Annotated in this window: 58 protein-coding genes and 2 pseudogenes (2 of these 60 only partly in view); 45 read left to right on the top strand and 15 right to left on the bottom strand. The window is 55.0% G+C overall.

All coding sequences use genetic code 11. The annotated features are described in order from the left end of the window. From L2I46_RS03475 to L2I46_RS03405, 17 genes and pseudogenes are all read left to right on the top strand, one after another. Positions 1–5, top strand: partial view of a DUF4222 domain-containing protein gene (locus L2I46_RS03475; protein WP_004202343.1) — the final stretch only. 175 nt of this gene lie to the left of the window's left edge; the window shows 5 of its 180 coding nt (coding positions 176–180); the start codon falls outside the window, past its left edge; it ends in the stop codon at positions 3–5. Continuing rightward, positions 2–796, top strand: coding sequence for a host cell division inhibitor Icd-like protein (locus L2I46_RS03470; RefSeq protein WP_004202344.1), 795 nt, complete (start codon positions 2–4; stop codon positions 794–796). The genes L2I46_RS03475 and L2I46_RS03470 overlap by 4 nt, the downstream gene beginning before the upstream one ends. Continuing rightward, entirely contained in the window at positions 789–968 is a 180-nt protein-coding gene (locus tag L2I46_RS03465) for a hypothetical protein (protein ID WP_004202351.1), read from the top strand. Before L2I46_RS03470 ends, L2I46_RS03465 begins: the two co-directional genes overlap by 8 nt. Next, complete coding sequence (locus L2I46_RS03460; protein ID WP_004202352.1) at positions 965–1282, top strand: hypothetical protein; 318 nt, start codon at positions 965–967, stop codon at positions 1280–1282. Before L2I46_RS03465 ends, L2I46_RS03460 begins: the two co-directional genes overlap by 4 nt. After that, the gene (locus L2I46_RS03455; protein WP_004202353.1) at positions 1279–1542 is read left to right on the top strand and encodes a hypothetical protein; all 264 of its coding nucleotides are present in this window, start codon (positions 1279–1281) and stop codon (positions 1540–1542) included. Before L2I46_RS03460 ends, L2I46_RS03455 begins: the two co-directional genes overlap by 4 nt. Continuing rightward, entirely contained in the window at positions 1539–1754 is a 216-nt protein-coding gene (locus L2I46_RS03450) for a hypothetical protein (protein ID WP_004177030.1), read from the top strand. Before L2I46_RS03455 ends, L2I46_RS03450 begins: the two co-directional genes overlap by 4 nt. After that, the gene (locus tag L2I46_RS03445) at positions 1751–3865 is read left to right on the top strand and encodes a DUF927 domain-containing protein (RefSeq protein WP_236947549.1); all 2115 of its coding nucleotides are present in this window, start codon (positions 1751–1753) and stop codon (positions 3863–3865) included. Before L2I46_RS03450 ends, L2I46_RS03445 begins: the two co-directional genes overlap by 4 nt. A gap of 306 nt (positions 3866–4171) precedes the next feature. Continuing rightward, entirely contained in the window at positions 4172–5401 is a 1230-nt protein-coding gene (locus L2I46_RS03440) for a GIY-YIG nuclease family protein (protein ID WP_004202356.1), read from the top strand. Between the two features lie 209 nt (positions 5402–5610). After that, a pseudogene (locus L2I46_RS03435) lies at positions 5611–6068 on the top strand (single-stranded DNA-binding protein). An 11-nt stretch (positions 6069–6079) separates the two neighbouring features. After that, positions 6080–6658, top strand: coding sequence for a hypothetical protein (locus tag L2I46_RS03430; RefSeq protein WP_236947548.1), 579 nt, complete (start codon positions 6080–6082; stop codon positions 6656–6658). A 2-nt stretch (positions 6659–6660) separates the two neighbouring features. After that, positions 6661–6723: a PerC family transcriptional regulator gene (locus L2I46_RS29700; protein WP_107112271.1), complete on the top strand. Its 63-nt coding sequence runs from the start codon at positions 6661–6663 to the stop codon at positions 6721–6723. 86 nt (positions 6724–6809) lie between these two features. Next, a complete protein-coding gene (locus L2I46_RS29695) occupies positions 6810–6917 on the top strand; it encodes a hypothetical protein (protein WP_077252078.1) in 108 nt (35 codons plus the stop codon). Continuing rightward, on the top strand, positions 6901–7212 hold the full coding sequence (locus L2I46_RS03425) for an ANR family transcriptional regulator (protein ID WP_022064642.1): 312 nt from the start codon (positions 6901–6903) through the stop codon (positions 7210–7212). Before L2I46_RS29695 ends, L2I46_RS03425 begins: the two co-directional genes overlap by 17 nt. Before the next feature lie 416 nt (positions 7213–7628). Beyond that, positions 7629–8006 (top strand): hypothetical protein, encoded by a 378-nt coding sequence (locus L2I46_RS03420; RefSeq protein WP_024191441.1) that lies wholly within the window; start codon positions 7629–7631, stop codon positions 8004–8006. A gap of 344 nt (positions 8007–8350) precedes the next feature. Continuing rightward, the gene (locus tag L2I46_RS03415) at positions 8351–8725 is read left to right on the top strand and encodes a DUF6979 family protein (RefSeq protein ID WP_048994692.1); all 375 of its coding nucleotides are present in this window, start codon (positions 8351–8353) and stop codon (positions 8723–8725) included. A gap of 65 nt (positions 8726–8790) precedes the next feature. Continuing rightward, complete coding sequence (locus L2I46_RS03410) at positions 8791–8976, top strand: hypothetical protein (RefSeq protein ID WP_004202362.1); 186 nt, start codon at positions 8791–8793, stop codon at positions 8974–8976. Between the two features lie 120 nt (positions 8977–9096). Next, a complete protein-coding gene (locus tag L2I46_RS03405; protein WP_004202366.1) occupies positions 9097–9639 on the top strand; it encodes a plasmid pRiA4b ORF-3 family protein in 543 nt (180 codons plus the stop codon). On the opposite strand, the gene L2I46_RS03400 is transcribed toward L2I46_RS03405, so the two are convergent. Next, positions 9632–9991: a hypothetical protein gene (locus tag L2I46_RS03400; RefSeq protein WP_096833628.1), complete on the bottom strand. Its 360-nt coding sequence runs from the start codon at positions 9989–9991 to the stop codon at positions 9632–9634. The two genes, L2I46_RS03405 and L2I46_RS03400, sit on opposite strands and share 8 nt — an antisense overlap. A 497-nt stretch (positions 9992–10488) precedes the next feature. Here L2I46_RS03400 and L2I46_RS03395 point away from each other — a divergent pair, with 497 nt between their 5' ends. Next, the gene (locus L2I46_RS03395) at positions 10489–11628 is read left to right on the top strand and encodes a hypothetical protein (protein WP_004202370.1); all 1140 of its coding nucleotides are present in this window, start codon (positions 10489–10491) and stop codon (positions 11626–11628) included. 455 nt (positions 11629–12083) lie between these two features. Here L2I46_RS03395 and L2I46_RS03390 read toward each other — a convergent pair whose 3' ends face one another. Beyond that, positions 12084–12629, bottom strand: a complete 546-nt coding sequence (locus tag L2I46_RS03390) for a hypothetical protein (RefSeq protein WP_096833624.1) — start codon at positions 12627–12629, stop codon at positions 12084–12086. 198 nt (positions 12630–12827) lie between these two features. Between L2I46_RS03390 and L2I46_RS03385 the strand changes: the two genes are divergently transcribed. The 4 genes from L2I46_RS03385 to L2I46_RS03370 all read left to right on the top strand — a co-directional run bounded on the left by L2I46_RS03385 (position 12828) and on the right by L2I46_RS03370 (position 16134). After that, complete coding sequence (locus tag L2I46_RS03385; protein WP_004202372.1) at positions 12828–13022, top strand: hypothetical protein; 195 nt, start codon at positions 12828–12830, stop codon at positions 13020–13022. A gap of 31 nt (positions 13023–13053) precedes the next feature. Then, positions 13054–14871, top strand: coding sequence for a hypothetical protein (locus tag L2I46_RS03380; RefSeq protein WP_022065132.1), 1818 nt, complete (start codon positions 13054–13056; stop codon positions 14869–14871). A 364-nt stretch (positions 14872–15235) separates the two neighbouring features. Beyond that, the gene (locus L2I46_RS03375; protein ID WP_004202375.1) at positions 15236–15694 is read left to right on the top strand and encodes a Panacea domain-containing protein; all 459 of its coding nucleotides are present in this window, start codon (positions 15236–15238) and stop codon (positions 15692–15694) included. Positions 15695–15696: 2 nt separating this feature from the next. Continuing rightward, a complete protein-coding gene (locus L2I46_RS03370; protein WP_004202377.1) occupies positions 15697–16134 on the top strand; it encodes a hypothetical protein in 438 nt (145 codons plus the stop codon). A 227-nt stretch (positions 16135–16361) separates the two neighbouring features. On the opposite strand, the gene L2I46_RS03365 is transcribed toward L2I46_RS03370, so the two are convergent. Further along, positions 16362–16556: a helix-turn-helix transcriptional regulator gene (locus L2I46_RS03365; RefSeq protein ID WP_004202379.1), complete on the bottom strand. Its 195-nt coding sequence runs from the start codon at positions 16554–16556 to the stop codon at positions 16362–16364. A 758-nt stretch (positions 16557–17314) separates the two neighbouring features. Between L2I46_RS03365 and L2I46_RS03360 the strand changes: the two genes are divergently transcribed. Together L2I46_RS03360 and uraH are read left to right on the top strand one after the other, a co-directional pair. After that, complete coding sequence (locus L2I46_RS03360; protein ID WP_032454273.1) at positions 17315–17608, top strand: hypothetical protein; 294 nt, start codon at positions 17315–17317, stop codon at positions 17606–17608. A gap of 393 nt (positions 17609–18001) precedes the next feature. Next, positions 18002–18403, top strand: a complete 402-nt coding sequence (uraH, locus tag L2I46_RS03355) for a hydroxyisourate hydrolase (RefSeq protein WP_008805473.1) — start codon at positions 18002–18004, stop codon at positions 18401–18403. Positions 18404–18481: 78 nt separating this feature from the next. Here the strand turns inward: uraH and L2I46_RS03350 are convergent, their stop codons facing one another. After that, entirely contained in the window at positions 18482–18652 is a 171-nt protein-coding gene (locus L2I46_RS03350) for a hypothetical protein (protein WP_023288674.1), read from the bottom strand. A 324-nt stretch (positions 18653–18976) separates the two neighbouring features. On the opposite strand from L2I46_RS03350, the gene L2I46_RS03345 reads away from it, so the two are divergent. Together L2I46_RS03345 and L2I46_RS03340 are read left to right on the top strand one after the other, a co-directional pair. Further along, positions 18977–19117, top strand: a complete 141-nt coding sequence (locus L2I46_RS03345; RefSeq protein ID WP_032428644.1) for a hypothetical protein — start codon at positions 18977–18979, stop codon at positions 19115–19117. A 45-nt stretch (positions 19118–19162) separates the two neighbouring features. Then, positions 19163–20467, top strand: a complete 1305-nt coding sequence (locus L2I46_RS03340; RefSeq protein WP_032454274.1) for a citrate synthase — start codon at positions 19163–19165, stop codon at positions 20465–20467. A gap of 52 nt (positions 20468–20519) precedes the next feature. Here L2I46_RS03340 and L2I46_RS03335 read toward each other — a convergent pair whose 3' ends face one another. Both L2I46_RS03335 and L2I46_RS03330 read right to left on the bottom strand, forming a co-directional pair. After that, positions 20520–20825, bottom strand: coding sequence for a hypothetical protein (locus tag L2I46_RS03335; RefSeq protein WP_032454275.1), 306 nt, complete (start codon positions 20823–20825; stop codon positions 20520–20522). Then, complete coding sequence (locus L2I46_RS03330) at positions 20803–21465, bottom strand: LuxR C-terminal-related transcriptional regulator (protein WP_032454276.1); 663 nt, start codon at positions 21463–21465, stop codon at positions 20803–20805. The genes L2I46_RS03335 and L2I46_RS03330 overlap by 23 nt, the downstream gene beginning before the upstream one ends. A gap of 472 nt (positions 21466–21937) precedes the next feature. Between L2I46_RS03330 and L2I46_RS03325 the strand changes: the two genes are divergently transcribed. From L2I46_RS03325 to L2I46_RS03310, 4 genes are read left to right on the top strand one after another with little or no spacing between them, the layout of a single operon-like run. After that, a complete protein-coding gene (locus L2I46_RS03325; protein ID WP_065805891.1) occupies positions 21938–22498 on the top strand; it encodes a fimbrial protein in 561 nt (186 codons plus the stop codon). 58 nt (positions 22499–22556) lie between these two features. Then, positions 22557–23252 (top strand): fimbrial biogenesis chaperone, encoded by a 696-nt coding sequence (locus tag L2I46_RS03320; protein ID WP_032454278.1) that lies wholly within the window; start codon positions 22557–22559, stop codon positions 23250–23252. A gap of 10 nt (positions 23253–23262) precedes the next feature. After that, a complete protein-coding gene (locus L2I46_RS03315; RefSeq protein WP_236947547.1) occupies positions 23263–25698 on the top strand; it encodes a fimbria/pilus outer membrane usher protein in 2436 nt (811 codons plus the stop codon). A gap of 1 nt (position 25699) precedes the next feature. Continuing rightward, positions 25700–26725 (top strand): fimbrial protein, encoded by a 1026-nt coding sequence (locus tag L2I46_RS03310; protein WP_032454280.1) that lies wholly within the window; start codon positions 25700–25702, stop codon positions 26723–26725. Between the two features lie 22 nt (positions 26726–26747). On the opposite strand, the gene L2I46_RS03305 is transcribed toward L2I46_RS03310, so the two are convergent. Continuing rightward, on the bottom strand, positions 26748–27614 hold the full coding sequence (locus L2I46_RS03305; protein ID WP_102002051.1) for a GNAT family N-acetyltransferase: 867 nt from the start codon (positions 27612–27614) through the stop codon (positions 26748–26750). A gap of 509 nt (positions 27615–28123) precedes the next feature. Between L2I46_RS03305 and L2I46_RS03300 the strand changes: the two genes are divergently transcribed. The 7 genes from L2I46_RS03300 to lysS all read left to right on the top strand — a co-directional run bounded on the left by L2I46_RS03300 (position 28124) and on the right by lysS (position 38602). After that, complete coding sequence (locus L2I46_RS03300; protein ID WP_023288677.1) at positions 28124–29044, top strand: Kdo(2)-lipid IV(A) acyltransferase; 921 nt, start codon at positions 28124–28126, stop codon at positions 29042–29044. Positions 29045–29144: 100 nt separating this feature from the next. Continuing rightward, on the top strand, positions 29145–29417 hold the full coding sequence (locus tag L2I46_RS03295) for a DUF1471 domain-containing protein (RefSeq protein ID WP_002892402.1): 273 nt from the start codon (positions 29145–29147) through the stop codon (positions 29415–29417). Positions 29418–29707: 290 nt separating this feature from the next. Further along, complete coding sequence (gene cadC / locus L2I46_RS03290) at positions 29708–31276, top strand: lysine decarboxylation/transport transcriptional activator CadC (protein WP_065805892.1); 1569 nt, start codon at positions 29708–29710, stop codon at positions 31274–31276. A gap of 365 nt (positions 31277–31641) precedes the next feature. Then, the gene (cadB, locus tag L2I46_RS03285; RefSeq protein ID WP_023288679.1) at positions 31642–32976 is read left to right on the top strand and encodes a cadaverine/lysine antiporter; all 1335 of its coding nucleotides are present in this window, start codon (positions 31642–31644) and stop codon (positions 32974–32976) included. An 82-nt stretch (positions 32977–33058) separates the two neighbouring features. Then, positions 33059–35206 carry a lysine decarboxylase CadA gene (gene cadA / locus L2I46_RS03280; protein WP_032454321.1) on the top strand — a complete coding sequence of 716 codons (2148 nt, stop codon included), beginning with the start codon at positions 33059–33061 and terminating at the stop codon, positions 35204–35206. A 59-nt stretch (positions 35207–35265) separates the two neighbouring features. Beyond that, positions 35266–36741 (top strand): dipeptide permease DtpD, encoded by a 1476-nt coding sequence (dtpD, locus tag L2I46_RS03275; RefSeq protein ID WP_065805894.1) that lies wholly within the window; start codon positions 35266–35268, stop codon positions 36739–36741. Between the two features lie 343 nt (positions 36742–37084). Beyond that, a complete protein-coding gene (gene lysS, locus L2I46_RS03270; protein WP_004202393.1) occupies positions 37085–38602 on the top strand; it encodes a lysine--tRNA ligase in 1518 nt (505 codons plus the stop codon). A 76-nt stretch (positions 38603–38678) separates the two neighbouring features. Here the strand turns inward: lysS and L2I46_RS03265 are convergent, their stop codons facing one another. Together L2I46_RS03265 and L2I46_RS29500 are read right to left on the bottom strand one after the other, a co-directional pair. Further along, positions 38679–39104, bottom strand: coding sequence for a hypothetical protein (locus L2I46_RS03265; protein ID WP_032429107.1), 426 nt, complete (start codon positions 39102–39104; stop codon positions 38679–38681). Between the two features lie 446 nt (positions 39105–39550). Beyond that, entirely contained in the window at positions 39551–39679 is a 129-nt protein-coding gene (locus L2I46_RS29500) for a hypothetical protein (protein WP_257965528.1), read from the bottom strand. Here L2I46_RS29500 and iolE point away from each other — a divergent pair. From iolE to L2I46_RS03250, 3 genes are read left to right on the top strand one after another with little or no spacing between them, the layout of a single operon-like run. Further along, positions 39678–40598, top strand: a complete 921-nt coding sequence (gene iolE, locus L2I46_RS03260; protein WP_064157809.1) for a myo-inosose-2 dehydratase — start codon at positions 39678–39680, stop codon at positions 40596–40598. The genes L2I46_RS29500 and iolE overlap by 2 nt on opposite strands. Beyond that, positions 40595–41767 (top strand): Gfo/Idh/MocA family protein, encoded by a 1173-nt coding sequence (locus L2I46_RS03255; RefSeq protein ID WP_023288684.1) that lies wholly within the window; start codon positions 40595–40597, stop codon positions 41765–41767. Before iolE ends, L2I46_RS03255 begins: the two co-directional genes overlap by 4 nt. A 9-nt stretch (positions 41768–41776) precedes the next feature. Further along, positions 41777–42808, top strand: coding sequence for a Gfo/Idh/MocA family protein (locus L2I46_RS03250; protein ID WP_072420813.1), 1032 nt, complete (start codon positions 41777–41779; stop codon positions 42806–42808). Between the two features lie 498 nt (positions 42809–43306). Here the strand turns inward: L2I46_RS03250 and L2I46_RS03245 are convergent, their stop codons facing one another. After that, a complete protein-coding gene (locus L2I46_RS03245; RefSeq protein WP_236947546.1) occupies positions 43307–44314 on the bottom strand; it encodes a Gfo/Idh/MocA family oxidoreductase in 1008 nt (335 codons plus the stop codon). Between the two features lie 102 nt (positions 44315–44416). Between L2I46_RS03245 and L2I46_RS03240 the strand changes: the two genes are divergently transcribed. From L2I46_RS03240 to L2I46_RS03220, 5 genes and pseudogenes are all read left to right on the top strand, one after another. Continuing rightward, positions 44417–45436 carry a LacI family DNA-binding transcriptional regulator gene (locus tag L2I46_RS03240; RefSeq protein ID WP_023288687.1) on the top strand — a complete coding sequence of 340 codons (1020 nt, stop codon included), beginning with the start codon at positions 44417–44419 and terminating at the stop codon, positions 45434–45436. Positions 45437–45845: 409 nt separating this feature from the next. Next, positions 45846–46769 carry a sugar ABC transporter substrate-binding protein gene (locus tag L2I46_RS03235; RefSeq protein ID WP_002892597.1) on the top strand — a complete coding sequence of 308 codons (924 nt, stop codon included), beginning with the start codon at positions 45846–45848 and terminating at the stop codon, positions 46767–46769. Between the two features lie 32 nt (positions 46770–46801). Then, positions 46802–48286, top strand: coding sequence for a sugar ABC transporter ATP-binding protein (locus L2I46_RS03230; RefSeq protein ID WP_004202401.1), 1485 nt, complete (start codon positions 46802–46804; stop codon positions 48284–48286). Between the two features lie 19 nt (positions 48287–48305). Then, entirely contained in the window at positions 48306–49328 is a 1023-nt protein-coding gene (locus L2I46_RS03225) for an ABC transporter permease (protein ID WP_004152946.1), read from the top strand. Between the two features lie 185 nt (positions 49329–49513). Beyond that, positions 49514–50123 (top strand): annotated as a pseudogene (locus L2I46_RS03220) (hypothetical protein). A gap of 47 nt (positions 50124–50170) precedes the next feature. Here the strand turns inward: L2I46_RS03220 and L2I46_RS03215 are convergent. The 5 genes from L2I46_RS03215 to L2I46_RS03195 form a co-directional block, all read right to left on the bottom strand. Then, positions 50171–51181 carry a LacI family DNA-binding transcriptional regulator gene (locus L2I46_RS03215; RefSeq protein WP_017898803.1) on the bottom strand — a complete coding sequence of 337 codons (1011 nt, stop codon included), beginning with the start codon at positions 51179–51181 and terminating at the stop codon, positions 50171–50173. Positions 51182–51204: 23 nt separating this feature from the next. After that, on the bottom strand, positions 51205–52605 hold the full coding sequence (locus L2I46_RS03210) for a sucrose-6-phosphate hydrolase (protein ID WP_044521387.1): 1401 nt from the start codon (positions 52603–52605) through the stop codon (positions 51205–51207). Beyond that, positions 52605–53975, bottom strand: coding sequence for a sucrose-specific PTS transporter subunit IIBC (locus L2I46_RS03205; RefSeq protein ID WP_023288691.1), 1371 nt, complete (start codon positions 53973–53975; stop codon positions 52605–52607). The genes L2I46_RS03210 and L2I46_RS03205 overlap by 1 nt, the downstream gene beginning before the upstream one ends. A 104-nt stretch (positions 53976–54079) precedes the next feature. Continuing rightward, positions 54080–55597, bottom strand: coding sequence for a carbohydrate porin (locus L2I46_RS03200; protein ID WP_049013605.1), 1518 nt, complete (start codon positions 55595–55597; stop codon positions 54080–54082). Between the two features lie 164 nt (positions 55598–55761). Next, positions 55762–55793: the end of an aminoimidazole riboside kinase gene (locus L2I46_RS03195; RefSeq protein WP_050533039.1), read on the bottom strand. It continues 892 nt past the right edge of the window; only the last 32 of its 924 coding nucleotides appear in the window; the start codon falls outside the window, past its right edge — the gene reads right to left on this strand; it ends in the stop codon at positions 55762–55764.

The raw sequence follows: 55793 nt of genomic DNA, 5'->3' as shown, positions 1-55793 counted from the left end.
AATGATTACCGGTGCACGGCGCAAAAGCCTCTCTCTGGCTGGCCTGATGTATGCAAAAGTTAACGCTCTGCAGGCGGTGCGCCACCGTGGAAACCTGTCAAAACCTGTCACTTTGCGGGCCACTGATAGTGGCGTACAAAACGCCTGGCAGAGTTTCGAGACAATTACGCCCGCGGGTAAACGTTCGGAAACTGACTATCTGGAAGATAGCGTGTCCGGCGCCGGCGGTGGATGTGGAGCACATCACACCGCCAGCTATAAATTGCCGCACCGTAACAAAAAGGGCTTGCGGCCTGACGGTATCCCGTTCTATGGTTATAACGCACCAGCAAAATCTGGTGCCAGGATTGGCGTCCTGGAAAAGTACAAGGCGACACATGACGCGCCTAGCGTCTTTTTTTGTGTCCTCACATTCGCTCACCCTTTTTTCAGCGCTGCGGTTATAATCCGTGCCGCTTGCAGAGTTATGGTGAGTTGGATGGGGGCGGAGAAATCCGCGCCGGTTACCTTGTACGCCGGTTACGCCAACCCTGTTCAGCTCACCACCAGTGAAATTGGCGTTTCCGGTGGTGGGATTAATCCCCAGTACAAGGAGGCTGCCATTGTGGCTACTACCCCTACCCAAAATACGCAATTTATATGGATTATCGCCGCTGTTCGCCGCGATATGCCGACAATTAAAACTCAAATCCATCACATTACCGCACATTCTGAGCGCGAAGCCCGCCGCTCTCTGGTTCGGGATCATGTCTGCTTTTTCGCTGGTCGCATCCGTCTGGAGGTGGCTCATGCGTAACAATTTCCGCATCACCGGCTACGCCGTTAATAAGCGCGGTTTAACCGTTGGCATCGGCTATCAACTCACATCCAGCGACACTAAAACAGCAATGGCCCACGCAGTGCTTCAGGCGCAGCGTGAGGGGTTCCGCCATGTACGCATCACACGCGTTCAGGAGGTGGCGGCATGAGCCTGTATAACGATTTAGTTCGCCACGAATTCGGCAAAGGCGCCACCGTTGATGAGCTGGAAGGCATTCAAAACCGCATGGATGAGGCTGTGAGTGATTTGTTACTCGGCATTAGTGCCATTGGAAGCCTGATGTTCTGGGCCACGGACAATGACAACTACACCGAGGAGACCGCAAAGGGAGACATGCGCAAAATAGGCGCAATGCTGGGTACGGTTGGTGAGGTGGTGCTGGCGCTGAACGATACCGTAGCGAATGCGGGTGTGTGTCGTTCTGACTGCGTCAAAGAATCAAAAATGAGGGCGGGAAAATGAATATAAACGCTATATACCGCCATCCTGCTGAACTTGAGGCCGAGGCGATGCTATCCCGTGAGCAACCGTATCCGGAAGATTTTACGCTGGCAGAGCGTACCGCAGAACGTATGGCCCGCGCTCGCAATGGGTTGGTTCATGTAATGACAGATTTATCACCATACCTCGACGTTGAGCAAGCAGTCATTGTGCATTGCTGGCTGGATAAAGTCCTGGCGATTGTCGATATGGCCAGAATTGATGCGGAGGTCAGGGTATGAGCGATATGCAGCTTATTGATGCCCAATGTCGTGTTGAACAAGCACAGGCACTGCTCTCAATATGGTTAGAGGGCACGAAAGCATCTGAACGGGATATGCAGTTAATTTGTGCTCTGATCTCGTTACTCCAGGATGTACCAGAAACGATTAAAACGGCGGATGAAGAACTTGCTGATTACGTCTTGCGTGCACATCGGGAGAAGCGTCAATGAAACTGGCACCTAACCTGAAACATTTGCCAAAAGAAAAATTTACTGAAGCAGTTATTTTTGCTGGAACCGATGCGTATGCACATGCAAAAGGATGGGAAGAGGGCATGGGTAAACAAGTCGCTGAGGACAGAACACCTCCCATTTATCTTGGACCGAAGCAGCTGGCGGAACTGGAGAACCTGCAAATTATTGATAAAGGGCGTCGCAGTGCTCGTGTTTATCTGGCTGGAAGCATTGAGCCAATAATGATTAATGCCATTGGGGAAAAACTTGCTCAGGCAGGTGTACTGGAAGCGAAATTATATAAGGGAATTCCTGACCAAAAACCGGAAAACTGGAGGCAATATCTGGCCAGGCTCAGAGAACAGGGCGAGCACACAACGACATCAATTCTGAAAGCCAATAAATCTGCGAATAGTGACAACCTGAAGCCACATGTTGAAAGCCGAGCTGACGGTATTTTTTGGGTTGAACCCAAATCAGACAAAGATACCGGGGAAATAACTACCCGTGAAAGCTGGCTGTGTTCTGCTCTGGAGGTCATAGGCACTGGCATAGATGACAGTAAAACCCGGTATCTGATCCTGCGCTGGCGCCCATTCGGTTCGAAGGGGGATACTGTCCAGGCAATACCATTTGCTGATATTGGTGAACGCGAAGGCTGGCGAACGCTCAAAGCTGGTGGGTTGAACGTCACAACCAAAAGTGGTTTACGTGCAACGTTGGCCGACTGGCTGCAGAGCTGTGCCAATGGTGAGGTATGGCGGATTGCGCATGCTACGGGCTGGCAGTGTGGTGCCTACATCATGCCGGATGGCGAGATCATTGGTACTCCAGATCAACCGGTGCTGTTTAACGGACGAAGTTCTGCCGCATCCGGTTATACCACCAGCGGTACTGTTGAGAGCTGGCGAGAGAGCGTTGGACGTCTGGCCTCTGGCAACTACTCGATGATGACTGGCGTGGCCGCAGCGCTGTCAGCTCCTTTGATTGGCCTTGCCGGCGCTGATGGTTTTGGTATCCATCTCTATGAGCAGTCGAGCGCCGGTAAGACCACCACTGCCAATGTGGCATCCAGTCTCTACGGCAATCCTGATGTATTGCGCCTTACCTGGTACGGTACCGCGCTGGGGCTGGCGAATGAAGCTGCCGCACACAACGACGCGCTGATGCCGCTAAACGAAATCGGGCAGGGCGCTGATCCGGTGGAGGTCTACAAATCTGCCTACGCGCTATTTAATGGTACGGGTAAGCTGCAGGGCGCGAAGGAGGGGGGGAACCGTGATCTGAAGCGCTGGCGTACTGTGGCCATCAGTACCGGTGAGATGGATCTGGAAACCTTCATTGCGAGCGCCGGTCGCAAGGCTAAAGCAGGCCAGCTGGTTCGCCTGCTGAATATCCCGATGCGCCGGGCTGTTCGTTTCCATGAGCATGCCAACGGCAAACACCATGCCGATGCCCTCAAAGATGCATACCAGCATCACCATGGAGTGGCTGGGCGTGAGTGGGTGAAATGGCTGGCTGACCACCAGCAAGAGGCGGTGAACGCTGTCAGAGCAGCGGAAGAGCGCTGGCGTAGTCTGATCCCGTCGGATTACGGGGAGCAGGTTCATCGTGTTGGCGCCCGGTTTGCCATTCTGGAAGCCGCACTATTGTTAGGTAATGTGATCACCGGTTGGGATGAGCAGACGTGTCGGGATGCTATTCAGTACAGCTATAACGCCTGGCTGCGTGAATTCGGTACCGGCAACAAAGAGCATCAGCAAATTATTGAGCAGACAGAGGCATTCCTGAACGCTTACGGCATGAGCCGCTTTGCACCGTTCCCGTATGACCCGACCAGTCTCCCCATCTCCAACATGGCGGGATACCGGCAGAAGGGCGGTCATGAGACTGACCCGATGGTGTTCTATACCTTCCCGGCAGCCTTCGAAGGGGAGATCGCCCGCGGCTTTAACACTCGTCAGTTTGCAGAAGTCCTGAAGAAAGCTGGCATGCTAACGCCGCCGACGTCTGGCCGCGGTTTCCAGAGAAAGTCTCCACGCATTGATGGGCGACAAATTCGGGTTTATGTCCTGCAGTATCTGCCGGACGATGACCAGCCAGAGTAAAAGCATTTTTTCATGTGTGTAGTTTAGGTGTTGGTTCAGTTGGTTCAGTTGCCTCAGTGGTTATATGTATATGTTTAATAAGGTTTCATGTTTAAAAAATGAACCAACAATGAGGCAACAAACTACCATTTTGAACCAACACTAAGACAGTTTTAGATATCCTGGCGCTTGGTTTATGAGGTGATTGGTCCGTCCCATCTAACCAGATTGCAAACTTACTGCAAATGGGTGGTTAATGTGGAACTTCGGATTCGAGATCTTGTATATTTCAGATGATTCTAATTGCTGACTCTGGGGGAAGGGGAGATGGAAGCGCTATATCCGATATTGATCGTCTTAGGTGTGGGGGGCGCCATTGGTGCTTATATAACCTATAGATATCTGATTAATAAGCATAAAAAAGTTATTGAGTATCTTGAGTTGAGAAGTCAGAAATCTCTTGCGGCTGAGATTGAGGAAAAAGAAGATACGATTGAAAAGTATAAAAATAAAGATATTGCTCGCGAAATTGAACACGACAATCTGAAAAAAGAGCTCAGACAGATTATCGAGTTAAATAGAATAAAAAGTAAAGAAATCCTCGGTAAAGCCGTTGATTTTGCTTTTGATTTTGAGAACGTATTTCGTGAGCAACATCAATCAGCAGAGGAGGAAATACAGAAGGTTCTCGATGATACCTATCGCTATAAGCGTAAGACTCTCCTTGCTTCTGTGACGTTGAAAAATTTTGAGAAAAAGCTTGAAGATATCAGAAGAGAAAAAGAGATATATCAGACACTGATAGCTAAATATGATTTTTTCCAATTGCGCGATCGTTCTGATTGGAAGGAAGTGGAAAAAGAATTTCGAGATAAAGTGCTGGAGCTTCAAGCCGCTCAGGATGAGCGCGAGGCTCAGAATGAAATAAAACGACAAATGCGTGAAGAACGCCAGCGCGCAGAAGAACTTGAAAGGCAACAGCAAGAGGCTGAAGCCAAAGAACAAGAGCTCGAGGCTCGGCGAAAAGCCGTCGAAGAGGCCCTGTTGGCCGCAGATGAAGAGCATCGCCAGGAACTTGAAGAAACCCGCCGTCAGTTAGAGCAAGAGATTGAAGATGTCCATAAGCAGTATGAACGGGCAAAATCAATGGCACAGATGACCAAGCAGGGGCATGTTTATGTTATTTCTAACATTGGTTCATTTGGTGAAAATGTCTATAAGATAGGCATGACTCGCCGACTTGAACCGCTAGATCGTGTTAGCGAATTGAGCGGTGCAAGCGTGCCGTTTGAGTTCGATGTGCATGCAATGATTAGCTGTGATGATGCGCCAGCTCTTGAGTACGCTTTGCATAACAAACTTAGTAGTGAACGCATGAATAAGGTGAATCTGCGCAAAGAATTCTTTAAGACAGACTTGAGTAAGATAATCCAATGTGTGGAGGAACATCACGGTAAGGTTGAATATGTTGCGGACCCCGCAGCATTACAATATTACCGCTCACTAGAAATTGGCGAAGAAATAGCGAACGATAAAGAATTATCAGCGGTATCATAATTCTTACTAATTCTTCAACAACACCCGCGCTCGCGGGTGTTGTTATACCCGAAATCAATAAAATGGCTGTATCAGCAGAAGACGATGTGGCGCATTTGCTGAAGTGCTTGCTGGTGTCTGAGCATAAGGCAATTAACGGGTATATGCATTATTGAGCCATTTTGAGCCAGCACTGAATCAGATACAGAACATCAGAGAGAATTCCAGCTATGACAGCTCAAATTTCAGCATTTGGCCGGTGGTGGCCGACCCACAGACCCGAACAACCGGGAAAGGTACAAACATGGCTATGGCCCGCCTGGCGGTAGTTCCGCCCTGTAATGCGGCAGATAACGGAGAGGTTACTTTCTGGCTGGGCGTGGTGGCATTCGGCAAACAGGCCGACGCACTGGCAGGACACGTTAAAGGCGATTTAGTCAGTGTTGCCGGAGCGATGCAGGTCAATCAGTGGGCGGGCAAGGATGGCGGTACACAGCAAGGCTATCAGGTAGTAGCCGACAGCGTGATCAGCGCCAGAACGGTACGCCCCGGCGGGAAGCGGGCCGAGTCAGTCAAAGCAAGCGGAGCCAGCAGGGGCCACGAAACGCAATCCGCGCCGGGATGGGAGCTATATAACACCCCTGATGATTTTGACCAGCGCCCGCCGTTTGATGATGTTCAGTTTTGAACGGGGACAATATGAAAAACGATACTGTGATTCAGTTAAGTAAAAAACCGCTGTGGAAAAGGAATATAGCCATCCATGAGGCAGTCCATGCACTGGCTGCGTGGTTAAGTGGATCACGGCAGATTCAAATAGCACTAGCTGATGAGTTCAGAATAGCCAGGTTAAGCCACGGGCAAGAGGTGGAGGACTGCGCGGCCGTATGTAATTACACACGCGGTACATCCGCAGTTATTCCGCGACTGGTTATCTGTTTTTCCGGCGTGATGGCGGAGCACGTGTATTCAGGCGATGACCCGGAGGAATTACTTAAAAAGGGCGGCAGAGGTGATGCCAGCGATATAAGCGAAATACTGAAGGAATGCCGGGCGAGAGGATCGACACAGGACGAGTGCGATAGTCTTTACAACAGAGCTTACGACATATCTTTAAAGATGGTGAAGCGTTACTGGTGGGAAATAATCGCGCTCGCCAAGATGACAGAACATGCGAGCCATGTTCCCAATAATAAAATAGGTATGCTTCTGAATTTATTTTATTCAACAAGCGGACGTAATTTCTCCTTTGATGAGAAAGAATTTACCGGTGATTAAAAATGCCAAAGATCGCCGAGTCTCTGGAGGAGAGAGGGCTTTACCGCAGGGCCGCTACACGCTGACAGGGGTCACTGAAAGCGGCATTGTCGCCATATGCCCGCCGCTTTCCATATCAGAAAGCGCTTTCTACTGATGGCCACGGTTCGACCTGACCGGGCAACCATGCGGAGAGGTCACTACAGAACAGCAACAGGCCGCTACCATGCTGGTGGAGAAGGCCAGAGATAAAGGGAACGCACATGATAAAGGACAGTAAGGCCGAGGAGCTGGAAGCGAAGGGGCTGTATCGCAGGGCAGCTACACGCTGGCAGGAAGTCATGCTGTTATGCACCGAGGACGATGATCGGGAATGGGTAAAGCAGCGCCATGATATGTGTCTGGATAACGTGAAGCGACCGCCCGTGAAGGCTGAGAACTTTGGCGACCTGCATAAAGCTGTCACCGAAACTCAGCACCGCATGGGGATAGCGCAACCGAACGGTAACTCCTTCCGGTTAAACGGCGGCAAGAGGCAACGGCAGACCACCAGCGGGGGCGATGGTTCGCAGTAACGTTCGCACAAAAACGGCGGAAAATTTAGTACTGTTTAGTACATATTTAAAACCCTAGCAGCGCCAGACCCTCGCCAGTAGTGGGCTGGAAGCCAAATCCTGATTCAGGACGTCCTAAATATCTGGTTCGTTCCACTGGTACGCAGTACGCAGCCAGGTGCGCAGCAAAACTGCGTATTCAACGTGCGTACTACCTGACGAATGCTAACGGTGGCATTGCGTACAGAAATTGCGAATTCGCAGTAATTTGTAAGCGCGAATTGCGCATTCGCAAAATGGTGGAGAGGCTTGATATTTCTGGCTTGGGCGCTATCCGTTCGCAGTAGATGGAGGAAGTTAGATATACAGTTTTATTAAAGTATTGTTAGGGTTTGTTAAGGTTTTTGCGCACAAAAATGCGCACAGTGAGCCGTTAAATGAAAAAAAATAGCCAACAATCAAGATCGGGATGGGGTGGCAAGCGGAAAGGCGCAGGCGCACCGTTGGGCAATACTAATGCCGTCAAACATGGCGAACGCAGTCGGCGGGCATTCTTCCCATTTGAGGGGGGAGAGGCGCTTTCTCCGCTGGTGCGAAATCGTGCAAGAAACCTCATGCTGGCTGAGAGATACGGGCTATTACTGGCGAATAATCCGACGCCGGGAACAGAAGAATGGCGCGAGATGACATTGATTAACGGACTCATGGGGCTACATGCCGACAGAATCGCACGGCTTGAGCTGAGATTAGCGAGATCCGTTTCAATGCAAGCAAGGCGGGATCTGCGAAGGGTTAAAAAAAGCGGCGCATGTTAGCAATCCGTATAGTCACCGATGTTGAAATACTGGACTGTTCAGGACAGAATCAAAGCCCATATGAGGCGAGACCCGCGCCAGTAGTGGGCTGGAAGCCAAATCGTGGTGTAAGCCGTCTAAAATATTCAGGGTTGCGGTAATTAGTACGCAAAACAGCGACCCAGCGACCCAGCGACAAGCATCATTACGCCAGTTTGTGCGGGTAACAATGGTAAGGATTTGCCGGGATTGCCCTAAGGTTACACTAAGGGTTACGCCGCCACTTGTAGCGTGAGGCGATGTGAGCCTAAGCGATTTACAACCTGTTATCATCTGGATAGAAATATTAATCTTTGGAGTCACCCATGAATAAATACGCGGAAGCCGCTTTAATGGTTGTTACCGATTGCTCTGGGAAGGATAGCCCAGACATTCGTTCGGCATGGGGCAATGCCATCAACACATTGAGTGTTTATGATGAAGGATGCCCAAAAGTAGCATTCATCGGACTATGTTCAGAAGGGATGGTAAAAGGGATTCCAGCAAATAGTTATGGCTTAAAACGAGGGGCAAAGAATAAGCGATATGCAGTTGATGCCGCTAAATTGCTTCTTTCAGGCCATGATATGGATATTCCATCCCTATGGGAAAAGGTTACTGATAAAAAGATAGTTCATCATGGGCAGATCAATATTGTAATCCGCTTGTACCAAGCAGAATTGCTACAGTTCCCTGAGTGATACGATGGTGGCTCTTACACCAATGCAAGCAGTAGCTAAATTGCTACCTTCAAAGGAAAGGTGAAATGACCCCACGCCAGATAGCCGCAATCACAGCCGCTAAACTGGAGCATGAAGGCCACCAGCTTACCCCGGCAGAGGTTCGGGAAATGGAGCGCATTATTGAAGCTGATACAGCCCGGCGCAAACGGTTCGGGGAGATGATGCGAGCGCCTGCCTACCAGTGGAAGAAGCCAGCGCCGCGCAGGTAGATACGGGATTATTCCGCATGTAACTTATGCTTATTAAGCAAATTACCTTTATTCACCTTTACAGAATTGTGAGTGCGTCAGTATCGTTATCCTTCCGATTCGCATTTATTCAGGATTTGCATGTACCAGCTAAAGATAACCATCCGAGACAGCAAACCACCAATATGGCGGCGTGTGCTGGTTCCAGAGCAAATCCCCTTTAGTGAACTTCACGCGGTGATCCAGTTGGCTTTTGGCTGGAATGACGAACATCTGTATATGTTCGAGAAAGGCCGTAAAGGTGATCTAGGTAGCGAGTATCGCGTATGGGGTGAGGGTGAAAGCATGGATAATGCGGCAATCACGCCACTATGGGCGGCGATCCAGAATGAGGGTGACAAGCTGGTTTACACGTATGACTTTGGCGACTGGTGGGATTGCCTTATTGTGCTGGAGAAGCAAACACATGATACCAGCATCCAGCCTGTTAGCTGTTTGCGTGGGAGGGGGACTACCCCGGCGGAAAATTCGGGGGGATTGCATGGTTACAATGAATTGCTCTTACAGGCCAGAGAATCTGATAATCCTGAACAGGCCGAGATACGCAATTTCCTTATGCTGGATATTGAACGCCGGGTTTACGACCTGAACAGCATTAACGACAGATTGCAGGCTCTTAACTGACCCGCCAGCATTCCCCATCAATCGCTTTATCAGCGCCGCCATTATCGCGCACAACGGCACACTGTCCGGGTAAACCGTAGCGCACGACCGTTGCGCTAGTCTCACCGCCGCTTTTTATCTGCCGGGATTCGTACACTGTCACCCGCTCAAGCAACCCACCAGCAACTATACTTTCAAGAGTTCGCCGGGTTGATTCTAGCTGGTGGCGCTTATCGAACGACGCCATGCCATGAAGAAGGTAGGCCACGCCCGACACATCGAACGGCGGCGCACCAATCTCACCCGTCACCCATTCGAGGTTATCCGGCTCAAAGTAGCTGAGTATCTCTTTTTTGCGGCTGGTCATTCTCATGGCTGGCTGATTCCTTATTGTGGGATAGAGGTATCATACAATAAGGCGCAAAAGATAAGAGGCCAGAACAGCAAGCATGAGAGCATAAAATGAGCAGCCAAAGGCAGCACCTCAAAATACCGTGTACACAAGGGTGTACCCACTGAGAAAACGCATTACAAGAAACCCAGCAATCACGGGCATTTGAAGCCGATACTCAATAAACAGATCCAGCATCCTTCATGCGACCTGCAGTGTCGGGGTATGATACCTCTTCACAGACTGGCGCAGAAGAACTGTCAGAGCTATGCGTACAGGGTATGCAGATGATATAGCTCAATATTAGATGGAAATCAGGAGGGGCGATACCTGTGTATTTATCAGGGATACGTGTTAACTCCGTGCTACATCGACACGGTGATCCATTCGCTTCTACCTACTACAGGAATTGGTGGTGATTTTTTGCTGCTTCGATTGATGTTAGGATAAATCCGAGCTGACATAATGAGATTAGGGATATGAAAAAGACACTTTTAGCATGCGTTATTGCCACTAGCCTCTTGGCTGGGTGTGGGCCAAAGGATTTAACCCCGGAGCAGAAGCAGGAAGTTGCAAGTCTCCGTAGCGAACTAGCTAAGGCTGAACAAGAAATTGTCGAGGCTAAATCACAGCAGGGGCAGTATACTGGCGGATTAATTAGAAATCTTATAACAGCCAGACTTGAAGTCTTAGGGACTAATAAAGCCCTTTTGGAGCAGCGTATTAACGCGATTGAGTCGGGGGCTAAGATTGAGATATCTGTTAGCGGTGTTAAACCAAATCCTGAAGCAGCGGCGGCATTAAAAACTGAAATTGAAACCCTTGATACACAGATTGCCGATGCTAAGAAAGATGCAAGTCAGTACAGTGGTGGTCTGCTACAGGCACTGAAACTATCTGCTATTGCGACGCAGGAGCAAACAAGGGCGATGCTTCAACAGAGATACCTTTCGGCAACGTATGGGTTAGCTGAAGTGAAAGTACCTAATGAGCAAGCAAACGAAGCAATCACAGAAAAACAAGCAGACAAAGCAGAACCCCATTCCACCAGAACGCCGTTACTTCCACCAGGTGAAGGACCATTCGGTTTAGAGGCCGGTTTGTCTAAGAAAAATATTGAAGACATGATTGGTGAAGAGCTTGAGCCAATGGCGAATAATGTCAATCTTTATACGGCTAACTCTTTACCCAAAATGAATGCTGGCTTTGAGGCGTATGGGCTGTTGATATCTCCAACAGTAGGGCTATGCCAAATAAGAGCTCTTGGGAAAGATATTGATACCGATAGTTATGGCTTTACTATCAAGTCAAGATTTAAAGATCTCATGGAGTCACTATCTTCTATCTATGGAAAGGCCAAGGAAAATGACTTCCTTCTGGCTGGTTCAATATGGAAAGACCCCAGAGACTGGATGATGGGATTGTATAAGCATGAAAGATATTTGTCAGCTGAGTGGAAAGGAACTGCAGAGGCTCCACTAAAAAGTAAATTAACTTCCGTATCGATCGAAGCTAGAGCAAACAGTTCTGATAAAGGATATATCTTCCTTCAGTATAATTTCAATAACTATGATGTTTGTGAAACTGAGGTTGAAGCAGCGAAAAAAAGCTCTCTTTGAATAACCAGAAAAATGCGAGCCCTGTTATCACAGGGCTCTGATTATGTTTTGCTAATTAGCCTGTTATGTGTTCGGTAGTTACAAAAGCCCTGAAAGAAAAAGAGATATAAGGTTTGACAAAGGATTACCTGATAGCGGCCCACTTGTCAGCAATTGCTATCTGGCCAGTCACCCTGGCGTTAATTGGTCTCTCTGCAGGAGTGGCATTCTTTACAAGGTGCAGGGTGATGGGCGTTGTCCTCGTCGTTCTGTTCATGCTGGTGGTCATCACTGCGTGTCAGTTTCAACGCTATATGTAAAATCAAAAGCCTCATCAAAATGCCCATATTTTATTTATAGGCAGAAACGGTTTGTTCTGGCTATGTATGGCAGGAACAGTGTGTCCTGCCTATCTATAGGCTGGTTTGACGTGTTCTGGCTATGTATAGGCACATCAGGGGTGATATCTCTTAGCGTTAACTTGCTGCGCCGGGAGGTAGCGGGTATCTCAGGTCGATTTGTGGCGCATCGCTTAGAAGCCGGCCAGATCTTGCCATCAGGTATCCGGCTATTTCTTCAGGCGTCAAATCTACATGAAGCATGTCTTCATCCTGGAACCATTCATTAGGCCAGTAGATGAGATCGGACGGATTGGCATCAAAGTTTTTCTCCAGCAATCCCAGCGCGTAGCTTTGTTCCGATTCCTTGCTTTCAGCATTGCACACGAAACTAATTATCTGAACGAGTTCATCCCAGGTTAAATCCGCAACGTATTTCTCCTGATTAAATGCCATCCGGGTAAAGTTCTTTGCGTCGGTCCATGAGGAAAAGTCACGGAAATCAGAGAATTCATACGGATTAACGACCTGCCTGTTCCAGTCATTAATCATCGCTTTTAGCCCTTCATCATCTTCGCCGGCGCCGTTATCAATTTGCGACAGTATCTCTTTGGCCATATCCGCCAGTTCCTTTAGTTTCTGACGGCTGATTTTGGCTGGTTTCATGCGTTCAGGTAAGGGCATCAGGTCTTCCTTGTTAAGTTGAGACTCAGCAGCGAAAAGTCATTATGCAATCTTCGTCAAGTACTCGCCAAAAGTCTATAAAACAATCAATTCTCCTTCTGGTAACGATCGAAATTATTCTTTCATTAATTGCAATGCAGGTAATGATCATTTCAATATGTGAAATTATAATGGCTGTATAAATATCAGGAGGTGGCCATGTCGAAACAGTCCGTCAAACCTGTCTTGCTCAGCGAAGCACAGATTCAGGCAATCAGAAAAATTCAGGAAAAGCAGCGCCAGCAATCAGGTATCGGCGTTGCGCCAACTATCCATGAAATCGCTCGAGGACTCGTGGATAAAGCACTAGCGTCCCTTTCTAATGAGTGCATGCCTGACGGCGTTTGTTCTTAATTTTTATCATTACCTAATTGAGGTGAGTTCAATGGTAGCTAAGTCGATCGTAGACATTGACGTAAATGACGACAAGTTTGTCGCGTTTATGGAAAGGTTTCGCGAGTACCAGAGCGCGCTGGATGATTTACCGGAAGCCTGGAGGGTAGCTGCCGTTGGTATTGGCGAAAGCAGCAAACAAACCGAAAAAGCCAAAGGTGAGGCGAAGGAGTTAGGCGCGGAGTTTAATGCCGTGGCCGAGGCCATTCTGACCATCAACAGCGGTATCGATCGGCTCAATACCAACCTGGAAGACTCGAAGAAAAAGCAGGACGAATTCAACAAAAGCACTCGCTCTGCGAAGGGCTTCCTCAGCGATGCGACGAAAGACGCTAAATCGCTGGCAGGGCACATCAGTGAAGCGACAGCTAGTCTTCTGTCATGGGGTAGCATTGTTGGCTTGTTTACCGGCGCTCTCGGCGTAGGTAGCCTGTTTGGTATCAATACTCTGGGAGCTGGGGCAGCTCAGCAGAGATTTATGTCCCTGGGGATCGGTACGTCGGCAGGGAGACTGAGTGCCATAGAAGCCAACTACAGGAGGGCAATTGGGAATCCTGCAGGTACGCTGGGCGCTATCCGTGATTCTCAAATGGACCTGTCAAAGCGCTGGACGTTTCAGGCGATGGGGATTAACAACCCCGACCAGGACCCGGCCAAACTGCTCCCGCAGATGATCCGCAACGCGCGCGATATCTTCGTGCAGAACGGCAGCACACTGCAGGGTGCGCAGGCGCACGGCCTGACCAACTTCTTCAGTCTTGAAGACCTTAATCGCTTCAAAAATATGAGCAATGAAGAAATTGATGCGATGGAGCGAAGGGCGAAGAAGGATGCTGAAAGATTAAACATTACTGATGAGCAAAACAGAAAATGGACGGAGTTCATTAATCAGATTGAGCTAAGCGAAAGAAGCATTAACAGGGCCTTTGTAATCGGCCTTGGTCCTATGGCGCCGCAACTGAGTAAATTGTCAGATGCGTTATCCGGCGCGATCGATACGGTTCTTAAATCACCTGATCTCGGGAAGTGGATTGATGGGCTTGCTGGTGGTATAGAGAAGTTCAGTAATTATCTCGCATCCCCGGATTTCACTAACGATGTTAACCAGTTTATGACAAATATCAGGGAAATGGGCGTAACTGTCGATAACGTCATTAAGTTTCTTAAGGGTGAAACATTTAATGACTGGATGAATAAATCGGAGGGTAGTGCAAACTCCGCTGCCGAATGGGTAAAGGATAAGACTGGATTTGATCCGAGAAGTGTTGGCCCAGCGATGAAAGAGTTCTTAGCTCCATCATGGAGCACGATTAAATCGGTGTTTGTTTCTGGACAATTAAACCCCATTTTTTCAGCTCCTGCCGACATCGCGGATAAATCTCGCACTATCGCCGATCGGTTCAATAATCCCGGTAATTTGCGTTCGGCTTATGGGTACGATACTCATAATACCAAAAGCGGTAAGTTCGCCGTGTTCCCTACGCTGGATGAGGGCGTGTTAGCGGCGACTAAGCAGCTTCAGATTTATGGTGCCCGCGGTATCAATACGATTGATGAAATTTCCAAACGCTGGGCTCCGTCAAAGGAAAACGACACTCAAGAATATATCCGTCATGTCGTAAGAACTACTGGGTTTAATGAACGTCAGCAACTTAACCTTAACGACCCGAAAGTACTGGCAAAACTTATTTCGGCGATGGCATCTAAAGAAGGTGCCGGCAGCAGGGTGACAGAGAGCGCTGTTATTCAGATTTACAACAATACTGGTGGTAATGCGATAGTGTCTGCTGCTCAGCTTGGTGCCCGGTGATGGTGACCTTTTCCCCGGCGTTGAGCGCCCCCGTTTAACTTTTCAAATAAAGGCCACCAGCGACCGCACAGGTAAGTGACGCGCTTTCATTGTTAAGAGTTGTTAAGCTTAAAACGAGGTTTGCGGGCCACCGGCAGTAGCTCACAACTCTGCGCCTGCGCAGTTCGCGCACGTCAACTGGTGTTATTGAGTGTCACTTCTGCCTTGGCTGGCGGCTATCGGTTTCGACCAAACTCCGATGAGATGTGAGCTATCACCAGCAGTCATCAGGCCGCACTTTACAGCGCGCATTATTCTGGGTTATATGCGACTATTGACAGAAATAGATGGTTATAGACGATAATAAACGGCAGGAGATTGGATCATGGCAGTTGCAACCCTAAACAGCGTGGCGGACTATCTGCTGTGCTTTGCTCAAGAGCACGGGGATGTTATGACACCGCTGAAACTGCAGAAAATGGTGTTTTACGCAGATGCCTGGTACATGGCTCTGAACGATGGCGAAGAGCTTATCGCCGATCGGTTTGAGGCGTGGGTACATGGCCCCGTGGCAAGGGATCTGTACATTCGGTTTGCTGACTATAAGTGGCAGCCGATCACCGGTGAAATAAAATGCCCGGAACTCACTAAGGACGTTACCGAGCATCTGGACGAGATTTATAAAGTCTTTGGCGGCTACTCGGCTTATGAGCTGGAGCAGATGACCCACCAGGAAGAACCTTGGCTATTGGCTCGCGCAGGGATACCATCCGATGTTCCGTGTCGAAATGATATCGACAAAGATGTCACCGCTAAATTCTACCGCGGCATGATGGATGCCTGAACGTGGCTAAAGGAAAGATTAAAGCGAGTAAAATCCCGGCGGCGGGTAACCAAATCGTCGCCGGAACACCCAACCCTACCACGTCAACGCTTAGCTTTTCTTTCCAGTACATTGACCCCGCGCACGCTAAGTTTGGTTTTGCAGGACAGGCGACCGCTTACTTTTGCAAGGTACTGGAGCGACTCAAAGATATATCAAGTCTGACGCCGCTTGAGTTCACGACAAACCGAAATGCGGCTCTCAAATCGCATTGTATCGAGTGGGAAACGACCTCCGAACCTAACGGCTTTGCTCACCTTAACGAGCAGTTCCAGAGCTATACGCCTTATCAGTTCGCAATATCTCGCAATGAGCATGGGCGCATACACGGTTTTTTCATTGGCAATGTGTTTTACGTCGTGTGGCTCGATCCCAACCATCAGCTATACCCCGGCGAATAGCCGACCCATTGATGTTTCTGAGAGCCTCATTTTGTGCAGGTCATTCTCATGGTTGACCGGTTACTAATGGTGGGCCCGTACATGCGGTAATATCCCGGATGTAAGAGGGAATCTTTCAGACGAACAGGGCAATCGTTAGTTACCCTGTTGTTAGTTAAAAATACGGAAATCGCACCTTTAGAGTCACCCCAGGGGGGGGGAGGGACTGTCTCGCAGGTAAAACCAGCTTAGTCGGCACCATTATCTCGATGAGAAATATGCCCATTTATCCATTCCTCAATTTCGTCAGATGGCCAGCGAACGCTACGACCTATCTTAACTGGGTGAGGGAAAGTACCTTTTTTCATCCAGTCGTAGATAGCAGTCTTTCGAAACCCGGTAGCTTCACATACCTGTTTCAGGTCCATAAGATACATTTTCATTGGATTCTCTCTATGGTTTGGATGCAATGTTGGCTCAGTGCGGTAAATGTTGGTTCAAAATCTGGTGGTGTTGGTTCACTTTTTTGCTAAATATCCAAATAAAACAATGGACTTTACGTTTTGAGGCAACTGAACCAACCGAACCAACACATTTTGCATGTATATAGAGAAATTTTTCCGCACATAAATTTGGGCGTGATTTTGTACCGGTGGATATTACCGACATGTGAGAAGGTGCCGTGAGCCCCAAATTGTACGATAAATAGTCAATTCTCACCCACAGAAAAATATATGGGGGTACATTTGGGGGTATGTGTGATTTTTGTAACCTGCATAGTTAAATAAAATCAGTTTGTTATGTGTTTATATCGAATCCTGTAGGGTGCCATTTTGAATCAAAGCGTTATACCAATCTTCATCCAGACTATTTTCCTCTCTGTGTCGTCTTTGTGTCGCTGGCGGCAAAAATGGCGTCATTGTCTTGGAGCTAGCGTCTCACACGTTACTATCCTGGATAGCGATTTTCCGTAATCTGGTCGCCTTATTGATTAATTTCATTTTCTGAAAAATATTTCCTCCTGCAATAAATGTTTGCAGGCAAATAATAAACAGGCTAACACTCTTCATAACTTTAATTTATGCTACCGGGGCTAGGTATCGCATTTTAAGCTGGCGCGAATGACAGTTGCTAAAGATCAATATTCAATGCTTTTTGAAAGCATACCCTCGATGTTCATCTTCGACCTGGAAAGATCCAAATGAACATCAAATTCGTCACCATCTCCGTATTCGCTGTTGTGTTTGTCTTTGCATCAGATATTTCTATCGCCAAATCGAATTCCTTAAGCGATGATCAGGTCAGGCAAAGAATTATTGATGACTCTGTCGCATCCTACCCCGGCACCTGTGCCTGTCCCTTCAATACCGCGCGGAACGGCAGCTCGTGCGGTGGCCGCAGTGCCTGGAGCAAAGCGGGTGGGTATTCACCCATTTGCTACAAGAAAGAGGTAACAAAGGAGATGGTGAAGGCGTGGCGACAAGAGAATCAATGATAATAATTAATATCTGCGCCAGGTGATTATTTCCACTGGAATAGTCGTTTAAATAATATTAAATGATTATTTCGAATACGGCAGGCCATTTTCAGTGAGCACTGTTCTGTTAGAGGGGGGAGAGGCCACGGCGTATATTCTTTAACCTTGTGATATTTGACCCGAGCTAATCTATTTCCCCTCTCTGACAGTTTAAGTGCCCCGTATCCTGTTACGCAGAGCACGGGGTTACTTACACATAAGACACTTCCTCTTCTCACGACAAAACCGGTTCGGCGTGTTGTGTATGGGGACAGTCCCCATCACCGCAATCTGATAACAAAAAGTTTAATTTTTTTCCCCGCCGCGCTGACTATAGTTAGGGCACTTTCACTTGCCCAAAAGGTCACGATTATGAAATTAGTTATCGCCTCCGTAATTTCCCTGCTCAGCTTCAGCGCGCTGGCGGCGCCAGAGGGCACGCTCAGCGTACACATTCTTAATCAGCAAACCGGGCTCCCTTCGCCGGGGGTGCAGATTGAGCTGGATAAGCAGCAAGGGGAGAGCTGGCAGCATATCGCCACCGGCAAAACGGATGCCGATGGGCGGATTAAATCGCTCTATCCGCAGGCGGAAAATATGGAGCCGGGGGTGTATAAAGTGACGTTTAAAACCGGTGACTATTTTAAAAGCCAAAACATGAATACGTTCTTCCCGGTGGTTCCGGTTATTTTCAATGTCACAAAGCAAAATCAAAAACTGCATATCCCGCTGCTGCTCAGTCAGTACGGATACTCTACCTACCGCGGCAGCTGATAACTCAAGCCGTTATCCAGCCAACGCCTGCGCGTCTCCCGCAGGCGTCACCCTTTCCCTGCACAACGACGCCCACGCCTAACGCTTGGTCTCTTTCTCTTTAAAATGGTTAACGGCTTCGTCGTACATCGCCAGCAGGCCGGAAATATCGCCTTCATATTGCGGCACGCGCTGGGCGCGAACGAGCTCAATTATCAGCGCATAGGCTGCTTCTTCCGGGGCCGCATGCGGGTTGATCAGTCCAGACATATCACCTCCTTAACAGTGGGCCTTTAGCCTACCCCTCGCCGGGAAACCGCAACAGCCTGATATGCGACCAGTACTTCTTGTATGACTCTGCTGAAACTTCAGAGGCGAAGACCACGGCGGAAATCCATTGAATGAGGCGTTATCCAGGCCACTGGCGTGGCGGTTAGCGCTGCGTCTATACCGGCAGCAGGCTCATCATCAGCCAGGCGATAGCGATGCAGATGAGGGTCATCGACAGCACAAAATTCATGGTAGCTCCTCTTCATCCTTTCTTTACTCAGCGTAAATTTTGACAGCGCTGATCGCCTTTATCCTTGGCGATTTGTGCCGCTATCCAGCGGTGGGGTGGGGAAAGACGGCCTGTTTCCCCGGGAAGGCCAGCAAAATATCCTCTTTGTCAGCGTTATAGTGATGACATCAATGAATAAGCTGCATCACATTGGTTATGTTGGTCTTTCCGCCTGAAGAATGACTTCAGGTCGCTGATAAGCTGCTGGGGGAACTGACAGGATGAGCACCACACCGTTAACGCTTTCTATTGCCGGGCAACCGACGCCCATCACCCTGCCGCAGGTGCCGGGAAGCCGGGGCCATGTGGGGGTCGACATACGCGAGCTGAATCAGTCCGGATTCTGCAGCTACGACCCCGGCTTCGCTAACACCGCCGGATGCCAGTCGGCGATCTCGTGGATCGATACGGAAAACAGCGTACTGCTGCACCGCGGCTATCCGGTGGACCAGCTGGCCCGCCAGTGTGATTTTCTCGAGGTGGCGTACATTATGCTGCGGGGCGACGCGCCGGATGAGGCCAGCTATCAAACGTTTCGCGAAACCATCACCCGCCATACCCTGGTGCATGAGCAGATAGCCCGCATGTGCAGCGGCTTTCGTCGCGATTCGCACCCGATGGCGCTGATGTGCGCCCTGGTGGGGGCGCTGGCGGCGTTCTATCATGATGTCCTGGATGTGGAAAATCCGGAGCACCGGGCGCTGGCCGCCACGCGGCTGCTGTCGAAAATGCCCACTATCGCCGCCATGAGCTACAAGTACACCATTGAACAACCCGCCGCGTATCCGCGCAACGATCTCTCCTATGCCGGCAATTTCCTGCAGATGCTGTTTGCTATCCCGGCTGAGAAGTACGTCCTCAATCCGGTCATCGAACAGGCGATGAACCAGATCCTGGTCCTGCATGCCGATCACGGGCAGTGCGCCTCCACCACCACGGTGCGCGCGGCGGGCTCCTCCGGGGCGAACTTATTCGCCTGCGTCGCCGCCGGGCTAGCGTCGCTGTGGGGACCGATGCACGGCGGCGCCAATGAGTCGAGCATGCGGATGCTGGAAGAGATTGAAAGCGTCGATCAGGTTCCAGCGTTTCTGCGTCAGGCAAAACGCGACCCGCAGGCATTTCGCCGCCTCGGTTTTGGCAACTCACGCTACCGTCACCGCGACCCGCGCGCCGATATCCTGCGTGAAACCAGCCATCGGGTACTGGCGGAGGTAGGAATGTCCGATCGTCTGCTGCAGGTGGCGATGGCCCTTGAGGACGTGGCGCTGACCGACCCCTACTTTGTGGAAAATGGCCTGTCGCCGAGCGTGGATTTTTATACCGCGGTGATCCTCAAGGCGATGAATCTGCCTTCGTCGATGTTTGCGGTGGTCACTGCCGTCGGACGGACGGTCGGCTGGGTGGCGCACTGGAACGAGATGCACCAGGCGCCGCTGACCATCTACCGGCCACGGCAGATTTATGTTGGCGAGGACTATCGGGATTACGTCTCACGGCGCGGCGAGCCGTCTGCTAACCCAAGGTAATGCCTTACGGGCAGGAGGCGCGCGGCGTCTTCCTGCCCGTAAGGCATGTCACTCAGAGGTGCCGGGAGAGCAGGTAGTGCTCAACGGCGGTATATTCGGTGAGTCGGGTATACAGCGTCAGCAAGGCGCTTATAAATGCGTTAACCTCACCGACCTGCGGCCCGGCGGTGGTGAGTAACGGCTGCAGCGTAGCCCTTAGCTGTTCCAGGTCGGGCTTCAGCACATAGGGAATATGTAGCGTGCAGAGCAGGGCCTCGGCCTGATGAAAATCGTGGCAAGACGGGAGCGTCTCGTCGGCGTTAAGCCAGCTCAGGATCATCAGCATGAGGCGATCTTTAGCGTAGAGATACGATTTCATGGCCAGTCTCCTGTCGATAGTGGCGCAATACCATTCCCTGAACTTTCGTGACCAATTCCACGTTATTTTTTACCGCCAGCTTGCTGAGCACGCGTGAACGATAATAGTAGACCCGTTTGATCGTGAGCTGCATGGTGCTGGCCACGTGGCACAACGGCATCCCCCCCATCAGCAGGCTGATTAAAAAGGTCTCCTTACGGGTCAGGTTATAGCTGTCCGGGATCGCGATATAAAGTTTGTTTGCCGGCGGGGGTGACCGTAGCGGCCAGCGGGCCAGCGCCGCGCTGAGCCCGGCAAAGCAGGTAATAAACTCCGCGCCGACCACGATGGCCAGGCTGCTTTCCAGTTCGCTCAGCGTGTAGCCAGGCCTGGTAAAAAGAAAGATACGGAGCAGGGGATTAAATGCTTTAAGGCTCAGTGCGACCTGCAGCACTTCGATGCTGGCGCGGCTGTAATCGATCAGGATGGTGCTTAATCGGGCACCGGCATCGGTCGCAAAAAACGTATAAAACATCTCACTCTGCCCGCTAAATGGGTAACAGATCAATTCTTTAATATCCAGAGGCTTGCTGTGGGGCTCATTAATATACGCCTTCAGCGCAATATTAAAATATTCTGAATCCGTAATGCAGATCAACATAATGACCTCCTGGCATAAATACAGCTGTGCATGCTGTCCTGCTTGATTCGACAATTTACTGTAGGTATTAAAGATCAAAAATAACATACTCCCTGCGGTGTGAATCCAGGGGGGAGGGTGCAGGAGGATAACGGCGATAATCAGGGTGAGATAGGTAGATCGCATTTTTCAGATGTTTTTAATGAAATAAAAAATAAAAATTACTCTTACTTTTCAGGTTGTTGTGTTTTTATTTGTGTTTTTTGTTTTTATTTATTCGCATGGATTTAAGACTATTCTATAAAAATAAGAAACTGTCCTGGTGGTGAGTTTGAATAATAAATGACGAAATGAGTAGGATGTCAGTGCAAGGAAGGGGTTAAAAGATAACCGGCTAATCCAATGGGATGAGTATTAATAAATTGTACGTAAAAAGTACGCCAGGGGTATTTCCTGAACGATCCTGCCATAAGCGTGGTGATGAGGAGTGATTATGAAAAAATATAGCAAAGGAACGGCATCTTTCGTCGCGATGATGATGCTTTCTCCGGTAGCGGCGCAGGCTGCTGATGGCAAAGTCACCTTTAATGGTGAAGTTATCGAAAATACCTGTACGGTAGTGAATAAAGACAAGACGGTGACTCTGCCGACGGTCCAGCGTTCGGCGCTCAGCAGCGCGGGCGAGACGGCGGGCGTCGTTCCCTTCACCATCGATCTAATGAGCTGTACCCCGGGATCCGATGTCTCGGTGTACTTCGAGAAGGATCAATTCGTTTCCACGGAGGGGCGACTAAAAAACACTCTGTCTGACGGCACGGAAGCAGAAAATGTCGATGTGGAGCTGCTGAACACCCGGTTTACGGCGATTAACCTCGCGGAGAGCCCGACGATTGCTGTGGACGGCACCGTTGCCCGCCCTTCGGTGATCCCGGTGGCGGTCGCTGAGCAGGATGGTTCCGCTTCGCTGCCTTTCTACGCCCGCTACTATGCGACCGACGCCGCTACGGCTGGAAAAGTCGCGACCTACGTCAACTTTACGGTGGTCTATCCGTAAACCCAGTCCACGGCCCCGGTCAGGGGCCGTTTATCCACCCGGCAAGGAGGAGGTGAATATGCGGCGTATGGTTCTGGCATGGCTGCTTTCCAGCATTTTACCCTCGGCGGACGCCAGCATGGTTATTGACGGCACACGGATCGTTTTTCCCGGCGACAAAAAAGAGATCGCGGTCAGGGCCACCAATGTGGGGGAGACGCCGTCGCTGACCCAGGTCTGGGTCGACGATGGCCGCGTGCAAAATCGACCGGAAAAAGATTCGGCGCCGTTTATTGTGCTGCCGCCGATTGTGCGCATTGAGCCGGGAAAAGGCCAAAGCTGGCGCCTGGTGTTCAACGGCAGCCGTCTGCCCCAGGATCGGGAATCGCTATTCTGGTTCAATCTGCTGGACATCCCGCCTGAGCCGAAAAACGGCACGGCAATCAATTATCTGCAACTCGCGATACGGTCGCGCATCAAGCTGTTTTACCGTCCGGCAGGCGTGGCGGCGGACAAAATAGCGCCTGACAAAGCGCTGAGCTGGGCGCTGGCTCCCGCAGGCGGTGGTCTGCGGGTGAGTAATGCCTCATCGCGCTATATCACCATCGACAGCATCACCCTTAACGGACAAAAACAGTCCGCTGGCATGGTCGCCCCTTTTTCCTCGCTGGTTATCACGCCTAAAGGGGCCGCGCTGCACATGCTGCCAGCGAGATTCAGCTTCACCACCATCAATGATTACGGCGCGGTAGTGAATCATAATTATCCTCAGTAAGGACATTATTATGAAACTCAGGGAGATCAAGTTTGGGTTAATGCTCCTCCTCCCCTGGCAAGAGGCATGGGCGGCAGAAGCGTTTAGTTTTAACCGTGCCCATTTGCACGGCGCCGCGCCGGTTGATCTCCAGAAATATCAATACGGTAATCCGCTGCACCCCGGACAGTATCGCAGCCTCCTCTCGGTTAATGGCCGGGACATGGCGGAAGAGACGTTTGTTATCCAGGAATACGATGGCCAGCTCGAGCCCTGCATCTCGCCCTCGCTGTTCGACGCCCTGCAGCTTAAGGACGCTCAATGGCCGGCGGCGGCCACCTGCCTGCGCTTTGCGCAAATCGATAAGGCGATTGCCTGGGAGTATGACAGCGGAGAAAATGTCCTGCGGGTGAATATGCCCCAGGCGCTGCTGCAATCCCCTTATCGCGCGGCGGTGAATTTGAAGAAGGTAGACAGCGGCGTGCCCGCCGCGGTGCTGCGCTATCAGGCCAACAGCTATCAGAGCATCGTCGACGGGGATAGCAGCAGCCATCATTACCTCGGCCTGGATGCCAGCCTGCGCGCCTTTGGCTGGCGGTTACATCACCAGTCCAGCTACCAGGCTCAGGCCGGGGATAAGCATTGGGATAGCATCGCTACCTGGGCAGAGAGAAGTCTGGTGAACTGGGCTTCCACCTTACGGCTGGGTCAGGGGTGGACCGACGGGACCTTCTTTGACAGCGTCAGTTTTATCGGCGGCAGACTGGCCACCGATATCCGCATGCTGCCGGGCTCCCGTCGTGGCTTTGCGCCGTCGATAAGCGGGGTGGCGCGCACTAATGCTCGCGTGACGGTCACCCAGAACGGTGCCCTGTTGTACGAGGCAACGGTTCCGCCGGGTAAGTTCACCTTCGACGATCTCTATCCCACCAACGCCGGCGGCGATTTACAGGTGACGATCCATGAGGCGGACGGCAGTCAGGACACCTTTACCGTGCCTTACGCTGTGCTACCTGGTCTGGTGCGGGCCGGCGCCGTCTATTATGACCTGTCGCTGGGCTATCTGGATGAGAACGGGATCGCCGGGCGGCCGGGATTTGGCGAAGCAACGGTGCAGTACGGCTTCAATGATTATGTCAGCGGCTACACCGGGGCCAACGCGACGACGGATTATTACTCGACGCTGGTCGGCAGCGCCTTCAACACTTACTGGGGGGCGCTGGCGGTCGATCTTTCTCGTTCTGCGGCCAGGGGCAGGGAACGTGGCTGGCAGGAGGGCTATCGCTGGCGGGTGTCCGCATCAAAATCCTTCTCCTCTGACACGCGAATGCTGGTGTCGATGAGCCACAGCAACGACGGCAACTATCGATCCATTCGCGATGCCGCCTGGGAGCATGACAGTCATCCCAATGACTGGCGGGAGATGACGCGCTACAGCGCGACATTGTCCCAGCAGGCAGGTAGCGGCAGTCTGTCGTTTAACGGAATATGGAGTGAGGACGTCCGCCACCACCGCTGGCGCTCCTATCAGCTGGGGTACGCCAATCGTTATGGTCGGCTCAATTACTATCTGTACGCCCAGCAGAGTCAGGATATTCATCACCGCAATAATCAGGTGGTGGGGGCCTCTTTCTCGCTGACGTTCGGCCCGGCGGGCAGCCTGACCACCCGCTTTAACCACGATAAGAACTACGGCAGCCAGCTGCAGTCCAGCTATACCGGCAACGCTGGCGCTAAAAACGCCTTCAGCTACGGCCTGACAGCCAGCTACGACATGCCGCGGCAGAACCCGCATGAAGCCAGCGTGGGGGCCAACGGCAATCTGCGGACGGATTATGCGTACCTGAATGCCAGCGCCAGCGCGGGTCGACATCAGCAGCAGTATTCGCTGGGGGCATCGGGTGCCCTGGTGGCGCATCAGGGCGGAATGACCGCCACCCCCGAGCTGGGTGAGACCTTTGCGATTGTGGAAGCGCCCGGCGCGGCGGGGGCCAGGGTGGCGAACCGCCTCGGACAGCCGATTAATCGCCAGGGTTTCACGATTATCCCTTACCTCGATCCCTTTACCGATAACTGGCTCGATCTCGATCCGCAGGGCATGAACGACCATGTGGAGATCGTTTCCAGCAGCACGACGGTGGTGCCCGATTCGGGCGCTGCGGTGAAGGTAAAATTTGTCACGCGCACCGGCTACCCGTGGTTTGCCCACGTCACGCTGTCCGATGGCGCGGCGCCGCCACTGGGCGCAGAAGTATTAGACGACAGCGACCGGGCGATTGGCGCTGTCGGTCAGGGCGGGCTGCTGTATGCCCGGGTGCCGCAGGTCCGCGGTAGCGTCTCGGTAGTCTGGGGGGAACGCAGCGGGCAGCGCTGCCGGTTGGACTATGCCATCCACGGCGAGGCGGCGCAGCAGGATAGCAGCGGTACGTCGCACCAGGTCTGCCGTCCGGGATTAAAGGAGAAATAATATGAAAAAAATCATCGCATCAGGGGGAGCCCTCTTACTGGCCTGGGGCTATTGCGCCTCGCCGTCGGCGGCGTGCCAGATGGTGAGTGGTAAAACTATCGAGTATTCGGTCAACGTCAGCCAGGCCAGTATCAACCTTGACGTCAGCAATCGCCCCGTCGGCTCCCTGCTGTACAGTTACGGCGGAATGATAATCACCAATAATGAGCGCTGGGAGATCGCCTGCAGCGGCAGTGAGTCCGGCGGGTTTCAGAGCATTGGCGGCTCCCGGGTCGGCCCGGCGGGAAACGGCAAGCCGGGGGATATCTATAGCATCGACCGCCTGCCGGGCATCGGCTACAGCTTTCAGATGGGGGAACAGGATGGCATTAATTTCGATCCCCTGTTCACGGCCTGGCCTTCCGCGCCGGTATTTTCCGGCCAGCGCGCATTTCAGGCGGAAAATAAAAAACCGACCATCTATTTCTGGCGTATTGCCGACAACGGCGGCCTGCCGCCACCAGGCGAGTATTGTCTTAACGATTACCTCGGCGATATTTTTCTGGGCGGCGTGCAGGCGATGCGTTTTAGCGTCAGCGGGCTCTGTATCCATATCAAATCGCCCACCTGCAAGATTACAGACGACAGTAAAAATATTTACGTCTTTCTCGGGCGGCATAATAAAACGGCGTTTACCGGACTCAACAGCACTACCGCCCCGATCCCCTTTAACATCAACCTGACGGAGTGTGAAAATGTCGGCAGCGTGTTTATGCAGTTTAACGCGACGGCGGACAGCGCCATGGCAGCCAACGAGGTGATTAAAATCGATGACCAACCTGAAGGCGCATCCGGGCTTGGCGTGCAGATCCTCACCGCCGGCGGCGCGCTGGTGCCGCTAAACCAGGTGAGCCAGATCTGGGCCGGAAGCAAGGGTAGCCAGACGAATTACCGTTTTGCCTATCAGGCCCGTTATATCCAGACCCAACCATTGGTGACAGCGGGCGAGGCGAACGCCAGCGCGACCTTCGTGGTGACCTATAACTGATCGGCCTGACGGCGCGGCGCCGTCAGGCATGCGCCAGTAAAGGAAACATCAACTTCCTGTCTTTAAACAGGTTTTCCTTGTGGTCATAGACAAAGAGGATATCTTCTCCCTCAATCTTCTCGTACTCGCCGAGCCGGTCTTCATGGGGGGTAAAACCGAGGATGGCCTGGTAAACATGGTCTTCGGCCAGCTCGTTGACCAGCGTCGACAGGCTTTTGCCCGTGTCACAGAACAGGTCAAAGCAGATCAACACCGGGCCGTTTTGCATGGCGATAACCACCGCCTCATTTTTTGCCGAATAGTAAACGAAATGCTTCATAAAGGCGGAGCAGTAAAACATCAGCAGGCCAAAGTTGTGCTCCACCCGCAGCGGTGAGAACGGGTTGGATTTTTCATAGTAATGGCGGAGCAGGGCGACATCGTCCGCGCGGTCCATATCCAGTTTGCGAAAATCACCGGCGCGCGGAGAGACCGGCATAATATATTGATGCTCTTCGCTGCGGGTGAAACCAAATTTGGGGTAAAAATCCACCGTGGTGGGATTGGCAAATAAAAAGAAGGCGTCTGCCTCCTGCTGCCAGTCCTGCAGGATGTGATGGATAAGCTGACCGGCTAGTCCCTTATTACGGTGGTCCGGTTCGGTCATCACGGTGCCAATCTGAATATAACGCCGGGGTTCGCCCTGCCAGCGCAGATCGATGATGTTGGCCGAGGCGTTAGCGATAATTTTATTACGTTCGACAAAGGCGTAGGGGATATAGGCGTCAGTCCAGTAACCTTGTTGATACCACTCTTCAAAAGACAGGTCGAAAGTCTTAACGGCAAGGTCAATGAAGCTTTTTCTTAATGTGTTATTTTCTCTGACTTGCTTCACTAATTGATAATTCATTGTCATAGTTCCTTCTCACTATGGCTTCTGAAAGCGACGACGTCGGCAAAGGCACTTGCGTCGAACGAGCGCTGTAAACGTAGCATATCTGGGAAAAGGATCCGCATTGGTGATGCTTAACCTTTGCCCGAGTCACAAATAACCGCATGCTGACCATGTTAGACCGGGCGAAACGGCCTGTTTGCGTTGGCTATCGCCATAATAAAGCGTGAGTAAAAAAGGCTTTGGGCGAGAGGCTGAGGATAAGACACTGGCGATTTTATCGGCAATCGGCCGCGTCGTAGAGGTTAGGTTTATTTATTTATGCACAAATCAGGAAATTTTACGCTAAGTGTCTAATACGAGAGTAACCCCAGCGCAAGGGCTGAAATTATCATGGAATCGGCTTATAATAACGCGCTTTGTGACTGAGTATTACCGCACGAATTGGAAAAATATAACCTGCAGGATCCGCTACTTTATTTCGCGATTTTTGCTCAGCTATTATTGAGTGAATTAACAGGATTACTATGTCAAATTTACCCAAATTTTCCCGCGCGCTATTGCACCCGCGTTACTGGCTATTATGGCTGGGAATTGGCTTGTTATGGCTGCTGGTGCAATTACCGTATCCGGTGATCTACCGACTGGGCACGGCGCTCGGGCGGCTGGCAATGCGGGTGATGAAAAGTCGCGCGCGGATTGCCAGACGTAATCTGGAACTCTGTTTTCCCGCGATGAGCGTCGCCGAGCGTGAGGCGCTGCTGGTGAAAAACTTTGAATCGCTGGGCATGGGGCTGATGGAGACCGGCATGGCCTGGTTCTGGCCGACGCACCGGGTGGCGCGCTGGACCGAGACCAGCGGCGTGAACGAGGTGGTCGACCTCCTCGAACAAAAGCAGGGCATCTTACTGATCGGCATTCATTTTCTCACCCTCGAGATGGGGGCGCGGATGTATGGCATGTTTACCCCGGGCATCGGCGTCTACCGGCCCAATGATAACCCGCTGATTGACTGGCTGCAGACCTGGGGACGCTTGCGCTCGAACAAGACCATGCTGGATCGAAAAAATCTGAAAGGGATGGTCAGGGCGCTGAAAGAGGGGGAGATCCTCTGGTACGCGCCGGATCATGATTACGGCCCGGCCAGCAGCGTTTTTGCACCGCTGTTTGCCGTCGAGCAGGCGGCGACCACCACCGGCACCTGGATGCTGGCGAAAATGTCCGGGGCGACGATTGTGCCGTTTGTTCCCCGACGCAAGCCCAACGGTAGGGGATATGAGTTGATCTCCCTGACGCCGGAGCGCACGCCGCCGCTGGCAAGCGCCGAGGTGACGGCGGCGTGGATGAACCAGATTATCGAACAGTGCATCCTGATGGCGCCCGAGCAATATATGTGGCTGCACCGGCGTTTTAAGACCCGCCCGGAAGGGGTACCGCCGCGTTACTAAACGCTGCGGCCGAAAAATCAGCGCATCGGTAGCACGCTTAGTAAATCGCCGTCTATACTGAAAGGGCCTGACTGAAGGCCTATTCCAAGGAGATTTTAGGATGAAAAAAGTGATAGTCGCGTTAGCCCTTTCAGCCGTTGCATTTGGCGCCTCCGCCGCGCAGTTGATCACCAAAGAAGAAGTGAAACACTTCAAACTGACCAAGGTCGGACCGATCTCGGTGGGGCCGTCCGGCGGTGAGTTCTCTTCGCCCTCCGATCTGCACGATCAGCTCTCTAAGCTGGCCGATGAGAAAGGCGGAAAGTACTACGTGATTACTGCTGCGCGTGAGCATGGCCCTAACTTTGAAGCCACAGCGGAAGTGTATAAATAATCGATTGTGCCGCTGCCGTAACGGCACGCCACTGACTGAGCCTGGAGCGCGTTACGCCTCCGGGCTTATTTTTTTTCCGCCGCCCGCGTTCCACCGGCTAAGCGACAGCGAAAACGCATTTTTATCGCTATATATAGTTTTGATGATCACGATGTTAATGAAATATTGCTTTTTATTGTCGCTAAAAGGCGAATTCCAGCCTAATGCCTGAGGGAGTGACCCCTGGCAAAAATAGGTAGGACAAATGTGTTATCATCGCGCCTTTCCCTTTTTGTCTGGGGCTTTCTTGTATGCTACAACCTGTTGTTCGCGTCGGTGAATGGCTGGTAACCCCCTCTGTAAACCAAATCAGCAGGAAGGGGCGCCAGCTTACCCTTGAACCGCGTTTAATCGACCTTCTGGTCTTTTTTGCTCGCCATCCGGGGGAAGTGCTTAGCCGGGACGAGCTTATCGAAAACGTCTGGACCCGGAACGTTGTGACCAGCCACGTCGTCACGCAGAGTATTTCCGAACTGCGCAAGTCGCTCAAAGACGGCGACGACGTTAGCCTTGAGTACATCGCGACGGTACCCAAACGGGGGTATAAGCTCACGGTGCCGGTGATCTGGTGCACCGAAGAGGGGGAGGAACTCGCCCCGCAGATGGAGGCGCTGACGCCTTCGCCATCGGTCGCCGCTCCCGCGCCGCCGGCTGCCGGTGCGCCGCCGGACGCGCCCGTCTCCACCGCCGATCCCGCCGCGCCAGCTCCCGCGCCGACAGGTGCCAGCGCGCCGTCAGTGCGTAAACGGCTCACCACCGCCCTGGTGTGGGGGCTGTTTCTGCTGGCGCTGGGCACCTGCGTGGCGCTGGTGGCGCTGTCGAGCATGGAATCGCGGCCGCCGGTCAACAAGGCGCGCCTGCTACTCAACCCGCGCGATATCGATATCCACCTGGTCAATGGTAACTCCTGCACCAACTGGTCTTCGCAGCACTCCTACGCGGTCGGCCTGGCCAGCCTGATCACCACCTCGCTGAACACCTTCTCGACCTTTATGGTGCATGACAAAACAGACTACAACATCAATGAGCCGAGCAGTTCCGGTAAAACGCTGACCATTGAATTCGTCAATCAGCGCCACTACCGGGCGCAGCAATGCTTTATGTCGGTCCAGCTGGTGGATAACGCCGACAGCTCGACGATGCTCGATAAGCGCTACTTTGTGACCAATGACAACCAGCTCACCATCCAGAACGATCTGATGAACAGTCTGTCGGACGCGCTGGCGCAGCCGTGGCCGGCGCGAATGCAGGCGATGCTCAGGCAATATCAGCCCTCGCAAAGCGTGGCGTTAACCTATTTCTACCAGTCGCATCAGCTGTTAATGAAGGGCGATGTTGACTCATTAAGCAAGGCCAGCAGCCTGCTGGATGATGTGATTAAGCGGGCGCCTGATTTTATTTACGCGTATGCAGAAAAAACGTTGGTGGATGTATTACGCCATTCGCAACAGCCGCTGGATGATAAACAGCTGGCAGCCCTTTACAGCGAAGTTGAGCGGGTAGGGGAGATGCCGGGTATAAAAGATATGGCGATTTATTATCAAATAAACGCAGTGGATTTGCTGGGGAAGGGAAAAGTTGACGAAGCGAACACAGCGATTAACCACGCGATCGATTTAGAGATGTCGTGGCTGAATTATGTGCTGTTAGGCAAAGTCTATGAGATGAAAGGTGAGAACCGGCTGGCAGCGGATTCTTACATTACGGCGTTTAATTTACGACCCGGTGGAGACACATTGTACTGGATTGAAAACGGAGTTTTCCAGACGTCGGTCAACCGGGTTGTTCCGTATCTCGATAATTTCCTCTCTTCAGAATAAGTAAACCCTCATCATGTGAAAGGTTTTTGGCATGGTGAGGTTAAATTTATGTTTCTCATGAAGCCTCCTGTTGTTATTTATATTTAGCATTCAGGAGGCTTTGAATAACAGTTAAGTAACACATCACATCTCATCTAAGTTCATGTAAAACAACAATGTTTATCTTTTTCTGACACCCTGTTGCCATGTTTATATGTTAAGCGAAAAAGGTCAAAATATCATTTGTCTGATGTTTGTTGTTATTTCACTTTATCTTTAGGACTTATCTCGTACAAATCAGTAATCTTGTTGGCAGTTGGTCGGGTCAATTAATGGTTCTGTATCATGATCTGTACCTCCCAAATAAACTTAGGAGAAAAACAACCATGAGTTCTGCCAAGAAGATCGGGCTATTTGCCTGTACCGGTGTCGTCGCCGGTAATATGATGGGGAGCGGTATTGCATTATTACCTGCGAACCTGGCCAGCATCGGTGGTATTGCCATTTGGGGCTGGGTAATTTCAATTATTGGTGCGATGTCTCTGGCTTATGTTTATGCCCGACTGGCCACTAAAAACCCGCAGCAGGGTGGTCCAATTGCTTACGCAGGGGAAATATCTCCGGCATTCGGTTTCCAGACCGGTGTACTTTATTATCATGCAAACTGGATTGGTAACCTGGCTATCGGGATTACCGCAGTTTCTTATCTGTCTACGTTCTTCCCTATTTTAAATAACCCGGTGCCAGCAGGGATTGCCTGTATTGCCATCGTGTGGATCTTTACTTTCGTTAATATGCTCGGCGGGACCTGGGTCAGCCGTCTGACCACCATTGGTCTGGTGCTGGTGCTTATTCCGGTAGTCATGACCGCGGTCGTCGGCTGGCACTGGTTTGATGTCGCTACCTATCAGGCGAACTGGAACACCTCCAGCACCACCGATAGCCACGCGGTCATCAAAAGTATCCTGCTCTGCCTGTGGGCCTTCGTTGGCGTAGAATCCGCCGCCGTGAGTACCGGGATGGTGAAAAACCCGAAACGTACCGTGCCGCTGGCCACCATGCTGGGTACCGCGATGGCCGGTATCGTCTACATCGCCGCGACTCAGGTTATCGCCGGTATGTATCCTGCTTCTCAGATGGCAGCGTCCGGTGCGCCGTTCGCGATTAGCGCCTCCACCATCCTCGGCGGCTGGGCTGCGCCGATGGTATCCGCTTTCACCGCCTTCGCCTGCCTGACGTCTCTGGGCTCGTGGATGATGCTGGTTGGCCAGGCCGGTGTACGTGCCGCTAACGACGGTAACTTCCCGAAAGTGTATGGCGAAGTCGATAGCAACGGTATCCCGAAAAAAGGCCTGCTGCTGGCCGCGGTGAAAATGACCGCGCTGATGGTGCTGATTACCCTGATGAACTCCGCCGGTGGTAAAGCCTCTGACCTGTTCGGCGAACTGACCGGTATCGCGGTACTGCTGACCATGCTGCCTTACTTCTACTCCTGTGTTGACCTGATTCGTTTCGAAGGCATCAACATCCGTAACTTCGTCAGCCTGATTTGTTCGGTACTGGGTTGCGTGTTCTGCTTCATCGCGCTGATGGGCGCAAGCTCCTTCGAACTGGCCGGCACCTTTATCGTTAGCCTGATTATCCTGATGTTCTACGGTCGCAAAATGCACCAGCGCCAGAGCAACGCATCGGATAGCAACAGCCCCGCTAACGCGCACTAATCAGTAACCCTTTTTCCTGAGGCTCCTTCCATCACCTGTCATAGCGCGACGGGAGGGGCTTTCTACATCTGGAGATTTGACTATGAACGTTATTGCAATCATGAATCACATGGGGGTTTACTTCAAAGAAGAACCCATCCGTGAACTGCATCGTGCTCTCGAACGCCTGGACTTCCGCATTGTCTACCCGAACGACCGTGACGACTTATTAAAACTGATCGAAAACAACTCTCGTCTGTGCGGCGTGATCTTCGACTGGGATAAATACAATCTCGAGCTGTGCGAAGAAATCAGCAAAATGAACGAGTACATGCCGCTGTATGCGTTCGCTAACACCTACTCCACGCTGGACGTTAGCCTGAACGATCTGCGCATGCAGGTTCGCTTCTTCGAATATGCGCTGGGCGCTGCGGAAGATATCGCGAACAAAATCAAACAGAACACTGACGAATACATCGACACCATTCTGCCGCCGCTGACCAAAGCGCTGTTCAAATATGTGCGTGAAGGCAAATACACCTTCTGTACCCCGGGCCACATGGGCGGTACCGCCTTCCAGAAAAGCCCGGTAGGCAGCATCTTCTACGATTTCTTTGGCTCCAACACCATGAAATCCGATATCTCGATTTCAGTTTCTGAACTCGGTTCCCTGCTGGACCACAGCGGCCCGCACAAAGAAGCGGAAGAGTATATCGCTCGCGTATTTAACGCCGAACGCAGCTACATGGTGACCAACGGCACCTCGACCGCCAACAAAATCGTCGGTATGTACTCCGCGCCGGCCGGCAGCACCGTGCTGATTGACCGTAACTGCCACAAATCGCTGACCCATCTGATGATGATGAGCGACATTACGCCGATCTACTTCCGTCCGACCCGTAACGCCTACGGCATCCTCGGCGGTATCCCGCAGAGCGAATTCCAGCACGCGACTATCGCCAAGCGTGTGAAAGAGACGCCGAACGCGACCTGGCCGGTACACGCCGTTATCACCAACTCGACTTACGATGGTCTGCTGTACAACACTGACTTCATCAAGAAAACCCTGGATGTGAAATCCATCCACTTTGACTCCGCATGGGTGCCTTACACCAATTTCTCGCCGATCTATGAAGGCAAATGCGGGATGAGCGGCGGCCGCGTCGAAGGGAAAGTGATTTACGAAACCCAGTCCACGCACAAACTGTTGGCGGCGTTCTCTCAGGCATCGATGATCCACGTGAAAGGCGATGTTAACGAAGAGACCTTTAACGAAGCCTACATGATGCACACCACCACCTCCCCGCACTACGGGATCGTGGCGTCCACCGAAACCGCGGCGGCGATGATGAAAGGCAACGCCGGTAAGCGCCTGATCGACGGCTCTATCGAACGTTCCATCAAGTTCCGTAAAGAGATCAAACGTCTGAAAGGCGAGTCTGAAGGCTGGTTCTTCGACGTATGGCAGCCGGAACATATCGACGGTCCTGAATGCTGGCCGCTGCGCTCCGACAGCGCATGGCACGGTTTCAAAAACATCGACAACGAGCACATGTATCTCGACCCGATCAAAGTCACTCTGCTGACCCCGGGGATGAAGAAAGACGGCACCATGGATGAGTTCGGTATTCCGGCCAGCATCGTGGCGAAGTATCTCGACGAACACGGCATCGTGGTGGAGAAAACCGGTCCGTACAACCTGCTGTTCCTGTTCAGCATCGGTATCGACAAAACCAAAGCGCTGAGCCTGCTGCGTGCGCTGACCGACTTCAAACGCGCGTTCGACCTGAACCTGCGGGTGAAAAACATGTTGCCGTCGCTGTACCGTGAAGATCCTGAATTCTATGAAAACATGCGTATTCAGGACCTGGCGCAGAATATTCACAAACTGGTTGAGCATCACAACCTGCCGGACCTGATGTTCCGCGCGTTTGAAGTGCTGCCATCCATGGTGATGACCCCGTATGCCGCGTTCCAGAAAGAGCTGCACGGTCAGACGGAAGAAGTGTACCTCGAAGAGATGGTCGGCCGCGTCAACGCCAACATGATCCTGCCGTATCCTCCGGGAGTGCCGCTGGTGATGCCGGGTGAAATGATCACCGAAGAGAGCCGTCCGGTGCTGGAGTTCCTGCAGATGCTGTGCGAAATCGGCGCCCACTATCCGGGCTTCGAAACCGATATCCACGGCGCCTATCGTCAGGCGGATGGTCGTTACACCGTTAAAGTGCTGAAAGAAGAGAATAACAAGTAATAGACGCACATCAGGGAAGTGGCTTGCCACTTCCCTTTTTCACGCTGCAAGGAGAACACATGAAAACACCCTCACAGCCGCGCGCGATTTACTACATCGTTGCGATCCAGATCTGGGAGTACTTCAGCTTTTACGGCATGCGCGCCTTACTCATCCTCTACCTCACCCACCAGCTTGGCTTCGACGACAGCCACGCCATCAGCCTGTTCAGCGCTTACGCCTCTCTGGTTTACGTTACCCCTATTCTTGGCGGCTGGCTTGCCGACCGCCTGCTCGGCAACCGCACGGCGGTGATTGCCGGGGCGCTGTTGATGACCCTCGGCCACGTGGTGCTGGGCGTTGAGTCGACCTCCGCATGGAGCCTGTACGTCGCGCTGGCGATCATTATCTGCGGCTACGGCCTGTTCAAATCCAATATCAGCTGCCTGCTTGGCGAACTTTACGCCCACGACGATCCGCGTCGCGACGGCGGCTTCTCGCTGCTGTACGCCGCCGGCAACGTCGGCTCCATCGCCGCGCCCATCGCCTGCGGGCTGGCGGCTCAGTGGTACGGCTGGCATATCGGCTTCGCCCTGGCGGGGATCGGGATGTTCATCGGCCTGATGATTTTCTTAAGCGGCAGCCGCCACTTCCGGCATACCCGCGGCGTCGATAAACCGGCGCTGCGGGCGGTGAAATTCGCGCTGCCGACCTGGGGCTGGCTGCTGGTGATGCTCTGCCTGGCGCCGGTGTTCTTCACGCTGCTGCTGCAAAACAACTGGTCCGGCTATCTGCTGGCGGTCGTCTGCCTGTTCGCCGCCCAGATGGTGGCGCGGATCATGATCAAAGCCCCGGAGCATCGTCGCGCGCTGTGGCAGATCGTCCTGCTGATGCTTGCCGGGACGCTGTTCTGGGTGCTGGCGCAGCAGGGGGGAAGCTCGATTAGCCTGTTTATCGATCACTTTGTTAACCGCCGCCTGCTGAACTGGGACGTGCCGACGGCGCTGTTCCAGTCGGTTAACGCGGTGGCGGTGATGGCGGCCGGCGTGGCGCTGGCGTGGCTGATGCGCCCGGAAGGCAGCGCGCGTTCGGTGCTGCGCGTCTGGTTGAAATTCGCTTTTGGCCTGCTGCTGATGGGCGGCGGCTTTATGCTGCTGGCGCTCAACGCCCGCCACGGCGCCGCTGAGGGTCAGGCCTCGATGGGCATGATGGTCGCTGGACTGGCGATGATGGGCTTTGCCGAACTGTTTATCGACCCGGTCGCGATGGCGCAAATCACCCGCCTGAACATGCCCGGCGTCACCGGGGTATTGACCGGTATTTATATGCTGGCCACCGGCGCGGTGGCCAACTGGCTGGCCGGCGTGGTCGCCCAGCAGACCACCGAATCGCAAATCAGCGATACGGCGATTGCCGCCTATCAGCATTTCTTCTCGCAGATGGGGGAATGGACCCTCGGCTGCGTGGCGGTGATGGTGGTTATCGCCTTTGCCGCAGCCTGTAGCGTCGGCAAACGCCGCGCGGCGGCTGGCGAGCTTCCCGGCGGCGGCGCCTAGCCCCGTCTGGCGACAGGTCCGGTTTACCGGGCTACAAAATCGTGCTGCCTGGTAGCCCGGCTAAGGCGTTTACGCCGCGAGCCGGGGATCGGTAACCCCAACAGTGGAGCGCAAAGCCGCTCCTTGCACCGTTTACTGAACAGGAGGAGGATATTCTGGCAGGCGCGGAAGCCAACGATAAAAAATACCGTTAGTGAAGGCATAGCTGAGTGAGATCAGCTTGAAGAGAAGCCAGATTCGTTACTCTTGTTCTTCGGTGTAAAGCCGGAGACAGGCCGCGCGGAAGGGTGACCTGGTTCAATTTATCGAAGCTAGTTTGAAAGCAAGGTTATGAGGAACCCATATGTCTGAACAACAAGCACAAGGTGCCGATGAGGCCATTGACCTTAATAATGAACTGAAAACTCGTCGCGAAAAACTGGCTGCGCTGCGTGAGCAGGGCGTAGCTTTCCCCAACGATTTCCGTCGCGATCATACCTCTGACCAATTGCACGCTGAATTCGATGCGAAGGATAACGATGAACTCGCTTCCCTGAACGTTGAAGTTGCGGTGGCCGGCCGGATGATGACCCGCCGCGTGATGGGCAAAGCCTCCTTCGTCACCCTCCAGGACGTCGGCGGCCGTATCCAGCTGTACGTGGCCCGCGATGACCTGCCGGAAGGCGTCTACAACGAACAGTTTAAGAAATGGGACCTTGGCGACATCATCGCCGCCCGCGGCAAGCTGTTCAAAACGCAAACTGGCGAACTCTCCATCCACTGCACCGAGCTGCGCCTGCTGACCAAAGCCCTGCGCCCGCTGCCGGATAAATTCCACGGCCTGCAGGATCAGGAAGTCCGCTATCGCCAGCGCTATCTGGATCTGATCGCGAACGAAGAGTCGCGCCATACGTTCCGCATCCGCTCGCAGATCCTCGCGACCATGCGTCAGTTCATGGTAGCCCGCGGCTTTATGGAAGTGGAAACCCCGATGATGCAGGTGATCCCCGGCGGCGCTTCCGCCCGTCCGTTTATCACGCATCACAACGCGCTGGATCTCGATATGTACCTGCGCATCGCGCCGGAACTGTATCTGAAACGTCTGGTGGTCGGCGGCTTCGAACGCGTGTTTGAAATCAACCGTAATTTCCGCAACGAAGGGATCTCGGTACGTCATAACCCAGAGTTCACCATGATGGAACTGTACATGGCGTACGCGGACTACAAAGACCTGATCGAACTGACCGAGTCGCTGTTCCGCACCCTGGCGCAGACGGTGCTGGGCAAAACCGAGGTGCCGTATGGCGACCAGGTGTTTGACTTCGGCAAGCCGTTTGAAAAACTGACCATGCGCGAGGCGATCAAAAAACATCGTCCGGAAACCAACATGGCGGATCTGGATAACTTCGACGCGGCGAAAGCGCTGGCGGAATCTCTCGGTATTCAGGTAGAGAAAAGCTGGGGTCTGGGGCGCATCGTCACCGAAATCTTCGACGAAGTGGCGGAAGCGCACCTCATCCAGCCGACCTTCATCACCGAATACCCGGCGGAAGTCTCCCCGCTGGCGCGCCGTAACGACGTCAACCCGGAAATCACCGACCGCTTCGAGTTCTTCATCGGCGGCCGCGAAATCGGTAACGGTTTCAGCGAGCTGAACGACGCCGAAGACCAGGCGCAGCGTTTCCAGGATCAGGTTAACGCCAAAGCGGCGGGCGATGACGAAGCGATGTTCTATGACGAAGACTACGTCACCGCGCTGGAGTACGGTCTGCCGCCGACCGCCGGTCTGGGCATCGGTATCGACCGGATGGTGATGCTGTTTACCAACAGCCACACCATCCGCGACGTGATCCTCTTCCCGGCGATGCGTCCGCAGAAGTAAACCGTTGCACTCCCTCCCGGCCTGCGCCGGGAGGTTCTTCCTGCATTATCCCCATCCTGTCGGCAGGGCAATGTTATTACAGGACTTTTTGCAACGTGCCGCGCTGGCTGCCGTTTGCCCATACGCCGTTAAAGGCGTCGTTCAGCGTAAAGGCTGAGCTTTTCACCCGGAACGTCAATTTACCCTGGCTGGCTTTCGCCTCCTCGACCAGATGACCATGGGTTTTCACCGTTTTAGCGGTGACGGTAATCTCATCAATTTTATTGCCATAGTCAGTATAAACATACCAGGTGCCCACCCAGGGGCCGAAGCCGCTGCTGGCCTGCTGCGCGGCGGCGGCATTCTCGGCTTTGGTTTTATGAATATCGCAGGTGGTTCCGTCGGTCATCTGCGTGCAACCGGAGCGTTCAAGCTGTTCCCGGTATTTCGCGCTAATGGCGTGGGCCGGCGCGGCGGCGACCAGCGCCAGGGTGAGGGTGGTGAAAAGCCAGGTCTTATTCATCTTATTGTTTCTCATCGCGATAGCGGCGCGCATTGTCATAAAGGTTGATATACATTGGTGCATTCTCCAGGGGCGTCCGAATAAATATAACCGCAGCCATTCCTGATAAATAACGAGCAGAAAGGAGAAGGGTTATTTATTTGTAAAAACATCATTGCCCTGAGCTTATTTATCACCGTACCTTCCCGCTGCATGTCATATTATTGCAGAGAGAATGTTAAGTAATTGATGTTTTAAAAGGGACTATTTGTCACTTACGCAAATAACAGCAGGCCAGGCCTGGGCGCAGGGCTAAAGCCCGCGCCGCTGCGGTGTTGAGATTTTTTCATATTGCTATCATCATATTTCGAATGAAAGGGATAACCTCTGAAGCGGGTTATTAAGCCAGTAATTTTTATCCGCAAAATAAGCCTGCGGCAAGCATTATTTCCATTTATTTTTCAGGGCTACTCGCGCCAGCGGATATTTCGCACGCGGCAATGATGGATTTCCATCATTTCTCCGTTTTCATCGCTGGTCGTCGCCTGCTTATAGTGACGGCACACCAGACGACTGGCTGAAAAGGAGATAAACATGGCGACAGAGCACCTGCAGTGGGGCATTAGCCCCCTGTGCTGGACCAACGATGTGCTGGAGGATTTAGGCGGCGATATCCCTCTCGACACGTGTCTGCGCGAGGCGCGGGAGGCGGGGTTTCAGGGAATTGAGTTAGGGCGGAAGTTTCCCCGCCAGGCGGAGACATTGGGGCCTCTGCTGGCGGCGGCTGACCTGCGCCTGGCGTCAGGCTGGTACAGCGGCTTGCTGGCCGACCGCAGCGTGGAAGCGGAGCTGGAGGCGGTACGGGGCCACGCGCAGCTCCTGCAGCAGCTCGGCGCCAGGGTAATGGTCTATGGCGAGTGCGGGCAACTGCCCGGTGAAACGCCGCTTGATGAGCCGATCTCGCTCTCGCCGCCGTTAAGCCGCGTCAGCCTGACGGCGTATTGCCATAAGCTAAATACCTTTGCCGACCTGCTGCTGCGCGACTACGGCCTCCGGCTGGCCTATCACCACCATCTGATGATGCTGGTGGAGCACGACGACGAGCTGGAGCGGTTTCTGTCCCAGACCCATGACAACGTCGGGCTGGCGTTTGATACCGGACACGCCTTCGTCGCCGGGGTCGATATCCCGCGCGTGCTGGAGAAATATGGCCACCGTATCCGCCATCTGCATCTGAAAGACGTCCGTCCGCAGGTGCTGGGGCGCCTGTATCGCGAAAACCTGAGCTTTAACGAGGCGGTGCGCGCCGGGCTGTTTACCATCCCTGGCGACGGCTGCATCGACTATGCGCCGATCCTCAACTTTGCCCGGGACAGCGACTACCGCGGCTGGCTGATTATCGAAGCCGAGCAGGACCCGGCGATGGCGCCGCCGTTTGCCACCGCCCGCCGCGCCTTCGCCTGGCTGGCGCACCACTTTTCGTCCCCGTCATCATCAGAGGAGCACGCATCATGAGCGCGCGGTTAAATATTGGTCTTATCGGCTCCGGTTTTATGGGCCAGGCGCACGCCGACGCTTACCGTCGCGCGGCCATGTTCTATCCCGATCTGCCGAAGCGCCCCTATCTTTACGCACTGGCGGATCAGGATCAGGCTTTGGCTGAACGTCATGCGGTGAAGCTGGGGGCGGAGAAAGCTTACGGTGACTGGCGCGAACTGGTGAACGATCCGCTGGTGGACGTGGTGGATATTACCTCGCCGAACCATCTGCACTACACGATGGCGATGGCGGCGATCGCGGCGGGTAAACATGTCTATTGCGAGAAACCGCTGGCGGTTAACGAGCAGCAGGCGCAGGAGATGGCGCAGGCGGCCCGGCGCGCGGGGGTGAAGACCATGGTGGCCTTTAACAACATTAAAACCCCGGCGGCGCTGCTGGCAAAGCAGCTTATCGCCCGGGGCGATATTGGCGAACCGGTGCGCTTTCGCGGCACCTTTGATCAGGGGTTTTATAACGACCCGAACCTGCCCTGGTCCTGGCGCTGCTCGAAAACCCTCGGCGGCAGCGGGGCGCTTGGCGACCTCGGCGCCCATACCCTGTCCGTCGCCCAGTTTTTGATGGGCGGGATCCGTGAAGTGACCGCCAGCGCGCAAACCTGCCTGCGCCAGCGTCCGGTGCCACAGACCGATGCCGGGTATGCCAGCCGGGTCGCGGCCGATGCCGAGTGGCGGGAAGTGGAAAATGACGATCAGGTTCAGTGCCTGGTCAATTTCGACAGCGGCGCCGCGGGGGTGATTGAGGCCTCGCGCATCGCCGCCGGGCGCATCTTCGGCGTGTTCTGGGAGGTCTCCGGCACCGAAGGCACGCTGTATATGGACGGGGAGCGCTTTAACGAACTGCAGGTGTATCGCTTCCGGGATGACAAACACGACCGCGGCTTTAAAACGCTGTATGCCGGGAGCCAGATCCCGGCCTATGCCGGCTTCTTCGGCTTCGATTTTGGCGGCGGCGGGCTGGGCTATTTTGACGTCAAGGTGATGGAAGTGCATGACCTGGTGCAGGGGATTTGTGGGGACGACGACTGCTATCCCAGCTTTGAATTTGGTTTACAGAATCAGCGCGTGCTGTCGGCGATTGAAGCCTCGATGGTCAGCCGTCGCTGGGTTAACGTGGTTAAGGATTAAGGAGCCGCTATGTTTCCCTCACAATTACCGACCCCGCGCCGCCCGGCGGCGCAGAGCATTCCCTCCCTGCGCTGGGGCATCATTGGTCCGGGCTGGATCGCCGAGCGCTTTGTGCACGCATTGAAAACCCAGAGCCGGCAGCAGGTGGTGGCCGTTGCCTCCCGCAGCCAGGCGAAGGCCGACCGGGTAGCCGCGGAATGGGGGATCCCCCAGGCTTACGGCCGGGTGGAGGAGATGCTGGCGCGTCCGGATATTGATGCGGTCTATATTGCGACGCCGCACAACCATCACTTTCCCGACGGCATGCAGGCGCTGAAGGCGGGCAAACACGTGCTGATAGAGAAGCCCTTCGCGCTCAACCTCGGCGAAGGAGGTGAACTGCAGGCCGAAGCCGCCCGCCAGGGGAAGCTGGCGCTGGAGGCCATGTGGTGCGATTACGCGCCGAAGTATGATGTGATCCGCCAGCTGCTGGAGGATGGGGTACTCGGCGACCTGCATACCCTGCTGGCCGATCACGGCGAGTATTTCACTACCGATCACCGCATCTTTAATGCCGACCTTGCCGGCGGGCCGATGATGGATCTCGGCAGCTATTTGACCTCGTTTGCGCTGATGGTGGGCGGCATGCCGCAGGAGATTGTCGCCCGCGGCCACGCGACGGCGGAGGGGCTTAACGGCCAGACGTCAATGCTGTTCAGCTGGCGGAACGGGATGCAGGGGCTGTTAAACACGACGTTGTTCAGCAACACGCCGGGCGGGGCGGTGGTGGCCGGACGCCAGGCGACCCTGACGATCGACGGTCAGTTTTACGCCCCCGGCGGGTTCACGCTCGCCGCCAGCCAGGGCGGGCAGGCGCTGCGCTGGGAAGAGCCGCGCAATCGCTACGACCAGCTGTTCTGGCAGGCGGAGCATTTTGCCTGGTGCATCGGTCAGGGGCTGCGGGACTCGCCGCTGCGGCCGCTCAGTCAGGTGCTGCAGAATCTGCAGGTGATGGATGAGGTGCGGCGCCAGGTGGGCGCGGTGTTTAACGAAGAACGTTAAGGGGCCGGCCGGGCTTTGGTTTGCAGACAGCGCGCGCGTGCACGCCATTGCCCGGCACCGGGACGCGCACGGTACCGGATATCTGCTGCCCGGCGGCGCTGTGCTTGCGCGGGCCTGGGATGTCACTGCAACTATTTGATATTGATGGTTATCATGTCCGCAGGCCGGGCAAGGCGTCGCCGCCGCCCGGCATAAAACGGCTCCGCGTCGGCTGTCCTTGCCCGGCGGCGCGGCGCTTGCGCGGGCCTGGGATATCACTGCAACTGTGTGATATGTATGGTTATCATGCCCGTAGGCCGGGCAAGGCGTCGCCGCCGCCCGGCATAAAACGGCTCCGCGCCAGCTGTCCTTGCCCGCGGCGCGGCGCTTGCGCGGGCCTGGGATATCACTGCAACTGTGTGATATGGATGGTTATCATGCCCGTAGGCCGGGCAAGGCATTGCCGCCGCCCGGCATAAAGGCAGGTTCAGAGCCTGATAGCGGTTGCCACGCAACCACTCACCGACAGTCGTCAACGGCGACAAACTGGCCGCGCTGCAGAGACTGAACCGCCGCTTCGGCAATGGCCTGCGCCTGCAGGCCGTCCACCAGGCCGGGCAGGTCGGCCACGGTTTCACCATTCAGAGAGCGGATAAAGGCGTCAAGATGCTGGTAATAAGATCCTTGCACCCGGCTGAACCAGTCCGGCCACAGGCCTGGCTCAATGCGCTGATTGCCGCGCCATAGGGTAGGGCCCGCTGGCGACTGGCTGCCGGATTCCAGCGCGCCCTCTGCCCCCAGCAGGGTGATCCGTTCATCATACCCGTGGCCGGTGCGGCGGGTGTTGTCCAGCTGCGCCAGCGCGCCGCCGCGCATCTGCATCATCAGGATGGAAGTGTCGACATCGCCAAATTCGGCGATTTCCGGCAGGGCCAGCGCCGCGCCTATCGCCGCTACGGTATGCACTTCATCGCCGGTGAGAAAGCGCAGAAGATCGAAGAAATGGATCGCCTGATCGCGCATCTGACCGCCGGAGCTGCGCAGATAGTCGAGCGGCGGCATGCTGGAGGCGCGACAGACCATCTGCACCAGCTCGACCCTGCCGATCGCTCCCTGCTCCAGTTGGCGGCGCAACTGCTGATGGCTGCTGTCAAAGCGCCGGTTAAAGCCGACGGTGACCGGCACCTTAAGGGGAAGCACCCGCTCCACCACCTCGCGGGCGCGCGCCAGGGAAAGGTCGATCGGTTTTTCGCAATAGACCGCCTTGCCCGCCCGGGCGGCGGCTTCCAGCAGTTCGGCATGCGACGGGGTCGAGCTGGCGATCAGCACAGCGTCGATGGCGTCGCTACGGAGAGCCTCGCTCACCGTCACCGCCCGGGCGCCATAGCGGGCGGCCAGCGCCTGGGCACGCTCCGGCGCGACATCGGCCACCATCGTCAACTCGCTCCCGTCGTGACGGGCGAGGCTGGCGGCATGAACCTGACCGATAAAACCACTGCCTACCAGGGCAAAACGTTTGCACTTCATTTTATTCTCCAGAATGGCGAGGGGACGCTGCCACCATAATCGGTTTGCTAAACTCACTGACACTGCCGTTTTGATGTATTTCCATCATTGAAGAGAGGGGCGATGAAAAACATGTCACTGGCGATGCTGGCCAGACAGATTGGCGTCGGCGTGGCCACCGTTGACCGGGTGCTGAACGAACGCGGAGGCGTATCGCCGCAGACCACGCGCAAAGTGCTGCAGGCGGCGCGGGAGGCGGGGCTGAAGCGTATCCTGCCGGAGGAGCACCGCTTTCCCTGGCAGATTGAGCTCTTTCTCAGCAGCAATGACTCTTTCTTTTTTCCGCAGCTGGCGCAGGATTTCGCCGCCGTCGCGGATAGCCTCGGCTATCGTCGGCTGACCCTGCACCGCACCTTTGTCCCGGAGTCGCAGCCGGCGACCCTGGCCCGGCGCATTATGCGCAGCGGCCAGCAGCGTCAGGGGATCATCGTTTTCGGCAATGACCATCCTGTGGTGCATGACGCGCTGCGACGCTGTCGGGAAGCGGGCGTCCCCGTCATTACCCTGGCGACAGATCTGCCCGGCGCCGACCGGCTCTGCCACGTCGGGATCAATCAGTTGCAGGCTGGCCGCACGGCGGGGTTAATGATGGGGAGAATGACACCGCGGCCCGGGGAGGTGCTGATGGTGAGCGGCCGGGAGGATTACAGCGCGCATCGCCTGCGCATCCAGGGGTTCCGCGAGGTGCTGAGCCAGCGCTTTCCCCATCTGCAGCTCAACGAGGTGCTGGCGGGCGAAGAGCGGCGGGAGCAGATCACCCGCCTGCTGGAGCAGGCCCTGTGCCGCAGCCGGCATATTGTCGGGATCTATAACACCGGACTTGGCAATACTCAGATTGCCGAGGCGCTGGCACGCCACCGCCGCGAAGGCGACGTCTGCTGGATCACCCATGAGCGCTACAATACCACCCGCCAGCAGCTGGCCAGGGGCAGCCTGGCGTTAACGCTCGATCAGAACACCCGCCAGCACGCCCAGCTGGCGATCGACCTGATGCTGCGCCATCTGGAGTCCGGCTATCAGCCGCAAACCTATGCCGACGGGAAAGTCGACTTTATCCTCTACAGCGCCGAGAACGTCGACTAAGGCGTGCGGCGCCTCCCTTCCTGACAACGCGGATCTCCCCGCCGGGGGCGATCGCTGTAAAGCGTTGTCTGCCTCTCATTTTTCGCTCATTTATGCAGCAATGTTAGATGTCTGTCAAAATTCTGTTACTGCATGGTTTTAAAATTTTCATTTCAGTTATTTACTTATAAAAGTTTCAAATGTCTTGTTAATGAAATAAATGGTCTGGAATTCACGGTGTGGCATAAATGGACTGATGTTTCAAAAAAGTGATGATAATACAGCCATTATTTGTGATTCCGATCACGACGAAATGCGGAAAACCCCGCAGCGCCGTCGCCGTCACAACAGACATTTGTCGCAATCTAACTGAAATTAATTTTTCATTTTGTTTCATTCACCGGCGTACCTACAAAATCAAGGATCAACTATGAATATTAAGAAAACGATTGTTGCCTCTTTGTTAGCCTGCATGCTGCCTGCGGTGGTTATGGCAAAAGATGTCTCCATTGGCGTCTCGATGGCGCTGTTTGACGATAACTTCCTGACGATCCTGCGTACCTCGATGCAAAAAGAGATGAAAAAAGATGGGGTGAAATCGCAGATCGAGGACGCGAAAGGGGATGTCTCCCAGCAGCTGCAGCAGGTGCAGAACTTTATCGGCCAGGGCGTGGACGCCATTATCGTCAACCCGGTGGATACCAACGCGGTGAAACCGATCATGGATCAGGCCACCAAAGCCGGGATCCCGCTGGTGTTTGTAAACCGTCGCCCGCAGGCGGAGCTGACCGACAAGATGGCCTATGTGGGGTCGGATTCGATTCTCGCCGGTCGTCTGCAGATGGAAGCGCTGGCGAAGGCGATGAACGGCAAGGGCAATGTGGCGATCCTGCTCGGCGACCTGGCGAATGAATCCACTCGCGACCGCACCAAAGGGGTGGAAGAGGTCGTGGCGAAATACCCGAACATCAAAATCGTGCAGAAGCAGACCGCGAAATTTACCCGCAATGACGCCGTGGATGTGGTCAGCAACTGGATGACCAGCGGCGAGGATATCCAGGCCATCGCCTCCAACAACGATGAAATGGCGATCGGCGCCCTGCAGGCGCTGGGTAAAAACCCGAACCATATTCTCATTGCCGGCGTGGATGGCACCCCGGATGCGCTGCAGATGCTGAAGAGCGGCAAGATGATCGCCACCATCTTCCAGGATGCGAAAGGCCAGGGCGAGGGCGCCGTAGACGCGGCCATTAAGCTGGCGAACGGCGAGAAAGTGGAAAAGATCATCGACGTGCCGTATCAGCTGATCACCAAAGAGAACATGGCTGAATTTACCAATCGTAATCAGAAATAATCCTGGCCAACCTGTGGTACGGAGGTGGATGTATGAACGCTTTTGCCCTTGAAGCCGAAGGTATCAGTAAGTTCTTCCCCGGCGTGAAGGCGCTCGACAATGTCTCATTACGCGTGCGCCCGGGAACGGTGCACGCCCTGATGGGCGAGAACGGCGCCGGTAAATCCACGCTAATGAAGTGCCTGATCGGTATCTATCGCCCGGATAAAGGATCGATTCGCGTGAAAGGTGAGCCGGTGGAGTTTACCGACACCATGGATGCGCTGCGCTCGGGGATCTCGATGATTCACCAGGAGCTGAATCTGGTGCCGCATATGACGGTGGCGGAGAATATCTGGCTGGGGCGCGAGCCGATGAAGTACGGCTTTGTCGACCACGGCCAGCTGACCCGCCAGACCCAGGCGCTGCTGGATAAGCTGAATATTCGCTTAACTGCCGACCGGCTGGTGGGCGACCTGAGCATCGCCGCCCAGCAGATGGTGGAGATTGCCAAAGCGGTCTCATGGAACGCGGATATTGTGATCATGGATGAGCCCACTTCGGCGCTGACCGAAGGCGAGGTGGCTCACCTGTTCACCATCATCCGCGACCTGCGGGCCCAGGGCAAAGCGATCATCTATATCAGCCATAAAATGGATGAGATCTTCGCGATCACCGATGAGATCAGCGTCTTTCGCGACGGCACCTGGGTGGGGAGCAAAAACACCACCGAATTTACCCGCCAGTCGCTAATCACCCAGATGGTGGGCCGCGAATTAACCCAGCTGTTCCCGAAATTTAATAACACCATCGGCGAAGAGGTGCTGACGGTGCGCAACCTGACGCGCCAGGGCGTGTTCCATGACGTCAGCTTTACCGTGCGTCGCGGCGAGATCCTCGGCGTGGCCGGGTTGGTGGGCGCCGGGCGCAGCGAGGTGATGGAAAGCCTGTTCGGTATGGAACGCTTCGACAGCGGCGAAGTGCTGATCGACGGGGCGCCGGTGACCATTGATTCTCCCTCCGTGGCGATTGAAAAGGGGATGGCGTTATTAACCGAAGACCGCAAAAAGTCGGGCCTGTTTCTGGTGCTGTCGGTGCTGGAAAATATGAGTATCGTAAAAATGCCGGAATATATCGGCAAGAGCGGTTTTGTCCAGCACGTGAAAATGGCCGAAGACTGCATGGAGCAAATCCGCCGGCTCAATATTAAAACGCCGACGATGGATCAAATTATTAATAACCTCAGCGGGGGGAATCAGCAAAAAGTCCTGATTGCGCGCTGGCTGTTAGCGCAACCGAAAATCTTAATTCTCGATGAGCCGACCCGCGGCATCGACGTCGGGGCGAAGGCGGAAATTTATCATCTTATCAGTGAACTGGCGAACCGGGGGGTGGCGGTCATTATGGTCTCCTCTGAGCTGCCGGAAATCCTTGGCATGAGTGACCGGGTCATGGTGATGCATGAAGGTCGTATCACCGGCATCCTGGAAAAAGACGAAGCCGACCAGGAAACCATTTTGTCGTTGGCATCCCATTGAGGCACAGAGAATGAGTAATATGAAATTAACGGCGGCTCCGGCCAGCGAGGGTTCCTCCTTCTTCGCTAATTTGCGGCATAAAATGCCGAAAGATACCGGCATCTTTGTGGTGATGCTGGTGATTGCCCTGACATTTGAAATCGCCGGCTGGTATGTTCGCGACCAGTCGTTCCTGCTCAATACCAACCGCCTGGTGCTGATTGTGCTGCAGGTGGCGATCATCGGCATCATCGCCGTCGGCGTCACCCAGGTGATCATCACCACCGGGATTGACCTCTCCTCCGGCTCGGTTATCGCCCTCGCGGCGGTGGTGGCGGCGAGCCTGGCGCAAACCTCCGACAGCCTGTCGCCGATGTTCCCGGCGCTGGTCAACCTGCCGGCGGTGATCCCGATTTGCGCGGGGATCGGCGTCGGCCTGCTGTGCGGGCTGACCAACGGTTTCCTGGTGACGCGAACCGGTATCCCGCCGTTTATCGCCACCCTCGGGATGATGGTCTCGGCGCGCGGTCTGGCGCAGTATTACACTCAGGGCAATCCGATAAGCTTCCTCTCCGACAGCTTTACGGCGATAGGCCAGGGGGCGATGCCGGTGATCATCTTCTTCGTGATCGCCGCGGTGTTTCACATTGCGCTGAAGCATACCCGGTATGGCAAATATGTGTATGCCATCGGCGGCAACATGACCTCGGCCAAAGTGTCCGGCATCAACGTGAATAAGTACCTGGTGATTGTCTACACCATCGCCGGGGCGCTCTCCGGGCTGGCGGGGGTGGTGCTGGCGGCGCGCGTCAGCAGCGGCCAGTCCAGCATGGGGATGTCCTACGAGCTGGACGCGATTGCCGCAGCGGTGATCGGCGGCAGCAGCTTAATGGGCGGGGTGGGGCGCATTACCGGCACCCTGATTGGCGCGATGATCCTTGGCCTGATCAAGAGCGGCTTTACCTTTGTCGGCGTCGATGCCTACGTGCAGGATATTATTAAAGGGATCATTATCGTCGCGGCGGTGACCATCGACATGCGCCGCAACCGGAAAAAACACTAATCTTATCAACTGGCGGCAACGGCGAAGCGCGTCGTTGCCGCCAGCCCTGTCCAGAAATAAACAAAATACTCCCCGCCTGGCGCCGGCTGTCTATTTTTCCCGCGCTGCGCATCCTGTACAGTTTCGCGACTTTTGTTGTCCATTCGCCAGGGGGCCACGCCTTGCCCCCTGGTTTCTGGAGTCGTATGAATACACCATCCATAGGCAAATCCTCGCCGGTCTGGCGACCGGGAAGAAGGGGCGTGATCGTCACGCTGCTCGTTGGCCTGGCGATCCTGATCATCGGCCGGGGCGGGCATTTTCTGGCCAGAGAGGTTTGCCGCGAAATGTATACCCGTCAGCTGGAGAAGGATGCGCAGTGGGTGGCGTCACGCCTCGAACGGCGGATGAACACGCCGGCGCGGCAGCGGGAAGCCACCTGGCCGCTGGCGGTGATGCGCGCGGATCTCTATGCCCTGGCCCGGCAGCGACATTATCAGCTGCTGCTGGTAAATAGCGACGGGCATCTGCTGGCGGCATCGCATGCGCTGCCGGCCAGCGTGCTGGCCCAGGTTCAGGCGCAATTTCCCAGGGAGATGCAGCCGCCGCTGTTCGGCAGCCATTACCAGACCATTCAGCCCTTCGCCCCGCATCAGCGGATGTTAAGCCGGGCGCTGAACGGCAATGCAGGCCTGGCGGGCTGGAATCTCGTGATGCTGGCGCCGGACGGCGGTTTGCCCTCGCTGCTGATGGCTTACCGTTGGCCAGTCACGATTGGCCTCGGCGCGGTGCTCGCCGGCACGCTGCTGGCGGTGAGGCGGGCGGCGCGCGCCCGGCGAAAACGCTAATTGCCGACGGCGCCGTCAGGCATGGCGAAACTGCAGGGTGGCGGGCAGATAGCGCTGGAGCGGCTCCGGCGCCTGGCCGTCGATCAGCTGGCTGAGCAGATCGTAGCAGTGCCAGGCCAGCTGGCGATTATCCTGTTGCACGGTATCAATGCGCAGGGAAAGTGAATCGTACAGATAGTGATCGTCGAAGCTGGCGAGATGAATATTGGAGTCCAGCAGATGGTGCTGGCTCATATAGCGCAGGACCCCTTCGAGCAGGCCGCAGGCCGCGGTGAACAGCGCTTTCGGCGGCCGGCCCAGCCGCGCGCAGAGCGCGGCGAACATCTCATAGCCGGAGCTGGGGTGATAGTTGCCGTTGATCACCCACTCGGGACGCAGCGTGACCCCCGCCTGAGCCAGGCCCTGGGTGAATCCCGCCAGCCGGTCGCGCGATGGCGATAGCCGCGGCTGGCCGCCGAGAAACCAGAACTCGTCCGCATGCTGAGGGGCGATGCGGGAGATCAGCTCGGCCGTTGGGGTGACCGAGTCGGTCATCACCAGCGGCAGGGCGCTGTCGCTGGGGGAGCGGTCAAACAGCACCACCGGCAGCTGTTCGCTGAGCTTCAGGTAGTCGGCATCGCTGTGCATGCACGAGGCGACGATCAGGCCGTCGACCTGGCGGGCAATCATGTTATTGACCACGACGCTCTCCTGGCCGGGGTTTTCGTCGGTGCAGGAGATAAGCAGCTGCACGCCGGCTTCCCGGCAGAGCGTCTCAAGCTCATGGGAGAAAACGGCAAACCCGTAGTTGGTGATTTCCGGCACCACCAGGCCAATGGTATGGCTGCGGTTATCGCGCAGCGAGCGCGCGTGAATGCTGGGTTGATAGTGCTGCTCGCGGGCGATCGCCAGCACGCGCTCGCGCGTCTCCTGCGCCACGCGCAGCTCTTTGCCACGACCGTTAAGCACCAGACTGGCGGTCGCTTTGGAGACGCCCGCCAGTTCGGCGATATCTTTGATAGTTACGCGTTTGGTTTTCATCAGCACCCGGGAGCCTGAAAGCAAAACGGTTATTCTACCATGCATGGCCGCAGCAGCCAGCGGCAGAATGCCACCGGCGTCGCACCGCTGAAGATTAACTGCCCCGGATAGCCCGGGAAGAAGCGGCTGCTCATCACCCCTTCGCCATCGTTGATGAAAATCTCCACGCTGGAGCGGTCGATAAAGATCTGCAGGCGCCGCGCCTCGCCGCGCCAGTAGCGGTGATGCATCTCCGCCGTCTGCAGCCCGCGGCGCGACAGACGCAGGCCGTCGCGGTTGACGGTGAGCTGCAGGGCGCCGGCAAAATCCAGCCCCAGCGTGCTGTTGGGGGCGATGTCAAAGGCCAGCTCCATCGGGGCGAGGGGAAGGGTCTGTCCGCGCCAGCCCTCGGCTTCGCCGCGCAGGGCGGCCAGCTCGCGCAGCGGGCGCTGATACAGGGTGCCCGCCTGCCACTCCAGCTCGCGCACGCAGGTCATCTGGTGGATCCACCCCTGCGCGCGGGTGGGTTGATGCATCTCTTCCCCATCCGGGACGCCCATCCAGCCGACCAGCAGGCGGCGGCCATCCTCGGCCAGCATGGTTTGCGGCGCGTAGAACTCAAATCCGCTGTCCAGCTCGTGCAGCGGACCATGGTCGAAGGCGCCGCGTTCGGCGTCGAAACGGCCTGCCATCCACACCGCCGGATAGGTATTGAGAAAGCGCTGCGCTTCGCGGGCCAGCCCCTGCGGGCAGCAGATCAGCAGGTGGGTGTCCGCCAGCGGAAACAGGTCCGGGCACTCCCACATGTAGCCGCCGTTCGCCAGGCCGTTAACGTCATGCCCGGCTATCTCGCCCACCAGGCGCCAATCCCGCAGGTCGCTGGCGGTAAACAGCAGCACTTTGCCGCGCTGTTGCACATCCTGCGCCCCGAGGACCATGTACCAGCGCCCGTCCTGTCGCCACACTTTAGGGTCGCGCACATGGCCGGTATAGCCTTCCGGCAGCGGCAGCACCGGCCCCAGCTTGCGGAAGGTGCCATCGGCATTTTCCGTCGCCAGACATTGCCAGGCGGTGCGCCCGCCGTCGGGGAATTTCACGTTGCCGGTATAGCAAAGGGTCAGGGCGCCCTCGAACTCGACCGCGCTGCCGGAGTAGCAGCCGTTGCGGTCATACTCTTCATCCGGCATCAGGGCGATAGGTTCATGCCGCCAGTGCAGCAGATCGGCTGAGCTCCAGTGTCCCCAGCACTTGTAGGTGTGGTCGCAGGCGAGCGGATTCCACTGATAAAACAGGTGGTAACGCCCGGCGACCTGGCAAAAGCCGTTGGGATCGTTCAGCAGTCCGCTGACCGGCGCCAGATGCCATTGCGGGTAATGGCTGTCGGCCAGCGCCTGCGGCTGGCCCTGCATAACGGCCTGCAGGATCGCAGGCAGGCGTGACGGTAATGACATTATTCAGCGTCCGTTTTGTATTTCAGCGTCAGAGAGAGCGTGAAGGCCACGGCGAAGGCGATCGCCATCCCGATAATGTAGTTCAGCAGCGAGCTGGCCTGCACGATGGCCATTCCCGGGATCGCCGTCAGGCCCACCGCGGTCATGTAGACGTGCATCGATACCACCCAGGCGCCGCCGGCGGCACCGCCCACCAGCGCGGCGATGAACGGTTTCACAAAACGCAGGTTAATCCCGAAGATTGCCGCCTCGGTGATCCCCAGCATCGCCGAAAACGCCGACGGCAGGGTGATAGCTTTGATTTTGGCATCTTTGGTTTTAAACCACACCGCAAAGCAGGCGCCGCCCTGGGCGACGTTGGCCATGGCCCAGATCGGCAGCAGGAAGTTGACGCCGATCGACGGATTGCCGAGCAGGCCCGCCTCGATGGCATGGAAGCTGTGATGGATACCGGTAATGACGATCACCGAATAGAGGCCGCCAAACAGCAGGCCCGCCAGCCAGCCGGCGTGGCTGATAAGCGTGCTGAGGATAAACGAAATGCCGTCGCCGAGCGCGCGGCCGGCCGGGCCGATTAGCAGCAGGGCGATAAAGCCGGAGATAATCACCGTCAGGAACGGCGTGAGGATCAGATCCAGCGCGTCAGGGATAATGCGGCGCAGCCGTTTCTCGACAAGGCTCATAAACCACACCGCCAGCAGCACCGGGAAGACCGTGCCCTGATAGCCGATCATCGCCACTTCGATGCCGAAGAAATTCATGGTGTGGAAGCCGGCGGCGACGCCCCAGGCGTTGGTCAACGCCGGGTGGGTGAGGATCCCGCCGAGGGTCGCGCCCAGATAAGGGTTACCGCCAAATTCGCGGGCGGCGGTAAAGCCGATCAGGATCGGCAGAATGATAAACGCCGCCGAGCTGCACATATCCAGCATGATATAGATAGCGTTGCCCGGGTCGACCCAGCCGTAGGTTTTCACCATCCCCAGCAGGCCCATCAGCAGGCCGGAGGCGACGATGGCCGGAATAATCGGCACGAAGATGTTGGACAGCAGGCGGGCGATGCGCTGGAACGGGTTCAGCTTTTTCGCCGCCAGGTCGGCGGCTTCGGATTTGCTCGATTCGCTGATGCCCGCCGCCTGGATAAAGGCGGCATAGACTTTATTGACCACCCCGGTGCCGAAGATGATCTGCATCTGGCCGGCATTGCGAAAGCAGCCTTTCACGCCGTCGATTTTGCCAATCGCCTGCTGGTCGGCGAGCGCGTCGTCGACCAGCACCAGCCGCAGGCGGGTGGCGCAGTGCGCGGCGCTGGCGATATTTTCCTTGCCGCCCAGCAGGGGAAGCAGTGAGCGGGAAATCTGTTCAAAATCCATAGTACCCTCTGAATGCATGATGATATGGCGTGGGCGGCGCCGGCCGTGGCAGGCACCGCGAACCTTATATTTATGTGTGACTTACCCTGTCGTCCGGGTTCACGTCAGAACCAGGTCTCCATTTGCATACCGAACGACCATTCGCCGCCCGATTTGAATCCGTTGCTGCCTAACGCGTCGTCGTTGGCGTAGTTATCCAGCTTTTTGCTCCAGTCCATCCACGAGGTGTAGAAGCGGATCTCCGGACGCGAGAAGAAGTCACCGATGCTGCCGACCTTGAAGGTCGGGGCGAAGGTCAGCTTGTAGAAGCTGCCGTTGACCGCATGGCGATCGTTGTAGCCTTCAGGCTGCAGATCCATGTACTGATAGCTGCCCTCCCAGGCGAGGGCGAAGTTCTGCGTGACCTCCTGAATCAGACGCAGGTTGAGAGTGGCCCACTGATAGCTGTCGCCATCGACATAGCGGTCTTTACTGCTCTGCGCCAGCACGGCCGGGGCAATAAACCAGCGATCGCTCAGCGGCGTGGTGCCGTAGCTGGCGAAACGCCAGGTATTGGCCCCCGGTCGCAGCGCGCCGTCGGAGCCGATACCTTTAACCTCGGCGCCCAGTCCGTGGCCATACAGCAGGGCCGTTTTGCTGGTCCCGTCGCGCAGGCCATAGAAGCTCTCATTGTGCAGACCCAGCAGGGCATGAACCCCGGTGTTAGCGGCATCGCCTTTCACCAGATTGCCGTTCGCGTCCTGGCGGTCGTCATTATCTTTCGCCCGCATCCCGCTGACCATCATCTGTACCGGGCCGGCAAAGTTATTCATGCTGACGATATAGTTCTGCACGCTGTTGCTGCTGTCGGCGATATCGCCAAAGTTGCGGCCATATAACGAGAAGTTGCTGCGCAGGCTGTCGTTCCACTTCACGTCGTAGATCCCGCCGCCGGTCCCGGCGAGGAACACCACATCCGAGTCAACCCAGTGGATGTCGAAGTTGTCGCGGTCAAAGCGTTTCCCGGCCCACAGGGTCGAGCCTTTGAACGGACCCTCGAAGGTCGGCAGGTTGCCCAGCTCGACGAACGCCTGGCGCACGTTCAGGTCGCTGCTGCTCGCCGTCCAGTCGTTATAGGTAGTTTGCCCGTCGGCCACCATCACTTTGAAACGGGTGGTCGCCCCGTTGTCCAGGGTCTGCTTATGTTCGAGGTTCATTTCCACATAGGTGTCGGCCTGGTTGCCAAGACGACCAATGGCGCCGCCGGTCTCCCCGGCGGGGGTCATATAGGCCCCGGATTTCGTGCTGGCGGCGGAGTCGTTCATGATCACCCCGGAGCGGGCGTAGCCGTGGAACTCAAAGCCGCCGGGCCGTTCGGCTTTTTCTTCCAGTTGGGTGGTGCGCTTGGCCACCTGCTGGGTGGTGGCCTGGGTTTGCTGCTGCTGCTGGGTTAGCTGCTGAACTTTCTGCTCCGCTGAGGCGGCGCGGCTTTCGGCGGTACTGGCGCGGGTCTCGGCATCCTGCAGACGTTTTTCCAGGGCGGCGAGACGCGCTTCAATGCTGTTCAGGTCTGTCTGCCCATGGGCGGCGGCGGCGCCGGTTAGCAAAGCAATAAGAATGGCTAACTTCCGTTTTTTATACATGTTGGTGACATCCAAAGGTAAATCAGTGAGTGTGCTAACGTTTGCTAAACCGGTTTAGTTGATATGGTAAACATGTCGGTAACGCAGTGAAAATAAAAATTGCTAAACCGGTTTAAGAATTGTGATGTCGCCAGCAAAGTGGGCCGTTAGCCGGCCCAACGGGATCACAGCGAGCGCTGAAGATCCTCCCTGTAGG

It is taken from the genome of Klebsiella sp. 2019SCSN059, assembly GCF_021739525.1.
Classification (GTDB): domain Bacteria; phylum Pseudomonadota; class Gammaproteobacteria; order Enterobacterales; family Enterobacteriaceae; genus Klebsiella; species Klebsiella quasipneumoniae.
Note: the sequence above shows the minus strand (reverse complement) of the source record. Positions and strands in the feature narration are given on the sequence as shown.

Excerpts from the sequence above, each read along its gene's own strand:
- L2I46_RS03470 (WP_004202344.1), top strand. The coding sequence starts at position 2 with ATGATTACCGGTGCACGGCGCAAAAGCCTCTCTCTGGCTGGCCTGATG.
- L2I46_RS03465 (WP_004202351.1), top strand. The coding sequence starts at position 789 with ATGCGTAACAATTTCCGCATCACCGGCTACGCCGTTAATAAGCGCGGT.
- L2I46_RS03460 (WP_004202352.1), top strand. The coding sequence starts at position 965 with ATGAGCCTGTATAACGATTTAGTTCGCCACGAATTCGGCAAAGGCGCC.
- L2I46_RS03455 (WP_004202353.1), top strand. The coding sequence starts at position 1,279 with ATGAATATAAACGCTATATACCGCCATCCTGCTGAACTTGAGGCCGAG.
- L2I46_RS03450 (WP_004177030.1), top strand. The coding sequence starts at position 1,539 with ATGAGCGATATGCAGCTTATTGATGCCCAATGTCGTGTTGAACAAGCA.
- L2I46_RS03445 (WP_236947549.1), top strand. The coding sequence starts at position 1,751 with ATGAAACTGGCACCTAACCTGAAACATTTGCCAAAAGAAAAATTTACT.
- L2I46_RS03440 (WP_004202356.1), top strand. The coding sequence starts at position 4,172 with ATGGAAGCGCTATATCCGATATTGATCGTCTTAGGTGTGGGGGGCGCC.
- L2I46_RS03430 (WP_236947548.1), top strand. The coding sequence starts at position 6,080 with ATGAAAAACGATACTGTGATTCAGTTAAGTAAAAAACCGCTGTGGAAA.
- L2I46_RS03425 (WP_022064642.1), top strand. The coding sequence starts at position 6,901 with ATGATAAAGGACAGTAAGGCCGAGGAGCTGGAAGCGAAGGGGCTGTAT.
- L2I46_RS03420 (WP_024191441.1), top strand. The coding sequence starts at position 7,629 with ATGAAAAAAAATAGCCAACAATCAAGATCGGGATGGGGTGGCAAGCGG.
- L2I46_RS03415 (WP_048994692.1), top strand. The coding sequence starts at position 8,351 with ATGAATAAATACGCGGAAGCCGCTTTAATGGTTGTTACCGATTGCTCT.
- L2I46_RS03410 (WP_004202362.1), top strand. The coding sequence starts at position 8,791 with ATGACCCCACGCCAGATAGCCGCAATCACAGCCGCTAAACTGGAGCAT.
- L2I46_RS03405 (WP_004202366.1), top strand. The coding sequence starts at position 9,097 with ATGTACCAGCTAAAGATAACCATCCGAGACAGCAAACCACCAATATGG.
- L2I46_RS03400 (WP_096833628.1), bottom strand. The coding sequence starts at position 9,991 with ATGAGAATGACCAGCCGCAAAAAAGAGATACTCAGCTACTTTGAGCCG.
- L2I46_RS03395 (WP_004202370.1), top strand. The coding sequence starts at position 10,489 with ATGAAAAAGACACTTTTAGCATGCGTTATTGCCACTAGCCTCTTGGCT.
- L2I46_RS03390 (WP_096833624.1), bottom strand. The coding sequence starts at position 12,629 with ATGCCCTTACCTGAACGCATGAAACCAGCCAAAATCAGCCGTCAGAAA.
- L2I46_RS03385 (WP_004202372.1), top strand. The coding sequence starts at position 12,828 with ATGTCGAAACAGTCCGTCAAACCTGTCTTGCTCAGCGAAGCACAGATT.
- L2I46_RS03380 (WP_022065132.1), top strand. The coding sequence starts at position 13,054 with ATGGTAGCTAAGTCGATCGTAGACATTGACGTAAATGACGACAAGTTT.
- L2I46_RS03375 (WP_004202375.1), top strand. The coding sequence starts at position 15,236 with ATGGCAGTTGCAACCCTAAACAGCGTGGCGGACTATCTGCTGTGCTTT.
- L2I46_RS03365 (WP_004202379.1), bottom strand. The coding sequence starts at position 16,556 with ATGAAAATGTATCTTATGGACCTGAAACAGGTATGTGAAGCTACCGGG.
- L2I46_RS03360 (WP_032454273.1), top strand. The coding sequence starts at position 17,315 with ATGAACATCAAATTCGTCACCATCTCCGTATTCGCTGTTGTGTTTGTC.
- uraH (WP_008805473.1), top strand. The coding sequence starts at position 18,002 with ATGAAATTAGTTATCGCCTCCGTAATTTCCCTGCTCAGCTTCAGCGCG.
- L2I46_RS03350 (WP_023288674.1), bottom strand. The coding sequence starts at position 18,652 with ATGTCTGGACTGATCAACCCGCATGCGGCCCCGGAAGAAGCAGCCTAT.
- L2I46_RS03340 (WP_032454274.1), top strand. The coding sequence starts at position 19,163 with ATGAGCACCACACCGTTAACGCTTTCTATTGCCGGGCAACCGACGCCC.
- L2I46_RS03335 (WP_032454275.1), bottom strand. The coding sequence starts at position 20,825 with ATGAAATCGTATCTCTACGCTAAAGATCGCCTCATGCTGATGATCCTG.
- L2I46_RS03330 (WP_032454276.1), bottom strand. The coding sequence starts at position 21,465 with ATGTTGATCTGCATTACGGATTCAGAATATTTTAATATTGCGCTGAAG.
- L2I46_RS03325 (WP_065805891.1), top strand. The coding sequence starts at position 21,938 with ATGAAAAAATATAGCAAAGGAACGGCATCTTTCGTCGCGATGATGATG.
- L2I46_RS03320 (WP_032454278.1), top strand. The coding sequence starts at position 22,557 with ATGCGGCGTATGGTTCTGGCATGGCTGCTTTCCAGCATTTTACCCTCG.
- L2I46_RS03315 (WP_236947547.1), top strand. The coding sequence starts at position 23,263 with ATGAAACTCAGGGAGATCAAGTTTGGGTTAATGCTCCTCCTCCCCTGG.
- L2I46_RS03310 (WP_032454280.1), top strand. The coding sequence starts at position 25,700 with ATGAAAAAAATCATCGCATCAGGGGGAGCCCTCTTACTGGCCTGGGGC.
- L2I46_RS03305 (WP_102002051.1), bottom strand. The coding sequence starts at position 27,614 with ATGAATTATCAATTAGTGAAGCAAGTCAGAGAAAATAACACATTAAGA.
- L2I46_RS03300 (WP_023288677.1), top strand. The coding sequence starts at position 28,124 with ATGTCAAATTTACCCAAATTTTCCCGCGCGCTATTGCACCCGCGTTAC.
- L2I46_RS03295 (WP_002892402.1), top strand. The coding sequence starts at position 29,145 with ATGAAAAAAGTGATAGTCGCGTTAGCCCTTTCAGCCGTTGCATTTGGC.
- cadC (WP_065805892.1), top strand. The coding sequence starts at position 29,708 with ATGCTACAACCTGTTGTTCGCGTCGGTGAATGGCTGGTAACCCCCTCT.
- cadB (WP_023288679.1), top strand. The coding sequence starts at position 31,642 with ATGAGTTCTGCCAAGAAGATCGGGCTATTTGCCTGTACCGGTGTCGTC.
- cadA (WP_032454321.1), top strand. The coding sequence starts at position 33,059 with ATGAACGTTATTGCAATCATGAATCACATGGGGGTTTACTTCAAAGAA.
- dtpD (WP_065805894.1), top strand. The coding sequence starts at position 35,266 with ATGAAAACACCCTCACAGCCGCGCGCGATTTACTACATCGTTGCGATC.
- lysS (WP_004202393.1), top strand. The coding sequence starts at position 37,085 with ATGTCTGAACAACAAGCACAAGGTGCCGATGAGGCCATTGACCTTAAT.
- L2I46_RS03265 (WP_032429107.1), bottom strand. The coding sequence starts at position 39,104 with ATGAATAAGACCTGGCTTTTCACCACCCTCACCCTGGCGCTGGTCGCC.
- iolE (WP_064157809.1), top strand. The coding sequence starts at position 39,678 with ATGGCGACAGAGCACCTGCAGTGGGGCATTAGCCCCCTGTGCTGGACC.
- L2I46_RS29500 (WP_257965528.1), bottom strand. The coding sequence starts at position 39,679 with ATGTTTATCTCCTTTTCAGCCAGTCGTCTGGTGTGCCGTCACTATAAG.
- L2I46_RS03255 (WP_023288684.1), top strand. The coding sequence starts at position 40,595 with ATGAGCGCGCGGTTAAATATTGGTCTTATCGGCTCCGGTTTTATGGGC.
- L2I46_RS03250 (WP_072420813.1), top strand. The coding sequence starts at position 41,777 with ATGTTTCCCTCACAATTACCGACCCCGCGCCGCCCGGCGGCGCAGAGC.
- L2I46_RS03245 (WP_236947546.1), bottom strand. The coding sequence starts at position 44,314 with ATGAAGTGCAAACGTTTTGCCCTGGTAGGCAGTGGTTTTATCGGTCAG.
- L2I46_RS03240 (WP_023288687.1), top strand. The coding sequence starts at position 44,417 with ATGAAAAACATGTCACTGGCGATGCTGGCCAGACAGATTGGCGTCGGC.
- L2I46_RS03235 (WP_002892597.1), top strand. The coding sequence starts at position 45,846 with ATGAATATTAAGAAAACGATTGTTGCCTCTTTGTTAGCCTGCATGCTG.
- L2I46_RS03230 (WP_004202401.1), top strand. The coding sequence starts at position 46,802 with ATGAACGCTTTTGCCCTTGAAGCCGAAGGTATCAGTAAGTTCTTCCCC.
- L2I46_RS03225 (WP_004152946.1), top strand. The coding sequence starts at position 48,306 with ATGAAATTAACGGCGGCTCCGGCCAGCGAGGGTTCCTCCTTCTTCGCT.
- L2I46_RS03210 (WP_044521387.1), bottom strand. The coding sequence starts at position 52,605 with ATGTCATTACCGTCACGCCTGCCTGCGATCCTGCAGGCCGTTATGCAG.
- L2I46_RS03205 (WP_023288691.1), bottom strand. The coding sequence starts at position 53,975 with ATGGATTTTGAACAGATTTCCCGCTCACTGCTTCCCCTGCTGGGCGGC.
- L2I46_RS03200 (WP_049013605.1), bottom strand. The coding sequence starts at position 55,597 with ATGTATAAAAAACGGAAGTTAGCCATTCTTATTGCTTTGCTAACCGGC.